The sequence below is a fragment of the Paraburkholderia sediminicola genome (assembly GCF_046027825.1).
In the GTDB taxonomy this organism is placed as follows: Bacteria; Pseudomonadota; Gammaproteobacteria; order Burkholderiales; family Burkholderiaceae; genus Paraburkholderia; species Paraburkholderia sediminicola_D.
The window spans coordinates 1-57,671 of sequence record NZ_JAQQDU010000001.1; the positions used below are offsets into that span (position 1 = coordinate 1).

Annotated in this window: 48 protein-coding genes; 13 read left to right on the forward strand and 35 right to left on the reverse strand. The window is 60.7% G+C overall.

All coding sequences use genetic code 11. From position 1 onward, the window contains the following. Window positions 1–106 precede the first annotated feature (106 nt). Together PQQ96_RS00005 and PQQ96_RS00010 are read right to left on the reverse strand one after the other, a co-directional pair. Window positions 107–985, reverse strand: coding sequence for a lipid A biosynthesis lauroyl acyltransferase (locus PQQ96_RS00005; protein WP_408287127.1), 879 nt, complete (start codon window positions 983–985; stop codon window positions 107–109). Window positions 986–1,424: 439 nt separating this feature from the next. Next, entirely contained in the window at window positions 1,425–3,926 is a 2,502-nt protein-coding gene (locus PQQ96_RS00010) for a penicillin-binding protein 1A (protein WP_408287130.1), read from the reverse strand. A gap of 451 nt (window positions 3,927–4,377) precedes the next feature. On the opposite strand from PQQ96_RS00010, the gene PQQ96_RS00015 reads away from it, so the two are divergent. The 3 genes from PQQ96_RS00015 to PQQ96_RS00025 all read left to right on the forward strand — a co-directional run bounded on the left by PQQ96_RS00015 (window position 4,378) and on the right by PQQ96_RS00025 (window position 7,382). Next, complete coding sequence (locus tag PQQ96_RS00015) at window positions 4,378–4,992, forward strand: hypothetical protein (protein WP_408287132.1); 615 nt, start codon at window positions 4,378–4,380, stop codon at window positions 4,990–4,992. A gap of 421 nt (window positions 4,993–5,413) precedes the next feature. Further along, window positions 5,414–6,094: a PspA/IM30 family protein gene (locus PQQ96_RS00020; protein WP_074283368.1), complete on the forward strand. Its 681-nt coding sequence runs from the start codon at window positions 5,414–5,416 to the stop codon at window positions 6,092–6,094. Window positions 6,095–6,194: 100 nt separating this feature from the next. Beyond that, on the forward strand, window positions 6,195–7,382 hold the full coding sequence (locus PQQ96_RS00025) for a tetratricopeptide repeat protein (RefSeq protein WP_408287135.1): 1,188 nt from the start codon (window positions 6,195–6,197) through the stop codon (window positions 7,380–7,382). Between the two features lie 462 nt (window positions 7,383–7,844). Here PQQ96_RS00025 and gmtX read toward each other — a convergent pair whose 3' ends face one another. From gmtX to PQQ96_RS00055, 6 genes are all read right to left on the reverse strand, one after another. Further along, window positions 7,845–8,516 carry a gamma-mobile-trio protein GmtX gene (gene gmtX, locus PQQ96_RS00030; protein WP_408287137.1) on the reverse strand — a complete coding sequence of 224 codons (672 nt, stop codon included), beginning with the start codon at window positions 8,514–8,516 and terminating at the stop codon, window positions 7,845–7,847. A gap of 36 nt (window positions 8,517–8,552) precedes the next feature. After that, complete coding sequence (gmtZ, locus tag PQQ96_RS00035; protein WP_408287140.1) at window positions 8,553–11,090, reverse strand: gamma-mobile-trio integrase GmtZ; 2,538 nt, start codon at window positions 11,088–11,090, stop codon at window positions 8,553–8,555. After that, complete coding sequence (gene gmtY, locus PQQ96_RS00040) at window positions 11,083–12,585, reverse strand: gamma-mobile-trio recombinase GmtY (protein WP_408287142.1); 1,503 nt, start codon at window positions 12,583–12,585, stop codon at window positions 11,083–11,085. The genes gmtZ and gmtY overlap by 8 nt, the downstream gene beginning before the upstream one ends. Next, complete coding sequence (locus PQQ96_RS00045; protein WP_408287145.1) at window positions 12,582–14,852, reverse strand: ATP-dependent DNA helicase; 2,271 nt, start codon at window positions 14,850–14,852, stop codon at window positions 12,582–12,584. The genes gmtY and PQQ96_RS00045 overlap by 4 nt, the downstream gene beginning before the upstream one ends. Then, entirely contained in the window at window positions 14,849–15,286 is a 438-nt protein-coding gene (locus tag PQQ96_RS00050; protein WP_408287148.1) for a VPA1267 family protein, read from the reverse strand. The genes PQQ96_RS00045 and PQQ96_RS00050 overlap by 4 nt, the downstream gene beginning before the upstream one ends. 181 nt (window positions 15,287–15,467) lie before the next feature. Further along, window positions 15,468–16,157 carry a TetR family transcriptional regulator gene (locus PQQ96_RS00055; RefSeq protein ID WP_408287150.1) on the reverse strand — a complete coding sequence of 230 codons (690 nt, stop codon included), beginning with the start codon at window positions 16,155–16,157 and terminating at the stop codon, window positions 15,468–15,470. A gap of 146 nt (window positions 16,158–16,303) precedes the next feature. Between PQQ96_RS00055 and PQQ96_RS00060 the strand changes: the two genes are divergently transcribed. From PQQ96_RS00060 to PQQ96_RS00070, 3 genes are all read left to right on the forward strand, one after another. Further along, window positions 16,304–17,794, forward strand: coding sequence for a flavin-containing monooxygenase (locus PQQ96_RS00060; protein WP_408287152.1), 1,491 nt, complete (start codon window positions 16,304–16,306; stop codon window positions 17,792–17,794). A 121-nt stretch (window positions 17,795–17,915) separates the two neighbouring features. Beyond that, entirely contained in the window at window positions 17,916–18,896 is a 981-nt protein-coding gene (locus PQQ96_RS00065) for an alpha/beta fold hydrolase (RefSeq protein ID WP_408287154.1), read from the forward strand. 488 nt (window positions 18,897–19,384) lie between these two features. Continuing rightward, complete coding sequence (locus PQQ96_RS00070; RefSeq protein ID WP_408287156.1) at window positions 19,385–20,788, forward strand: methyl-accepting chemotaxis protein; 1,404 nt, start codon at window positions 19,385–19,387, stop codon at window positions 20,786–20,788. 698 nt (window positions 20,789–21,486) lie between these two features. On the opposite strand, the gene PQQ96_RS00075 is transcribed toward PQQ96_RS00070, so the two are convergent. The 4 genes from PQQ96_RS00075 to PQQ96_RS00090 form a co-directional block, all read right to left on the reverse strand. Further along, on the reverse strand, window positions 21,487–22,305 hold the full coding sequence (locus tag PQQ96_RS00075) for an ABC transporter permease subunit (protein ID WP_074283360.1): 819 nt from the start codon (window positions 22,303–22,305) through the stop codon (window positions 21,487–21,489). Further along, window positions 22,305–23,234, reverse strand: a complete 930-nt coding sequence (locus tag PQQ96_RS00080; protein WP_159002624.1) for an ABC transporter permease subunit — start codon at window positions 23,232–23,234, stop codon at window positions 22,305–22,307. The genes PQQ96_RS00075 and PQQ96_RS00080 overlap by 1 nt, the downstream gene beginning before the upstream one ends. Beyond that, window positions 23,231–24,397, reverse strand: coding sequence for an ABC transporter ATP-binding protein (locus PQQ96_RS00085; protein ID WP_408287159.1), 1,167 nt, complete (start codon window positions 24,395–24,397; stop codon window positions 23,231–23,233). Before PQQ96_RS00085 ends, PQQ96_RS00080 begins: the two co-directional genes overlap by 4 nt. A 92-nt stretch (window positions 24,398–24,489) precedes the next feature. After that, entirely contained in the window at window positions 24,490–25,590 is a 1,101-nt protein-coding gene (locus tag PQQ96_RS00090) for a polyamine ABC transporter substrate-binding protein (RefSeq protein ID WP_408287161.1), read from the reverse strand. A 471-nt stretch (window positions 25,591–26,061) separates the two neighbouring features. Between PQQ96_RS00090 and PQQ96_RS00095 the strand changes: the two genes are divergently transcribed. Further along, entirely contained in the window at window positions 26,062–26,265 is a 204-nt protein-coding gene (locus tag PQQ96_RS00095; RefSeq protein ID WP_028199276.1) for a DUF1289 domain-containing protein, read from the forward strand. A gap of 140 nt (window positions 26,266–26,405) precedes the next feature. Here the strand turns inward: PQQ96_RS00095 and PQQ96_RS00100 are convergent, their stop codons facing one another. The 4 genes from PQQ96_RS00100 to PQQ96_RS00115 all read right to left on the reverse strand — a co-directional run bounded on the left by PQQ96_RS00100 (window position 26,406) and on the right by PQQ96_RS00115 (window position 31,335). After that, entirely contained in the window at window positions 26,406–26,957 is a 552-nt protein-coding gene (locus PQQ96_RS00100) for an OmpW/AlkL family protein (protein WP_408287608.1), read from the reverse strand. Window positions 26,958–27,138: 181 nt separating this feature from the next. Then, entirely contained in the window at window positions 27,139–28,329 is a 1,191-nt protein-coding gene (locus tag PQQ96_RS00105) for an NAD(P)H-dependent flavin oxidoreductase (protein ID WP_408287163.1), read from the reverse strand. 302 nt (window positions 28,330–28,631) lie between these two features. Beyond that, window positions 28,632–30,224, reverse strand: coding sequence for an ABC-F family ATPase (locus PQQ96_RS00110; protein WP_408287165.1), 1,593 nt, complete (start codon window positions 30,222–30,224; stop codon window positions 28,632–28,634). Window positions 30,225–30,369: 145 nt separating this feature from the next. Continuing rightward, the gene (locus PQQ96_RS00115; RefSeq protein ID WP_408287167.1) at window positions 30,370–31,335 is read right to left on the reverse strand and encodes an NAD(P)-dependent oxidoreductase; all 966 of its coding nucleotides are present in this window, start codon (window positions 31,333–31,335) and stop codon (window positions 30,370–30,372) included. Window positions 31,336–31,507: 172 nt separating this feature from the next. Between PQQ96_RS00115 and PQQ96_RS00120 the strand changes: the two genes are divergently transcribed. After that, a complete protein-coding gene (locus tag PQQ96_RS00120) occupies window positions 31,508–31,714 on the forward strand; it encodes a dodecin (protein WP_074283352.1) in 207 nt (68 codons plus the stop codon). 190 nt (window positions 31,715–31,904) lie between these two features. On the opposite strand, the gene PQQ96_RS00125 is transcribed toward PQQ96_RS00120, so the two are convergent. The 4 genes from PQQ96_RS00125 to PQQ96_RS00140 all read right to left on the reverse strand — a co-directional run bounded on the left by PQQ96_RS00125 (window position 31,905) and on the right by PQQ96_RS00140 (window position 36,834). Next, a complete protein-coding gene (locus tag PQQ96_RS00125; RefSeq protein WP_408287169.1) occupies window positions 31,905–32,999 on the reverse strand; it encodes a BMP family ABC transporter substrate-binding protein in 1,095 nt (364 codons plus the stop codon). Window positions 33,000–33,066: 67 nt separating this feature from the next. Next, window positions 33,067–33,996: an ABC transporter permease gene (locus tag PQQ96_RS00130; RefSeq protein WP_200658640.1), complete on the reverse strand. Its 930-nt coding sequence runs from the start codon at window positions 33,994–33,996 to the stop codon at window positions 33,067–33,069. Window positions 33,997–34,034: 38 nt separating this feature from the next. Next, window positions 34,035–35,132, reverse strand: coding sequence for an ABC transporter permease (locus PQQ96_RS00135; RefSeq protein WP_408287172.1), 1,098 nt, complete (start codon window positions 35,130–35,132; stop codon window positions 34,035–34,037). A gap of 100 nt (window positions 35,133–35,232) precedes the next feature. Next, window positions 35,233–36,834, reverse strand: a complete 1,602-nt coding sequence (locus PQQ96_RS00140) for an ABC transporter ATP-binding protein (protein ID WP_408287174.1) — start codon at window positions 36,832–36,834, stop codon at window positions 35,233–35,235. A gap of 251 nt (window positions 36,835–37,085) precedes the next feature. Here PQQ96_RS00140 and PQQ96_RS00145 point away from each other — a divergent pair, with 251 nt between their 5' ends. Beyond that, window positions 37,086–38,018, forward strand: a complete 933-nt coding sequence (locus PQQ96_RS00145) for a LysR substrate-binding domain-containing protein (RefSeq protein ID WP_012433318.1) — start codon at window positions 37,086–37,088, stop codon at window positions 38,016–38,018. Window positions 38,019–38,106: 88 nt separating this feature from the next. Here PQQ96_RS00145 and PQQ96_RS00150 read toward each other — a convergent pair whose 3' ends face one another. After that, window positions 38,107–39,504 (reverse strand): 8-oxoguanine deaminase, encoded by a 1,398-nt coding sequence (locus PQQ96_RS00150; protein WP_408287177.1) that lies wholly within the window; start codon window positions 39,502–39,504, stop codon window positions 38,107–38,109. 515 nt (window positions 39,505–40,019) lie between these two features. On the opposite strand from PQQ96_RS00150, the gene uraH reads away from it, so the two are divergent. Continuing rightward, complete coding sequence (gene uraH, locus PQQ96_RS00155; RefSeq protein ID WP_074283346.1) at window positions 40,020–40,373, forward strand: hydroxyisourate hydrolase; 354 nt, start codon at window positions 40,020–40,022, stop codon at window positions 40,371–40,373. A 318-nt stretch (window positions 40,374–40,691) separates the two neighbouring features. After that, entirely contained in the window at window positions 40,692–41,885 is a 1,194-nt protein-coding gene (locus tag PQQ96_RS00160) for a urate hydroxylase PuuD (protein WP_408287179.1), read from the forward strand. A 548-nt stretch (window positions 41,886–42,433) separates the two neighbouring features. On the opposite strand, the gene PQQ96_RS00165 is transcribed toward PQQ96_RS00160, so the two are convergent. From PQQ96_RS00165 to PQQ96_RS00230, 14 genes are all read right to left on the reverse strand, one after another. Further along, window positions 42,434–42,946 (reverse strand): ureidoglycolate lyase, encoded by a 513-nt coding sequence (locus tag PQQ96_RS00165; RefSeq protein ID WP_408287182.1) that lies wholly within the window; start codon window positions 42,944–42,946, stop codon window positions 42,434–42,436. Continuing rightward, window positions 42,943–43,956, reverse strand: a complete 1,014-nt coding sequence (gene alc / locus PQQ96_RS00170; protein WP_408287184.1) for an allantoicase — start codon at window positions 43,954–43,956, stop codon at window positions 42,943–42,945. The genes PQQ96_RS00165 and alc overlap by 4 nt, the downstream gene beginning before the upstream one ends. Before the next feature lie 71 nt (window positions 43,957–44,027). Then, a complete protein-coding gene (uraD, locus tag PQQ96_RS00175; protein WP_408287187.1) occupies window positions 44,028–44,549 on the reverse strand; it encodes a 2-oxo-4-hydroxy-4-carboxy-5-ureidoimidazoline decarboxylase in 522 nt (173 codons plus the stop codon). Further along, the gene (gene puuE / locus PQQ96_RS00180) at window positions 44,546–45,496 is read right to left on the reverse strand and encodes an allantoinase PuuE (RefSeq protein ID WP_408287190.1); all 951 of its coding nucleotides are present in this window, start codon (window positions 45,494–45,496) and stop codon (window positions 44,546–44,548) included. The genes uraD and puuE overlap by 4 nt, the downstream gene beginning before the upstream one ends. Before the next feature lie 250 nt (window positions 45,497–45,746). After that, window positions 45,747–46,613 (reverse strand): aspartate/glutamate racemase family protein, encoded by an 867-nt coding sequence (locus tag PQQ96_RS00185; protein WP_408287192.1) that lies wholly within the window; start codon window positions 46,611–46,613, stop codon window positions 45,747–45,749. Between the two features lie 24 nt (window positions 46,614–46,637). Further along, window positions 46,638–48,119: an NCS1 family nucleobase:cation symporter-1 gene (locus PQQ96_RS00190; protein WP_408287195.1), complete on the reverse strand. Its 1,482-nt coding sequence runs from the start codon at window positions 48,117–48,119 to the stop codon at window positions 46,638–46,640. Window positions 48,120–48,454: 335 nt separating this feature from the next. Further along, a complete protein-coding gene (locus PQQ96_RS00195; RefSeq protein WP_408287198.1) occupies window positions 48,455–49,198 on the reverse strand; it encodes a GntR family transcriptional regulator in 744 nt (247 codons plus the stop codon). A 316-nt stretch (window positions 49,199–49,514) separates the two neighbouring features. Further along, the gene (gene ldcA / locus PQQ96_RS00200; protein WP_408287200.1) at window positions 49,515–50,441 is read right to left on the reverse strand and encodes a muramoyltetrapeptide carboxypeptidase; all 927 of its coding nucleotides are present in this window, start codon (window positions 50,439–50,441) and stop codon (window positions 49,515–49,517) included. Window positions 50,442–50,468: 27 nt separating this feature from the next. Further along, window positions 50,469–51,131 carry a tRNA adenosine(34) deaminase TadA gene (gene tadA, locus PQQ96_RS00205; RefSeq protein WP_408287611.1) on the reverse strand — a complete coding sequence of 221 codons (663 nt, stop codon included), beginning with the start codon at window positions 51,129–51,131 and terminating at the stop codon, window positions 50,469–50,471. Window positions 51,132–51,292: 161 nt separating this feature from the next. After that, window positions 51,293–51,694 carry a DnaJ family domain-containing protein gene (locus PQQ96_RS00210; RefSeq protein WP_408287613.1) on the reverse strand — a complete coding sequence of 134 codons (402 nt, stop codon included), beginning with the start codon at window positions 51,692–51,694 and terminating at the stop codon, window positions 51,293–51,295. 538 nt (window positions 51,695–52,232) lie between these two features. Then, a complete protein-coding gene (locus PQQ96_RS00215; protein WP_408287203.1) occupies window positions 52,233–52,835 on the reverse strand; it encodes a 2'-5' RNA ligase family protein in 603 nt (200 codons plus the stop codon). Window positions 52,836–53,159: 324 nt separating this feature from the next. Then, a complete protein-coding gene (locus tag PQQ96_RS00220; protein WP_408287615.1) occupies window positions 53,160–53,489 on the reverse strand; it encodes a 5-methylcytosine restriction system specificity protein McrC in 330 nt (109 codons plus the stop codon). 8 nt (window positions 53,490–53,497) lie between these two features. Then, complete coding sequence (locus PQQ96_RS00225; protein ID WP_408287205.1) at window positions 53,498–54,778, reverse strand: type II toxin-antitoxin system HipA family toxin; 1,281 nt, start codon at window positions 54,776–54,778, stop codon at window positions 53,498–53,500. Further along, window positions 54,775–55,251 carry a helix-turn-helix domain-containing protein gene (locus PQQ96_RS00230; protein WP_408287208.1) on the reverse strand — a complete coding sequence of 159 codons (477 nt, stop codon included), beginning with the start codon at window positions 55,249–55,251 and terminating at the stop codon, window positions 54,775–54,777. The genes PQQ96_RS00225 and PQQ96_RS00230 overlap by 4 nt, the downstream gene beginning before the upstream one ends. A gap of 307 nt (window positions 55,252–55,558) precedes the next feature. Here PQQ96_RS00230 and PQQ96_RS00235 point away from each other — a divergent pair, with 307 nt between their 5' ends. Continuing rightward, window positions 55,559–56,299 carry an ATP-binding cassette domain-containing protein gene (locus PQQ96_RS00235; RefSeq protein ID WP_408287210.1) on the forward strand — a complete coding sequence of 247 codons (741 nt, stop codon included), beginning with the start codon at window positions 55,559–55,561 and terminating at the stop codon, window positions 56,297–56,299. A gap of 105 nt (window positions 56,300–56,404) precedes the next feature. Next, window positions 56,405–57,400: an ABC transporter permease gene (locus tag PQQ96_RS00240; protein ID WP_408287213.1), complete on the forward strand. Its 996-nt coding sequence runs from the start codon at window positions 56,405–56,407 to the stop codon at window positions 57,398–57,400. The last annotated feature ends 271 nt before the right edge of the window (window positions 57,401–57,671 follow it).

Here is a 57,671-nt window from a genome sequence, read left to right on the forward strand (position 1 = left end):
ACTAATAATCCAATATCAATTCAAGGAAAGGCCAAAGCCGTAGGCAGACAGACGTCAAGCGCCACGCAGGCAAAAAAACCACCCCGGCGCCCCGCGCAACCCAACCTCAATAAACCCCCGCCTCCCCAACCGGCCGATTCTTAAACCTCTTATGCACCCAATAATATTGATCAGGAATCCGTCGCACCTGCGTCTCAAGAAACTCGGTAATCCGCAGCGCATCCACAGCAACATCATCCGAAGGAAAATCACTTAACGCATCAAAAATAGTCAGCTTATACCCACGATAATCCGGCAAGACCTCAGTCACAAACGGCACCACCCGTGCATTCCCAGCGCGCGCCATCCGCGAAACAGAAGTCAGCGTGCAAGCCGGCACGCCAAAAAACGGCACAAACACCGAATCCCGCAACCCGAAATCCATATCGGCAGCCAGCATAACCGGCTTCCCCTCGCGCAACACACGCAAAGCCCGCCGCACGCTATCGCTGCGCGGAATCATCTCCGTGCCGAAGCGCGCGCGCTGCCGCTTCGCCATCGCGTCGAGCAAAAGATTCGACATCGGCGTGTACAACGACGCAACCGGATGCCGCGTCGAATACATCATGCAGCCCGCCTCGATACCGACAAAATGGAAGCCGACAAAAATCGTCGGCTTGCCTTCCATGTCGGAAAGATCGATCGCGCTCTCCACTTCGACAAGACGCTCCAACGATCTCGCATTGCCGAACCACTGCGGCCCGCGCTCAACATAACTGCGAATCACATGGCAGAAATGCGCGCGCGCGAGACGTTCGCGTGCCTCGTCGCTCATATCGGGAAAACACAGTTTCAGATTGGTGTGCACGACGCGCCGACGCGTGCTGGGAATCCGGTACAGCAGCGCACCGATGCCGGTGCCGATGCGCGCGACAACGCCGTATGGCAGGAAAGCAAACACGCGCAGCAAACCTGTCATCAGACAGATGAGTATTCTACTTTTCACGAGGCAAAGGCCCGGTGGATGCTGGATGACAAACACGCCGGCCGCGGCAACCTGACGGTTGCCCACGGGCGAAGTGGCATGCGCACGCGTCAAAAAACGGGTCTCACGCGGCGTGACTTTCGAAGACGAACGCCTTGCTCGCGGCAAGACACAGCGGTGCTGGAGGCCGAAACCTCTTTGGAATCAAGCGCCCGTATAGGGCCCCATATAAAAGCACCGCAGGCGTGATTAAAACACACTGCGGACGGTGGGCACAAAATCTGCTCGTGGGGTCTGTCCGAATAGCGCGAGGAAATCCGCGTCAGGTAGCGATTTCCCCGCCCTTTCAAAAACGCTTGTGTACGCCCCAAGCAGGCCACACACACTCGTTACACCGCTCGCCCCACCCAGGAAGTCCACCGACCGTCCCGAAGGAAGTCCCCTCGGGAGAACGGGGACATTAAGGCTTGTTCGTCTCGAACAGATCCATGATCTGCTTCTTCTCATTCGACGAGACGCTCGGCGGCGGCACTGCCGGCGGCGTCATACCCGCCGGCCCCACGCCGCCGACTGCGTCGCTCGCACCGGCCGTCGGATTCGCCGAATCCAGTCCGATGCTGGCCACGAAACCATTGCCCGGCGTCATGTCCGTATAGAACAGTTCGCCGTCGACCGAGGTCACGCCGTCCGGCTGCGCCGGCTCGCTTTCCGGCACGCCGCGCAGCGCACGCTGCATGTACTCGACCCAGATCGGCAACGCGAGCTGCGCGCCGAACTCGCGGCTGCCGAGGCTCTTTGGCTGGTCATAACCCATCCACGCCACCGCGACCAGCGATTGCTGATAGCCGGCGAACCAGCCGTCTTTCGCGTCGTTGGTCGTTCCCGTCTTGCCCTGCAGGTCCGAGCGATGCAGGACGTTGGTGCCCGCGCCCGTGCCGGCCGTGGCCACCGAATGCAACAGGCTGTTCATGATGTAGGCATTACGCGGTTCGAGCGTACGCGGCGCATCGCGGCCAGCGGTCAGCGGCTGCGCTTTCGAGAGCGGCTCGCCGCGTGCGTCCGTCACCTCGTTGATCAGGTACGGATTGATCCGGTAACCGCCGTTCGCGAACACCGAGTAGGCACCCGCTGATTGCAGCGGCGTGACGAGGCCCGCGCCGAGCGCCATCGGCAGATACGGCGGGGTCTTGTCGGCGTCGAAACCAAAACGCTGCGTGACAAAATCCTGCGCGTACTTGGTGCCGATGAACGACAGGATGCGGATCGACACCAGGTTCTTCGATTTCTGCAGCGCGAGGCGCATCGGCATCGGACCGTCCGGCTGGTCGTCGTCCTTCGGCTCCCACGCATCGCCGCCCGGCGTGCTCGGCGGGAAGTACAGCGGCGCGTCGTTGATGATCGTAGCCGGTCCGAGGCCCCTATCGAGCGCCGCCGAATAGATGAACGGCTTGAAACTCGAACCCGGCTGACGCCACGCCTGCGTGACGTGGTTGAACTTGTTCTTGTTGAAGTCGAAGCCGCCCACCAGTGCGCGAATCGCACCGTCCTGCGGCGTCAGCGAGACCAGCGCGCCTTCCACTTGCGGAAGCTGCGTGATCGACCAGTTGCCCTTGTCGTCGGCGACGAGGCGCACGATCGAGCCCGGCTTGATCTTCGTGGCCGCCGTCGCGCGCGCGGAGAGCCCGCCGGCCACAAAGCGCAGGCCGTCGCCGCTAATCGTGACTTCGGTGCCGTCGACCAGTTGCGCCTTCACCTGCTTCGGATTCGCGTCCGTCACCACGGCAGCGATGATTTCGCCATTGTCGGGGTGATCGGTGAGTGCGTCATCAATAGCCTGATCGCGGTCGTCGCCCGGTGCGGGCAGGTCCACGAAGCCTTCCGGTCCGCGGTAGCCGTGGCGCCGCTCATAATCCATCACGCCCTTGCGCACCGCCTGATAGGCCGCGTCCTGATCGGCGGAATCGATCGTGGTGGTGACGTTCAGGCCGCGCGTATAGGTTTCGTCCTTGTACTGCGCATACATCATCTGGCGAACCATTTCGGCGATGTATTCGGCATGCACGCTGTATTCGTTGCCCGGATTCTTGGTGTGAATCTCTTCCTTGACGGCCTGATCGTACTGGTCCTGGCTGATATATTTCAGCTCGAGCATGCGCTTCAGAATGTATTCCTGACGGATCTTCGCGCGCTTCGGATTGACCACCGGGTTATACGCGGACGGCGCCTTCGGCAAGCCGGCCAGCATCGCGGCCTCAGCCAGCGTGATGTCTTTCAGATCCTTGCCGAAATACACGCGCGCGGCCGCGGCAAAACCATATGAGCGCTCGCCCAGATAAATCTGGTTCATGTAGACCTCAAGGATCTGATCCTTGGTCATCGCGCGCTCGATCTTGTACGCCAGCATCATTTCGTAAATCTTGCGCGTGTAGGTCTTCTCGCTCGAGAGGAAGAAGTTGCGCGCCACCTGCATCGTGATCGTGCTCGCACCCTGCGAGGCGCCGCCGTGCATCAGGTCGGAAACACCCGCGCGCAAAATGCCGACGAAGTCGACGCCGCCGTGCTCGTAGAAGCGATAGTCTTCGATCGCGAGCACCGCCTTCTTCATCTGGTCGGGAATGTCCTGGAAGCGCACGATGCTACGCCGCTCTTCACCGAACTCGCCGATCAGCACGTGATCCGCTGTGTACACCCGCAACGGCACTTTCGGCCGATAGTCGGTCAGCGCATCGAGCGACGGCAGTTGCGGCCCCATCACCACGAGCGCGTAACCGACGATCAGCGCGCCCACCACGGCGATCGTCGCCAGCAGGCCGACAAACCAGATGACGATGCTCGCACCGATCGAACGGCGGCCGGCCTCAGCGTCGCGCGAAGCAGCGTTGCGTCCTGGCGTGCGGTGGTAGGTGTCCCGGTCGTCACCAGCCGGAGAATTTGAAGAATGCGGTCGTTTGATGATTGGCATGACTGGAATAGTGGGCGCGTAACTGAACGCCTTGCTGCATGAGGCGCAAAACACCGCGCGGCCCTTGCCCCCGGGCGGCCGCACGGCACGCCCTGGACAGGCGTCCGGCGCAACGTAACAGCGCATTTTAAAGAAATCAAGCGCCGTCCAAGACAGTTTTTTTGTAAGAATTCCCTTCGCATCACGTTACGACGGTAGATTGTGGCAGTCGCGCAAGCGTCCGGCGCTGCCCACCAGGGTTATCAACAGAAATTGTTGAAAGGCCTGTGGACAAGGCCGCCGGAAAGGCTACAACTCATTGATGTCACGGGATTTTCATGTTGCGCCCGTTCCGCAGCGATGCAACTCGTCATATGATGGACTCGGCGCGGAAGTCGTTACCGACGCGCACGACGGCGTACGCCAAATACACGCCTTGAATCGCCAATGCAAACAAGTATGCGAGCCGACCATGAACAAGCCCAGCGAACGCATCGTCGTATTCGTCACGACCGCGCAAAAACGCGCGATCGCCGCCACCGCTGAAAACCTGGGCATTAGCGTCAGCGAGCTGATGCGGCGGGCGGTATTGAGCTTCGGCGCGACCAGCGAGCAGGTAAAAGCGGCCAGCATCGTCGACCGGTTGCATGCACCGCGCGCGCCGGACGCGCTCGACGCCGCGCTGCAGCGGGTCGCGCGCGGCACGCGCCACGCCCGGGCGGCGCTTCCGGCGGCCTTGCAAACCCGCGATGACAACGAATCCGCTGCACCGGCGCCAGGCGCGGCCGCATCGCAAGCGGAGGAATTGTTAGGCACACCCGCGGGCTCAAGCCCGGCACCGCTGCTGCCGGCCGGGGTATTGGCCGCCCTCACCGCGACCCCCGAGGAAATAGAAGCCGCCGCGGCAACCGAAGCCGTGGCGCGCGTCGCCGCGGCCAAGGCGGCGTCCATTGCAGACTCGGCGCAGGAACCGGGCGCGGTGGAAGCGCAGTTGCGCAAAGTGCTCAAGCGCCCGCGCCTCGACGCGGCGCGTGACGCAGACGATCCGCAGAGCGATCCGAGCACGGAAGGCGGCCGCTTCGCCTGAATCGAAAGTGGCAGGAACTCGCCGCCCAGCCCAACGTGAATCGACGCACTGCGGCTGAAACACAGGCACGCTGCCGCTGCCACGCCACGTCTATTCATATTCACGACACCCGCCACGCGGATGCCCGCCGCGCGCAAAGTTGGCGATCCTGTCATCGCGCCCTTTAAGTCGGTTTTAAGAGAACGCGTGGTGTAATATCCGCGAACGGCTGAATGACCGGCCGCGCGTTTTAACCGCTAAGGCTGTTTGAACCCGGTTTCAAAAACGTAAATTTATGGCACTCCTATTGCAATTGGCGGGTGTGCCCCGAACTCCGGTCCGAACGTTGCGCAGCTTCGCGCGCAGCGGCGTAAAGTAGCATTTGAAAGCAGTTAAAGCGCGTGGGATTATTCAGCGCCGATTTCATTCTTTGGAGGTTTTCATGTCGCTTTTTGACAGCATTTCGCGCACGCTTAAAGGTCTCCTGAACGACGCAGCCGATTCCGTGCAAGACCCGTCGCGCGATTCGCGCCAGATCGTGCGCGAACTCGATGAGAGCATCGCTAAAGCCGAGAACTCGCTGATCGAGATTCAGGCGCAAGTCGCCACTCAGCAAAGCAAGCGCGATGTTGCCGCCGACAAGGCGAAAAAGTACGAAGACGGCGCAAAGCGCGCGCTGCAATCGGGCGACGAAGCGCTTGCGCGCGAAGCCCTCGGCGCGCAAGCCACGGCAGAAGCCGAGCGCGATGCGCTAGCGCGAGAATTGACCACGCTGGAGCCGTCGGTTGACCAGTTGAAGAGCCAGATCGACGACATGCGTGGCCGTCGTAATGACCTGAACGCGCGTTCGAACATTCTGCAAGCCAAGCAGCAGATCGCTCAGGCCAAAGATGTTGCAGCGACTGCGTTGGGCGGTATCGGCGGCAAGAATCTGTCCGAAGATTTCCAGAAGCTGGAAGACAAGGTTGCGTTGTCGAATGCCCGTTCGGACGCGCGCCTGAATACGGCCGACGTCAAGAGCGGCAAGGCGCTCGACGACAAGCTCGCGGATCTGAGCCGTGGCCCGTCCGTCGAAGATCGTCTTGAAGCGTTGAAGAAGCAGATCAACACGCCGGCTCAGTAATTGCATTAGCAGTAAATACCGGCTGCCGTCGCAAGCGCAGCCGGTATACCGGTCACCGGTATCGACTGAAGGAGACGGGTGCATCGCACCCGGTCCATAAATGAAAAAATTTCTCGCAAGCGCGTTCGCCTCACTGATGTTCGTGTCGGCCGCGGCGTTCGCTATACCGACGGTCCAGCAGATCGAATCCGCCATGTCGCAAGGCAACTGGCAGCAGGCCGATGCCGGTTTGAGCGAAGTGCTGCAAGCGCATCCGAACAATGCACGCGCGCACTACCTGTACAGCCAGGTGCTCGATCGCGAAGGCCGTTATGCCGACGCCCTCGCCCAGGTGCAACAGGCCAAGACGCTCGACCCGCAAATCCGCTTCACCGACCCGACCCGTTTCGCGCAAACCGAAGCGCGTATCCGCAAGGACGCGGAACGTGCCGGCGCCGCCGGTGGCAACACCACGAGCCGCGCGGCCAACCCGTTCGTCCAGCAGAATTCACCGGCCGTGCAGCAGTCGTCGATGGTGTCACAAGCGCCGCAACGGCATGGTCCCGGCATCGGCATGTGGGTCGGCATCATTCTCCTGATCGGCGTGATCGCGCTGGTGTTGCGCTGGACTTTGCGCCGCGCCCGCTCGCAAGACGATTCGCGCGCCGACGACGATCGTCGCGTGCAGTTGAAGCGTGCGACTGAGATGCTCAACGCCGTGCGTTCACTGAAGCTCGACGTGAAGCTGTCCACCGTACCTGGTCATGAGGTGCTCGAGAAAGAAGTCGAATCGACCGAAGACCAGTTGCGCGGCCTCGTCGAAACGCTGTCGAACGGCAAGAATCCGGTGCCGCCGTATCAGCTCGACGAACTGGAGCAGCGCATCGGCAGCATGCGTGCCCGCGCCGATGGCCGGCCCGATCCGTATGCCGCGCCGGCCGCTGCCACGCAGCAGTCGCCGTATGCGCAGGAAGCCGAGCGTTTCGGCAACCCGCCGCAGCCGTATCCGCAGCAGGGACCGTATCAGCAGCAGCCGCAGGTCATCGTGCAACAAGGTGGTGGCGGTTTCGGCGGCGGCATGGGCGGCCTGCTGACCGGCGTGCTGCTCGGCGAGGCGCTGAATTCCGGGCGTGACCGCGTCGTGGAGCGCGACGTGATTGTCGACGACGAAACGCGTCGCCGCGGCGGTGATGGCGGCAATGGCGGCGGCCTCGACTTCGGCCAGGGCTCGAATGACTGGAACGACAACAGCGGCGGTGGCGTCGACATGGGCAGTAACGACGATTCCGGCGGCTGGAGCGATACCTGAGAAACACAGCGCTGTTTGAGATGCAGTCGCTCAAGCGGTAATCAATCAAGCCGCACCAAAAACAGGCTCCAACACGGTATTGAGGGAAAAAAATATACTAATTACGATGTGAGTGAGTAGCGACGGGCTCCTGACCACATCGTTGAATTAGTAAGTGTACTAATATTTGGCTGCTTCAATCCCCTTCGCGAGGTCGCGGAGGGGATTTTTTATGGCGCTTGGGACCGATAAGCACTGGCCGCTCCACTTCAAACCCCGCACTCGCCGTGAGGCAGCCGGGGTAGGTTGAAAAGCCAACCCACCCCGGCAGCCAGAGCGTTGGTCGCTTTGGTCCGTCAAGAGCCTTTCGCGGCATAAACGGGTTCCTTCCCACGCACGCGTGGGCCCCTTCCATTTATTCCACGGTGCTCTTGACTGCCCTCCGCTTTGGGCAGGGAGCGTCACCATTGCGCTTTGGTCTCATCAGGTGCTTGCGGCATCCAATACTTTTTTGATGGCGGTGACGAAGCCCGCCCTGAAGATTGCGTGACCACCTTTCGAAACTCGCCCTGTCTTCCCGTCTACAGCCCACCCCATCTTAGTAAGCAATTCATCCGAGATAGCATGCCGTAAGGCATCGACTTCCAACGGCAGTAAGGTGCTCAAGGGTGCGAGCACCTGCACTCCGGACTGCGGTCCCGTCACAGCCATCTTCGCCATGGGCCGTCGGTCAATCACGACCTCCGCCTTCTTTTTAAGCAGATTGTTTTCAGCTTTCAACTTACGGTTCTCAGCCAGAAAGCTGCCGACCAACGCACGAACGGAGGAATCTGGAATCATATCCAGCACATCATCCGCTACACCAGGCTCGGCCCTCGCCGGTGGCTTGCGGGCAGCGCCGTCGACATAATTGGCCCATGCCTTCAGCAATGTCCGATAGTGCTCGCCAGTTGAGTTGCGAATCGACTGTGGCGAAGGGCCCCCTCGTCCAGATGAGAGGCGACCAATAGTTGCAACTGAGAAGTCTTCGTTACCCGCCGCATGCTGTTCGCTACAGATGGCATGAACGATGTCCAACGATTTTTGCGTGCGCGTCGTCGCGCCCAACTGTAGCGCTACCAGCACTTGGTCGGGCGAAATCTTATGCTGCTTCATGTGGTAATTCCTCGGCGCATTCGTGGCTGTTCCTCATCAAACCAAGAGAGGCTGTTCGTTACCCGGAGCCGGGGCTAGTTGAATTACTCGCGCGGCGGCCATATCATGCGCCAGCTGTTCAATGTCCAGGTCAAGCCCAAGTTCCGCGAGACGGCGCGTTCCTTCGATGAACGGCAGTGCCTCTTTGATGCTGCCGGCCTGAGTGGCTAGCAGCTTTGTCATGTGCTGAACAACGACAGGCAACTCATCTTCCCCAAGCCGGAAGAAGACCGGCTCCTTGCCGTTTCTTGCCAGCATCATGTCGAAGGCTTTACCTGCCTGCAGTGCGGCCTTGGTTACATCATGTTCGGGGTAGACAGCAGAACCAGCGACGGCGGTCAGAATCTGTTGCAACTTGTCGCACTCGTTTATTGCGATTTGCACGTCATGCAGGCTGCCAACTGCAACCAACCGTATGCTGTCATCGTCGTGTTGCTCGTTCGATATAACCTTGCAGCGAACGATGAGCCGGTGCGTTGCGTTACAGTCCGCTGCATTTTTGATGTTCTTCTCGTGTTCAGCCTGATGGATTTTTCGAAGCGTGTTGAGCTTGTCATGCTCAAGGAAGGGCCGGTCGTTTGCCTGGCATTCGTACAGCTCATCCTCAAGCGAGGTAATCTGCCCCTCCAGCTTCACTATGCGCTCGCCTAAATCCCCCATGTTCAATTGGATGTGATTCCAGTGATTGTGCAAACCATCGAGAAACGCAGGTCCGGTAAAAAACCACCGGCAACGCGGACAGTTTTTTTGAGGGTAGCCGGGCACTTCGCCGTACGTAACCTTACCGGTTTCGTCATTGACGTAGACCCCACCAGAATCGCACCCCCACCCACCTTTCGGGCAGAAGCCCTTATCGTCCTTTATGAGGCTGACACCGTTCTGAGTTGCCTGCATCACGGCCTGAATCGCAGCCGGGTCGAAGAAGGCCCCATTGGCCTCCAATTGCTCGTAGGTTTTGTCCTTTAGCCAGCGCGCGTAGTTTTCCTGTTCAGTCACGATGAGGCGTTTGGTGGCTGCATCCATGGTCTCCGTGCAATAGGTAATGCCGGCTTTCGTATAGTAAAGCGTCATGACCAGTCTCGCGTGACCAGCGATACACTTCGACAGAATCGTCATTGGCACGCCACCCTCCAGCGCATAGGCTGTAATCAGGGAGACGCGTAAGGAGTGAAGCGGATAGTACGTAGTAACGTTGGTATTTGGCTTGACGAAGGCTAGCGGGTTCCGCGCAGCGTCTCGAACGTTGTTGGCAAGACACTGGTTCTCGAGCTGCTGAAGCAACTTGTGCCAGAGCAAGTCGAGCATGCCGGAAGTAATCGGCTTGGACCGGTCGTCGCCACTGGCAACCGCATCGCGGAACAGAAAGCAAGCCGAGCCCATCGCCAGGAGGCTAGCCTCGGATTTCGAAACTCGAAGATGCTTTACGTCAAGGTCGGTCCACGCGGTCGGAGCCGAGATTGGATTATATTTTGCCTGCCAGTTCCGTAGCTTTTCCAGCCAGAACAGTACCTCTTTGTGCTCCCACGGGATGGTGTACCCCTTGCTCCCTTCTTCTTTGCCTCCGTCGGCAGTCTTGTTCGTGTTGACGAACAGTCCCGTCATCGACACGTGCTTGATATCGTCCGTCATTTGACGGAATATGCCACGGCGGTATTGATTCTTCTCCGTGCCCTTCGCGAGCGGACCGGTGTTTCGAATCCATTCGCCGTGCATGTACCGATAGGTATCGGCCTCACCGCTATCAAGCATTCGAACCTGATACGTCCGTAAAGGCAACTGCAGCTTCACATACATTGCCACAGCGCGTACAGGGCTCCAGATTTCATACACGCACTCCGCGTAGCCGAATTTATCCCTCTCATACGAAGATGTTTCGCGTTCGCGCCATACACAGTCCGGGTCGGCCTCGTCAATAAGTTCATACGGCGCGACGAACCAGCTTCCTCCTCTGTTTGCACTGTCCTCCGCGACTTGCACCCATTTCCAATCCGCAAAGGTCCTTGCGTCCGTCGGACAAAGAATGTTGCGCACTTGGGAGATGAGGTGATACGGAAGAACTCGCTTATCGGATTCCTGAAGACCGTCCCCGTGACCTTCCACTGCCTCGGGAAGGTCCGGAATGGGATTCCCAAACTCGGAGGGAACCACGGGGTGGCCGTCGTCATCCTCAACAGAGAAAAAGTTTGCAAGGATATAGCCAGCTAGTAACGAAATTCTTTTGTAGTGGTCTCTTACGGCTTTTTTTCTTTTGAAGCGTTTCAAGCAAGATTCGTAAAGACAGGGGGCACGATATCCACAGCGAAAGAATTTTGCGGGGTCAGTTTCCAGTTGCTGTGCGTAGATATAATCCACCAAAAACAACTTGAGGGAGTCCATTGCGAGGTGCTTTCCGTCCCGTACAGTGGCAAGCCACTCGGATGCGAGCGCGCGCCATTGTTCCATTCTCGGGTCAAGGGTCGTTGCATAACGCAACTCTGCGTCCAATTTGGTACCCCGAATCGGCTTCGTCCTAGCATTTCCGATACGCTCATTCATGGCTATTCCGCCTCCTTGTCAGATATCGTTTCTGTTCTTTTCGTTCGGCAAGAGTGAATGCATCCAGGCCACTCACCATAGGAAGTGACTGACCTGCTGCCAAGGCATCGGTCGCCACTTCGAGAGCTTTCGTGACCTGTGATATCGATGGCTCGGTATAGACGGCCTGCGAATCGATGGACTTGTGGTGCAACCCCTTCTGGGTGACGATGTTGTCAACCTCACCACGACGCGTGCGCTGCCCATAGGCATGACGATGCCCGTGCTCGGTCGTTCCATTCATCTTCGCCGGTACAAGTCCGATGCGGCGAACGGCACGTTTGTGAGCGTCGCGGTAAGCATCAATGGTGTACGGCTCCCCGCGCTGAGCGCCGCGAAATGAGACGAACAGGAACGGGTGTCTGTCAGCGCCGATTCGGGCGCGCATGCGCTGATACATATAGAGCTTCCATGCCTGAAGGAACAGGCGACCCGCAATTCCGGCGGGAAACCAGTGAACGTGCATGTAATTCTGGGTAGTGTCGTCGAGCTTGGGATTCTTCCAGCCCGCTTTGCGATTTCCGGTTTCCCTGTTGCGCGGGGGATAGCCAGGATACCGTGCCTTGAGATACGCCTCCCGGTTCGGCAAGAGCCTTCTGTCTGGCCCACGGAAGTCCTTCGGGGCAGCACCGTCAATCGGATGGTAGACACGAACCATTGCCTCGTCTGCGTTAAGGGGATTGACCATCACATCACTCACCCAGAGATGAAATGGCTCAGAAACGCGCAGTCCACCCCAATGCATCAGTATGGCAATGCAGATGCCGCGCCAGTCATAGCGTTCGACGATGTCCGGGCTGTCCTGCTTGCCAGGCACAGCGAAACCTACGAACAGCAACTCCATGAACCGGTCATCCGGAAAGACCTTAGTCTCTCCGAGGTCGCCGGTTGGGGTGCGCCGCTGCCGAGTATTGCGGGCCTGCTTGGCAGCCTCAGCCGCGTCTTCGTAGCTGTCGAGGTGTCCCAGGAAAGAGCGTTCGCTCTTGTGGACGAACGCTGCCCAGTTCAATCGTTGCTCGTAACCCGTAGCCTGTCGCCATGGGTTCAGAGGCTCCGCCCCACACTTTGCGTGCATCCAATCGGAGAAGTCACTCAGGTTGTTCAGTAACTGCTTGGCGGTCTTGGTCCGTCTGGGTAACCAGTAGAGTCCGCTAGGGTCCCTGCCGTCCTCGCCGATGGTGCCCGTATAGACTCGTTGTACAAACGTCTCGAATAAGTCTTGTGGCCGTTCGAAATGCACATGATTTGTTGCCATGTAGTCGAGCAGCATTCCGACCACCTGGCACAGCTTGGTCATCCAATCATGGCTTCTAGCTTGAGAGTTAGCAATCAGGTAGTCGACCAGCGGTTCCAACGCCATACATTGGCCATTCTGTTCGACCAGAATGGCCGGAATCCTGACTCTGATGCCGGTGTCGTCGGTCACCACACTCGCGGTAACACGAACGTGACTCATGCCACATCCTCCGGAGTCAACAGGCGTGACAGCAACGAACCTAGCGCGACCCGGCGGTGGCGAGCCCGGGGTAAGCCCACGACGGCCGTTCGCGCCGCGAACTCATCGCCGACGAGAAGTACCTGACGCTGGGCTCGCGTCACGGCTGTGTAGACCAACGTTCGGTCAAGCAATCGATTGCCGGTGATAGGCACGATAACGCGTTCCCACTGTGAGCCCTGGGCTTTATGCACGGTAATGGCGTAACCTAGCTCGAGGTTGTCGAGCATCGTTTCGAAGAGCGGGCGACGTTCCCCATCGTCCCACTCGACCCATGCGAGCGCGTACCCAATCTCCTCGCCGTCGTCATTCGTGAGAAGGCGCGGTTCGTCTTCAATTCGCACGAGTTTTCCGAGCGACCCGTTCTGCAGGCCCCAGTCCCACATGTTCTTCGTGCAAAGAAGAAGGTCGCCTAACCGGAACCCGGTGTATGCCTGTGCTGCATGTTCGTCGCTCCAGACCAAAAGCGGACGAGCGTTGCCCGTCGTAACGTTCTGGCAGAGGCCGTTCAGCGTTTTAGTACCGTCAATGCCGTTGCGACGCGATGAGAGTATCTGGGTGTTCAGAGGACTTTTCATGTAAAGCCTTAGAACGGCTTTCTGCAACGTGTCATCGACGGCACTAGCCGCTCGACCGGACTGTGCACCACATCGGATGAACGCAATTGGTGCCGATTCCATATCAGGCAGGTCGGGCCAAACGCCTTCGCGGATGGCATGCGCAGCGGCAGCTATTTGCCCACCATAGCGCTTGGCTACCTTAAGCTCAACCTGAGGAACGTCCACTGTTTCAGCCAATGCGTGGAGCACGAGTCCAGGCCCCACAGGCATCAACTGATGAGGGTCGCCAACGAGAAGTAACCGGACGTGTGCTGGAAGTAGCTCGCACAATCGACTCATGGTAATGATGTCGGCCATCGACGCTTCATCAATGACGACCACGCAAGGTCCGGTAAGGTCGGGTTCCTTAACATTGCGCAGGAAGCTGGCAATCGTTGACGCTGGGCGCCCCGTGGCCTCTTGCATTCGCTTTGCCGCACGGCCGGCGAGAGCCATCTGATAAACGCGCGTACCAGCCAAGTCATATGCTTGGTACAGCGCTTTCAGTACGGTAGTTTTACCGACCCCGGCACCGCCGGTGATGAGCGCAAATGGGTTTGTGCAAGCCGTCAGGATGGCGAGACGCTGCTCGTTGTTAAGGGTGATGCCCTCGACATTTTCGTAGGTCAAAGTCAGCGCATCGAGTTCGACGGGGGATAGCAACGGCGAGTGCCGGGCGTTGAGTAGCCGTTCCGCTACTGCGCGGGCGACCACGGTTTCCATTACGAACGGTCCAAAGGGGTGGAGAGCGCGCTCGGCGCCTATCACGTAGCTGCCGTTCGTCAAACCTTGGGACAACGCTACCGGAACCAAGTCCCTCCAGCGGAAGCTCCCCGTCGAGACGCCTAGTATCGATGTGAGACGTTCAATAAGCATCGACTGCGTTGCCACCGTATGACCGTCGCTGAAGACACGGTAGCAGGCCTCCTCGATGGCACCCTGAAGGCGGCGTTCGTCATTTTCCTCGACGCCGAAATGCTGACGGGCCAGTGCGTCCGCCTGCCTCCAGGTAGCGCAGAAGCTCAGCAGCCGGTAGGGGTCTGCTTCAATCTTATGGGCTGCTTCGGAACCGAAGAACGCAAGCACTTTGCGTCCAATCGAGCTATCGAAGCCCTTAGCCTGTAGCCATTGGAGCGTACGGGTGTCGGCGTACAAGGCCCACGCGGTCACCACTTGATGTGCGCTTTCTGCGGTCAGAACTTGTGCCAGGGAAGAGATGTCGCCCCGGTCGAGGACGTCGTAAAGCCCATCGCCAAACATTTCCCACAGCTTGCGCGCCTTAACGTGTCCGACGCCCCGGAAGTCGGGGCTCTCCGCAATGAGTGTGATGATGTGCTCGCCCGAAGGCAGCAACAGCTCTGCATCGCTCGCAGTGATTTGCCACTCAGTCAGATGATAGCCATTGACCGCGATGGCGTTTGGTTTGGGTTCACCAGTGATGCGCCACCATTGGCCGACGCGCACCTGAACATTCCCGAGAATCACATTTGACGCGCGAACGACGTAGTAGGAGCGGGCATCGAGCACGTTGCCTTGCTCGTCAATGGGTGTGCCGGCGAATATGCAGCCGCCATATCCTTTGGGATTTTGGCTGCGAATGGTAGAGACACGAAGGGTCTGCGCGCTCAACGTGGAATCCGTCCCGTCAGCGACAGGGCATCTTGAAGTGCCGCGTACCGTACCAATTGGCGCTTGAGCTCGGCGTTCTCTGCACGCAGACTGGCGTTGTCCTGTTCGAGTCGCTTCAGCCGCTCGCTTTCGAGTACCGCCCGTTGCATGCCTGTCTCGCGCACTAGGGGCATCTCAAGTTCTCCGCCCCCCCTTTCTAACGGCGCGGGGAGGATGCCGCGTTCGCGTAGACCGTCTTCGGTAGCTCTGAGAGCCGCTTTGATACGTGGATTTTGGTCGAGAGCTGACTTGGCGAATCCACATTCTTTGGCAATCTCTTTCCGTGACAGGACGCCACGACTAACCATTTGCCTGAAATCCGAGTCGGCCTTGCTTGCGAGCCATGTCTGGAAGGACCGAAAATTCTCGTCTGCGATTTGCCTGCCGCTTGCCATACTGGTTCCTCGTTCGCGATGTCCGATTTCGTAAAAGTATAAATATTTTCCCAAAGAACACCAAGTCGAATGACAAAAAAACGCTCACTTGGTCAGCAAGTGAGCGTTTTTTGCAGCAATTAGTAGATGCGCATTACCCCATATATCAACACGGAGCCTGTTTTTTTATGCCCGCGCCCCTTTACGCCCGCTCTGCAGCGGGCGCCCTCGCCGGCTCATGTTGCGCCAGCAACACCGAACCCGCGAACAGCCGGACGATGAAACGTTCCGCATACGCAACCAGTGCTTCCCGGCGCGCGGCATCCCCGTCGATGTACTCCGCTGACAGATGAAAGAGCTGCAGCACGATCTGCGTGCAGACTTCGTCGACGGTTGCGCGAGTAAGGGTCGGCATCAGTTCCAGTTGCACGACATCGTCCGACATTTCCGCCGACACCTCGTGGAGGTTCGCCCGCACCGCTTCGCGCAGCGCCGGCGAGGTGCCGTGATACTCGGCCAGCGCGCTCAAGAACGCCTCGCGGTTCTCCAACGCAAACGCAAAAAACGCTACGCACGCGCGACGCGGCACGCTCTGCGGCTCGTCGTGCGCGGCCAGCCAGCGCGCACGACGCAGCATCGGCCGCAAGCGGCGGCTGACCGATTCGACCGCCTCGCACGCCAGGTCGTCGAGCGTGTCGAAATGGCGGTAGAACGTGTTGGGATTCAGGCCCGCCTCGCGCGCCAGTTCACGCAGACCTAGGCTTGCAAAGCTGCGCCCGCCCGCGGTCAGACGCAACGCGGCTTCGATCAGTTTGCGCTTGCCGGGCGGAAGGTCCTGCCCGGCAAAAGCGCCATGGTCGGCGACAGGCGCCGCTTCGGGTGCGGGGTTCATGAGCTTTCAGTCAGAGCGCGGCTCGCGCGTTTAATAGTCGTACTCTAAACGATCTTGACGCGAAGTGTACAGTTGTCTACCCTGCGCGTTATGCTGGTGTAGACATATGTAGACGCCCGAATTTTGCCTTTCGCTGGAGACCCGCCGTGACACCTGCCTCATCCGCCCAACCCGCCGCGCCACGCATTGCCATTGTCGGAAGCGGGTTTGCGGGCATCGGCATGGCGATCCGCCTTCAGCAGATGGGCATCACGTCGTTCACGGTTTACGAGGCGGCCAGCGATATTGGCGGCACGTGGCGCGACAACACCTATCCCGGCGCGGCTTGTGATGTGCCCTCGCATCTGTATTCGTTTTCGTTCGAGCAGAATCCGGCGTGGTCACGTGCGTTCGGCAGCCAGGCGGAGATCTTCGCTTATCTCAAGGATTGCGCGCGCAAGTACGGCGTCGATCGGTACGTGCGTTGCAATGCGCGCGTCGCCTCGGCGCGTTTCGACGAAGCGCGGCAGACCTGGCAAGTCGAGATCGATTCGAACGGCACGCGCGAAAGCATCGAGGCCGACGTGGTGATCGCCGCGAGCGGTCCGCTATCGCGGCCGGCCATGCCGCAGATTGCCGGCCTCGACCGCTTCGAAGGCAAGCTGTTTCATTCGACGCGCTGGGACCATGACTATCCGCTCGAAGGCAAGCACGTCGCCGTGATCGGCACCGGCGCCAGCGCGATCCAGTTCGTGCCGCAGATCCAGCCGCGCGTCGCGCAACTCGACCTGTTCCAGCGCACCGCGCCTTGGATCATGCCCAAGCCAAACAAGCCGGTCGGTCCGCGCATGCATTGGCTGCTCCGCCATCTGCCGTTCACGCAGCGCTTCGTGCGCAATGCGATCTACTGGCAACTCGAATCGCGTGCGATTGCGTTCGTCGTCAATCCGAAGCTGATGAAGTTCCCGATGAAGTTCGGCTTGAGCTACCTCGAACGGCGCATCAAAAACCCAGCGCTGCGCGCCAAGCTGACGCCGAACTATCGGTTCGGTTGCAAGCGTGTGCTGCTGTCGAGCGATTACTATCCGGCGCTCAGTCAGCCGAATGTCGACGTGGTAACGACCGGCATCCGCGAAATCGTCGCCGACGGCATCGTCACAGACGACGGCGCGCATCACCAGGTCGATGCAATCATCTGCGGCACGGGTTTCCAGGTGAACGACGTGGGCGCGCCGTTCGATGTGACCGGTCTCGACGGCGCCGACCTAAGCGCAATGTGGCTGCGCGATGGACCGGAGGCCTACCTCGGCGTCAGCGTCGCCGACTTCCCAAACTTCTTCATGATTGTCGGTCCGAACACCGGGCTCGGTCACAACTCGATGATCTACATGATCGAGTCGCAAGTGCAGTACATCGCCGATTGCCTGCGCGTCTTGCAACGGCGCAAGGCACGCACGATGAATCTGCGGCCCGAGGTTCAGCGCGATTTCAATGAACGTCTGCAGAAAGAGATGCAGCACTCCGTGTGGACCAGCGGCTGCCATAGCTGGTATCAGACAAAGAGCGGCAAAGTCACCGCGCTGTGGCCGGGCTTCACATTCAGCTTTCGCAAACGCACGCGGCGTGTGCGGCCGCACGATTATCGCTTCGTACCTTAAAACAGCATGCTGCGGCTGAGGGGCTGCTCGCGACGCGGATGGGGGGCGGCTATAGGCTCAGACGCTGAGTCTGTGGCAGACGCAGAAGCAATCCAATTCGAACTAAAGGGAGACAACAACTATGGCAAGCATCGAATCCGCGACACCCGCATCAACAGCGCCGCTGCCGCCCCGCTCGATTGCCGCTCGCCTCGGCATCACCAGTGTGCCGCGCGCCGAATTGCAGCGGCGCTACACACAAAGCGGTTCGAAGTTCGTCAAGATCATGGGCGCCGACGTGCATTACGTCGATGAAGGCAGCGGCGACACGATCGTGATGATTCACGGTTTCGCGTCTTCGTTGCATACGTGGAATCGCGTTGCCGACGAACTCAAGCGCGAGCATCGCGTGATCCGCCTCGATCTGCCGCCGTTCGGCGTGACCGGACCGCTGCGTTCGAGCGCCGGCGAAATCGAAACGATGAACCTGCCAACGTACCGGCGTTTCATCGACACGTTCATGCAGGCACTCGGCATCTCTCGCGCGACGCTGATCGGCAATTCGCTCGGCGGCCTGATTTCGTGGGATTACGCCGTGCGCCATCGCGAGGCTGTCGAGCGGCTGGTATTGATCGACTCCGCCGGTTTTCCGATGAAGCTGCCGATTTACATCGGCCTCTTCAACAGCGCGCTGGTGCGGATCAGTTCACCGTGGTGGTTACCCGAAGTCATTATCAAGAGCGCGGTGCGCAACGTGTATGGCGACCCGCGCAAGCTCGATGCGGTGACGCTGCGGCGTTACGTCGAATTCTTCCACGGCGAAGGCACACGCACGGCCATCGGCAAGATGGTGCCGACGCTCGACTTCAAGGACGTCGACACCGACGTGCTGAAAACGCTGAAGGTGCCGTCGCTGGTGCTGTGGGGCGCGAAGGATCGCTGGATTCCGCCTGCGCACGCCGCCGAATTTGCGAGCCGCATTCCAGGTGCGAAATCGGTGATGTACGCGGGACTCGGTCACATCCCGATGGAGGAAGCGCCCGAGCGCGTGATGACCGATCTGCGCGCGTTTCTCGGCACGAGCACCGCGGCGGCAGGCGCTCCGGAACGTTCTCCGGCATAAGGAAGCGCCATCCCGGCATTGTTCATGACTGACCGTCACGCCGGCCCGGAGAACGTTTCACGTTAGCCTGGCCGCGCGGCCGACGCACGGCCGTCGCGTGACGCCCCCTTCAACCACCCCCGAGCAAGCGCAACAGGCCCCAGAGAAACTTGCAGAGCATCACGATCAGCTCCCACAACTGATAGAACTGCTGCCAGCCCGAAACGCGTGCGAAGGAGTCGATCATGGTTGGCTGGTGAGAGGGATGGCTGCGGGAAATGGCTGGCACAGCCACTTGCTGGGCCGAGCCAGTCTCGGGGCGGGTCGTCGCACGCGTGCCGTGCACCGGGCTGTGTCAACGCCCTACCGGATCCCACATCATAACGACTGCGGGATACCCCGTATCAAGTCGATTGAAAGTGTGCCGTAAACGCACTGAGAAGACGCGGCATCCGCACTGGGTGACCACGCCAATTGACTGCGCCAACCGCGCCATCAAGGAGACGAGCATGACGCGTTTCAGCTTTCGCCGCAGCGGTCGTTCGCAAACGATCGTCGGCGATATTGCCGCGCAAGCCGGCAAATTGGGAATTGAAATCTGCGACGTATCGGGCCACGTCGAAGAAGTTGCCGCACGCGTGCAGCACCAGGCGCAGGTATGTCGCGCGCTGCGCGAGTCTGCCGCGCAGACACTCGCGGGCAATCATCGCATTGCCACTGCCGCGCGCGAGATGCGCAGCGTGTCGGCCGGAGCCGCGACCAGCGTGCAGGAATCCCAGCAAACGTTGGAAGCGTCGCTGGCCGACATCCACGGGCTGGTGGAAGGCGTGACGGTGATCGAGAGTCAGATCGGCGCGTTGCGCAGCGCGTTGACGCATGTTAGCCGCGTCTCCGAGGAAATTTCGTTGATCGCCCGCCAGACGCATTTGCTGGCGCTGAACGCCGCGATCGAAGCCGCGCGTGCCGGCGACTCCGGTAGAAGTTTCGCGGTGGTGGCCGCCGAGGTGAAGAACCTGTCGGCGAAGACCGCCCAAGCGACGGGCCAGATCGAGACGACGCTCGCGCAACTTACTCAACAGACCGAGCAGTTGATCAACGAGGGTTCAGTGAACACGGCGCGTGCTCACCGGGTACGCGAAGGCACCCGCAAGATCGGCGACGTCGCGCATGCGACGGGCGATGCGATTACGCAGCTCAACGACGAGGCTGGGCAGATCGCCGCGTTGACTGGCGAGATCGAAACGCAATGCAATGGGCTCGAGGCGCAGGTGTTGGAGATGGCGAGCGGCGTCGAAGATTCGAGCGAGAACTTCGCTCAGGCGAAGGACCGGTTGGGGAATTTGCTCGGCGTGTCCGAGATGCTGATCGAGTTGACGACCGCCACGGGGGTCGAGACGGCGGATACGCGGTTTATTGATGCTGTGCAGCAGGCCGCGGCTACAGTGAGCAAGGTATTCGAAGCGGCGGTTGCTCGGGGCGAAGTGTCGATTGAGGATCTGTTCGATCAACGTTACGTGCCCGTTGCGGGGAGCAACCCGGCTCAGTTCGTTACCCGGTTTACTGCTTTCACTGATCGGGTTTTGCCTGCTATTCAGGAACCCTTACTCGGGCTTGATCCACGTGTGGCGTTTTGTGCGGCGGTCGATGTGCGCGGGTATCTGCCTACTCACAATCTGAAGTTTTCTTTGCCGCAGCGCGAGGATGTGGTCTGGAATATGGCGAATTGCCGGAATCGGCGGATGTTCGATGACCGTACCGGGATTGCAGCTGCTTCGCATGTTAAGAAATTTTTGCTGCAGACGTATCGGCGCGATATGGGTGGCGGGCAGTTTGTTTTGATGAAAGATGCGTCGGCGCCTGTGTTCGTTGCCGGACGGCATTGGGGTGGGGTTCGGATTGGGTATAAGGTTTGAGGTTTTTTTGCCTGCGTGGCGCTTTGTTTCTGTGCGCCCACGGCGTTGGCTTTTCCTTGATTTCTTATCGGACTATTAGCGTCGCCCCTGTGCGGGGCAGGCACCTACTTTTCTTTGCCTGCCGCAAAGAAAAGTAGGCAAAAGAAAGCAGCTCGAACCCCCTGCTAAGCGGGTCTCTCGCACAGTCACGGTAGTGGTGCATCTGGAATCCGTGCCCTCGCACCTTCAGCGTCAGTGACAAAGCGCTCATCAGCTCCCACTCCGCACTGCGTGCGTCGCGGACGGGTATGCATGGGAAACCACCGGCTTCGTTTCCGCGCGGTGGGGGCCATCGGCTTCGACAACCGTTGATGCGACTGCGGGCTTGGGTTCCGTGGAAAACCGCGAGAGCCGCGACACAACGGGTGGTTTTAGAAATGCCTTTCGGCGCGCGCAGCGCCGCCGGAAGTATGACTCCTTTGTCACCGACGCCAAATGTGCGAGAACGCAGATTCCAGATGCACCACTGCCGCAACTGTGCGAGGGACCCGCTTAGCAGGGGGGTCGAGCCGCTTTCTCTTGCTTACTTCTCTTTGCGCCGGTGTAAAGAGAAGTAAGTGCCCGCCCCGCACAGGGGCGACGCTAATAGACCACTAAGAAAACAAGGAAAGGCCAACGCCATAGGCATACAGCCAACAAAGCGCTCCGCAAGAAAAACCCTAAACCGCCATCACAGCCCTCTTCCTCTCGGCCCGCTGCATAAAATAATTAGCAGCAACAACCCCCACCGTGACAACAGCAATAAACAACGTAGCCAGCGCATTCATCTCCGGATTCAACCCAAGCCGAACACGGGAGAAAACAACCAGCGGCAACGTAGTCGACCCAGGCCCCGACAAAAACGCCGACAAAACCAGATCGTCGATAGACAAAGTAAACGACAACAACCACCCAGAAACCAGAGCCTGCGAAATCAACGGCAACGTAATAAAGAAAAACACCTTGACCGGCGTAGCCCCAAGATCAAGCGCGGCCTCCTCAAGAGAGGGATTCAACTCCTTCACACGTGACTGCACGATGATGGCCACATAAGAAATACACAACATCACGTGCCCGATCCAGATCGTGAAAATGCCACGCCCAGCGGGCCACCCCAACCACTTGGCCATTTCGATGAACAGCAGCAGCAGCGAGATCCCCTGAATCACCTCGGGAATCACCAGCGGCGCGTTGATCATCCCGGTATAAAGCGTAAACCCACGAAACCGCCCCATCCGGGCCAACACAAACCCGGCCCACGTGCCGATAATCACCGACGCGAACGCCGTCAGCAACGCCACGCGCAAAGACAACCACGCAGCCGCGATCAACTCGTCGTCCTGCAGCAACGCCGCATACCAGCGCGTAGAAAACCGCGTCCACACCGTGACCAGTTGCGATTCGTTGAACGAATACACAATCAGACTCACGATCGGAATGTAGAGAAACAGAAACCCGATCCCCAAGGCGATGAACTGCAAAATCCGGTTCGGCTTCATCAGCGTCTTTCCTCCATCGCCTTCGCCTGCGCGTACTGGAAAAACGCCATCGGCACCAATAACAACAACACCATCGCGCACGTCACGGCAGACGCCATCGGCCAGTCGGCATTGTCGAAAAACTCATTCCACATCACACGGCCAATCATCAGCGTGTTCGCGCCGCCCAACAATTCCGGAATCACGTACTCGCCTACCGCCGGAATGAACACCAGCAAACAACCGGCAATGATGCCGTTCTTCGACAGCGGCAAAGTGATCTGCCAGAACGCCCGCCACGGCTTCGCGCCGAGATCGTAGGCAGCTTCCAGCAACGTCATGTCCATCTTCACCAGATGCGCGTACAGCGGCATCACGAGGAACGGCAGGTACGAATAGACCATGCCGATATAAACCGCGGTGTTCGTGTGGTACAGCTCGATCGGCGTATGAATCAGCCCGGTCGACATCAGGAAGTTGTTCAGCAAGCCGTTATTCTTCAGGATACCGATCCATGCATACACCCGAATCAGAAACGACGTCCAGAACGGCAGCATCACGGCCATCATCAGCAAATTGCGGCTCGCCGGATTCGATCGCGCAATGTAGTACGCCATCGGATAACCGATCAGCAAACACAGCAACGTGGAAATCGCCGCGACCACTACCGAATTCACATAAGTCGCGAAATACAGGCTGTCGGTCAGCAGAAACGCATAGTGCGACAGGTCCAGCGCGACGTGAATCACACCGTCCGTATACGTAGTGAGTTCCGTATAGGGCGGAATGCCAAGCTGCAAATCGGCAAAGCTGATCTTCACGACCAGCAAGAACGGCACGAGGAAGAACAGCAGCAGCCAGATGAACGGCCCAGCCACCACCGCGGTGCGGCCGGTCAGGTTGAAACGGCGCACCGGCCACGACGCCAGAGAACTGATCGAGCGCTTCATGACGTCAGCACCACACCGGCGGACGCGCTCCAGCGCACATACACTTCGTCGCCCCAGGTTGGCGGGTCGATCTCCGTCAACGCAAGGCTCGTCACGTTGGCGATGACCGTTTTGCCGGCCTCGAGCTTCACGTGGTACAGCGAATAGCCGCCCATGTAAGCGACATTCGTGACGACGCCTTTGCCCCAGTTGTACGCACCTTCGGGCGGCTTGCGCGTGAGCGCGATACGCTCGGGCCGTACCGAGATCGTCACCGGCATGCCGAGCGGTCCGGTGATGCCGTGGCTCACGTAAAGACGGACCGGCAGATCGGGGGTTTCGATGAACACGTGATCGGGTTCGTCTTCGACGACATTGCCATCGAACAGATTGGTCGAGCCGATGAACTCGGCCGAAAAACGGCAATTCGGATATTCGTACACTTCGTGCGGTGTGCCGAGCTGGATGATCTCGCCTTCACTCATCACGGCAAGACGGTCCGCCATCGTCATCGCCTCTTCCTGGTCGTGCGTCACCATCATGCAGGTCACGCCGACCTTGTCGAGAATGTTGACCAGTTCGATCTGCGTGCGCTGACGGATCTGTTTGTCGAGCGCGGACATCGGCTCGTCGAGCAACAATAGCTTCGGCCGCTTGACGAGCGAGCGCGCAAGCGCCACACGCTGCTGCTGACCGCCGGAGAGCTGATGCGGCTTGCGCTTCGCAAAGCGGCCCATCTGCACGAGATCGAGCGCGTTCTGCACGCGGTCTTTCAGTTCCGATTTCGGCACGCCTTCCTGCTTCAGGCCGAAGGCGACGTTGGCCTCGACCGTCATATGCGGAAACAGCGCGTACGACTGGAACATCATGTTGACCGGCCGGCGATAAGGCGGCAATTGCGCAAGGTCCTCGCCGTCGATCAGGATCTTGCCCGACGTGATCGATTCGAGGCCTGCCAGCATGCGCAACAAGGTCGATTTGCCACAGCCGGAACTACCCAGCAGCGCGAACAGCTCGCCCTTTTTTACCGACAGATTGACGCCTTTGACCGCCACGGTCTCGCCGAACTTCTTCACGATGTCGACGATCTGGACGAAATTCTCTGCGGCGTCGCCCGCTTCGGCGTTCAGGCCCGGGAACGGCGCGGCGGCCCCTGCCAGCGCGCCCGACTGGTCACTACTCATCACAATGCATTACTCCGGCGTTTGACGAACAAAGCCCCCGGTGGACACCGAGGGCTTCATGATGATACTTACCCGTTCACTCAGGCCGCGGGTCAGCGACCGGACTTGAATTCAGTCCACAGCCGCGTTTGCAGCCGCTGGATTTCCGGCGGCAGCGGCTTCAACAGGAACAGCGTCTTGATGACTTCGGGCGACGGGTACACGGCCGGGTCGTTCGCCACGTCCTTGTCCACATACTTGCGCGCTTCGAGGTTGGCGCTCGGATAGTAGACGGCGTTGGTGATCGCGGCGTGAACCTGCGGCGTTTCGATGTAGTTGATCCACTCGAGCGCGGCTTCCTTGTTCTTCGCGTCTTTCGGAATCGCCATCACGTCGAACCACACCGGCGCGCCGCCCTTCGGAATGTAATACTCGATCTTGAACGGCTTCTTCGCCTCGACCGCGCGATGCTTGGCGATCACGACGTCGCCCGACCAGCCGTACGCGAAGCACACGTCACCGCCGACCAGGTCATTGATATAGCCCGACGAGTTGAACTGCGTGATGTACGGGCGGATCTTCTTCATCATCTCGAGCGCGGCGCGATAGTCGGCCGGGTTCGTGCTCATCGGATCCTTGCCGATGTAGTGAAGCGCGGCGGCAAACACCTGGTCCGGCGCGTCGAGCACGGACACGCCGCACGCTTTCAGCTTCGAGATGTTTTCCGGCTTGAAAAGGATGTCCCAGTTGTCGAGCGGCGCGTTCTTGCCGAGGATCTGCTGGACCTTGGTGACGTTGTAGCCGAGGCCGGTCGTGCCGTATGCCCAGGGCACCGTGTACTTGTTGCCCGGATCGGCGCCGGCCACGAGGGCCATCAGCGAGGGATCGAGATACTTCAGGTTCGGCAGCTTCGATTTGTCGAGCGGCGCAAAGATGCCCGCTGCAATCTGCTTGCCGGCGTAGTTGCTGGTCGGCACGACGATGTCGTAGCCGGAATTACCGGTCAGGAGCTTGGCTTGCAGCGTGTCGTCGCTGTCGTAGTTGTCGTATTTGACCTGGACGCCAGTCTGCTTGGTGAAGTTCGGAATCGTGTCCTTAGCGATGTAATCGGACCAGTTATACACGTTCAACTGCGTATCTTTCGCAGCGGCCGTCAACCACGGCGTCGCGCACAAGATCAGCGCTGCCACTTGCCCCACTACCCGTCTTTTCATCCCGTTCTCCGATCCTGGCCGGCCCGAGCCGACCGTCTTCGCCCACGCCGCGGCATACCGCACGCGGCTCCCCTGAAAAACCGAAAACTACCATTAATTATTGCGCGCACCAAAAAAAATGCCAGGCTGTCGCGCAAACGGTACAGCGTAAGCCGTGCCGCTACAAAATGGGCGCAATTTTAGCGGGTTATCGGCGCGTGTCTACCCGAAAAAAACACCAGTGGCGGCCTCGGTGTTAACTCGCTGTCAAGTTGCGGCGGTCTCGCCAGGGGCACGTCGATTGCGAACGAGCGTCGTCTTAATGAAGTGGTTTTGTAAGCATCTTCGGAGCACCTCACTGTTTCGGGACGAAGGCGGCAGTGGATACGGCCAACCGTGCATGTATCCGTGCCACGGCGAGCGCGGCGCCGGGGTGTGATCGCCGCATCGGTTAACATAGCGGAACTCCGTTTCTCCGCCCCAAGGTTTCCGATGGCTTCGAATCTCCATGATCTTCCCGACAGCCCGTGCATCGGCGTCTGTTCCACGCTTTTCGACGAGGTCTGTAAAGGCTGCGGCCGCACCGCCACCGAGGTGTCCAACTGGGTATTCCTGAGCGACGAGGAAAAGCGCGCCGTATGGGTACGCATCGAGCAGGATGGCACTGCGATGCGCTTCAAGAACGACAAGCTGTAGCCTCCTCGCGCCGCCGCCGGCCGCATCGGACCGACTGCCCGAGAGCCCGTCTCCCGATTGGGATTCGGATCGTGATTGCAAAAAAAACGCCGGAGATTCCGGCGTTTTGCATGACGAGCGCGGCTTTTCCAGCGCGGCGATCAGAACCGCATACCGACGCCCAACCCGACCACGACCGGATCAATATTCAGCCGGCCGAGCGACTGACCGCCAAGCGATGCGTCAGCGTGCATCCAGATCTTCTTGATGTCCGCATTGACGAACAGCGACTTGGTCACCTGCACATCCACCCCTGCCTGCAACGCCGGCCCAAAGCTGTGGTTGGTGATCGAAATCGGCTGACCGCCTGCGTTCAGGCCGTTGTTATAGAACAACGTGTAGTTCAGACCCGCACCGACATAGGGACGAATACGCCCCGCGTGGTTGAAGTGATATTGCAGCAGCAGTGTGGGCGGCAACACGTTTACGCCGCCAAGATTGCCGAGGCTCGATGTCAGCTGATGGCGCGACGTGCCGAGAATCAGCTCGACGCCGAGGTAATCGCGGATCATGTAGGTCAGATCCAGCTCCGGCACGATGGCGTTATTGACGCCCACGTTGAGCGCCGACAGCGACTGGTTGGTCCCGACATTCGGCATGATGCTGATTGCGCGCAGACGCACCAGTACGTCGCCAGCGTGAATGCCGTTCATGGGATCATCGCCGGCAACCTGAGCCTGGGCCTGCGGCGCCAGCGCGCCCGCGCATAGCAGGCACGATGCGACGGCAGCGGCCTTGATTCTGTTCCTGAGCAAGTGCTTCATGTGCTTCCCCGAGTGTTTGTTTGCGTGCGGGGATTGTCGAAGGTCCCGTGCGGCTTCACTTTGACCCGAATCAACCAAGCGAAAACGCCCATCGTCCTGCGACAGCGGGTCGCGTCGCGCCGGTCAGCAGCAGTTCGATCAGGTCGTGGACGCTCCGAATGGCCGTACCGAACGGCAACGCTTCTCGGCCACGAAAGAACAGACCGTTGGCCACGTCGCCACGCAATGCCGCGGCGAGCCGCGTGTCGATGCAGAAGTGGCCGAACTTCTCGACGCCGTCGCGCCAGCCGCAGACGCTGAGGCATTGGAGAGCGGTGGGGCAGACGTGTTTGAGCGTCCCGACCTTCTCGCGGATTTTCGTTTCGTGGCGCAGGTAGCGCATCAGCCACGGCGTTTTCACGGCGCGCGCAGGCAGCCCCGTGACGCTGACGAATTCGACGATGTCGTCGGGCGTCGCTTCTGCCAGCACGCGTTTGAAGTTCGGATGCGCGTCGCCTTCCTCGGTGACGGCGAACGGTGTGCCGAGCTGCACACCGCTGGCACCCGCGCTCAGTAACTCGCGCACGCCTTCGTGACTGTTGATGCCGCCCGCGACGATCAAGGGCACGTCCTGGCGACTCAACCCAAACGACGTGAGCACCGTCTCGAGTTCCTCAAGGACACGCAGGAAATCGAAACGCGGATCGTGCAGGTCGGCGAGATTGGTCACGCCGAGATGGCCGCCTGCATGGGCCGGATGTTCGATCACGACGGCGTCGGGCAAACGGCCCTTCTTCATCCACTTCTTCAGCACCAGTGCGACGCCCCGGCTATCCGACAGGATCGGAATCAGCGCGATGTCGTGGTCCTGGGTCATGTCCGGCAAATCAAGCGGCAGACCGGCGCCCACGACGATCGCATCAGCGCGGTTCTCGCAGGCGACGCGCACGTAGTCTGCTTGCGCGTTGACGGCCTTCATCACGTTGACCGCAATCATGCCGCGGCCTTTGCTGAGTGCTTTGGCGGCGTGGATTTCACGGGCCAGCGCGGTGAGGTTCGCCTGTTCGAGCGTGGCCCGATCCGGCGATTGCCCGCAGCGTTCGATCAGATCCTGATGATGATGGCGCAGGTCGATGCTGGCGATGGTGCCGAGCGCACCCTCACGGGCGACGCTGCCGGCCAGCCGGTGGGCCGAGATGCCGACGCCCATGCCGCCTTGTACGATCGGAAGCAGCGAGCGGCCGCGGATAACAAGCGGTGGGAATGAGTGAGAGGTGAGCATTGACGACCCGATGAGTGGACTATCGAAGCGGTGATAATCGGTCGTCGGGCGCGGCTCGCGTTGCTTTGGGTCAATGAGCCTGTTTGGCGGTCTGGTTTTGAGTATGGTTGGTTGACGCTGGTCACTTCATGGTGAGATTTATGGTTCCTCCCTTGCGACGCTTGCGGGTCCGTAGGCCGGTTCGTCCGTAAGGCTGTGGCGTTCGGACAAACTGGAATCGGAGCGCAAGACCCGCATCATGAAAAAAGCCCGCTTCGAAGAAGCGGGCTTTGCCTGACGCGACGCCGTGAAGCGAGGAGCGCTTACTGCACGCCCTGACTCGTCAGGAACTCTTCGTAGTTGCCGCCGAAGTCGTTCAGCGAGCCATCGGTCTTCACTTCGATGATCCGGTTCGCGAGGCCGCTCACGAACTCACGGTCGTGCGACACGAAAATCAGCGTGCCATCGTACTTGTCGAGCGCGATCTGCAGCGATTCGATCGATTCCATGTCCATGTGGTTGGTGGGCTCGTCCATCAGCATCACGTTGTGGCGGCCCAGCATCAGCTTGCCCCAGATCATGCGGCCCTTTTCGCCACCGGACAGCACCTTGACCGACTTACGGATGTCGTCGGCATTGAAGAGGAGACGGCCGAGCGTGCCGCGCACCATCTGCTCGTCGTCGCCTTCCTGGCGGTAGCCGTCGATCCAGTCCATCAGCGTGACGTCGTCCGGGAACTCTTCATACGTATCCTGCGGCATGTAACCGATGTTCGCGTTTTCAGCCCACTTCACCGTGCCGTGATCCAGCGTAAGCTTGCCGAGCAGCGAGCGCAGCAGCGTGGTCTTACCCGCGCCGTTCTCGCCGATGATCGCGATACGCTCGCCCGGTTGCACGCTGATGCTGAAATCGTTGAAGATCGAGCGCTCGTACTTCTTCGAGATCTTCTCCGCCACCACGGCGATGTTATGCAGCTTCTTCTCGTACTCGAAACGGATGAACGGGTTCTGCCGCGACGACGGCTTGAATTCCTCGATCTTGATCTTGTCGATCATCTTCAGACGGCTGGTAGCCTGACGCGCCTTCGACTTGTTCGCCGAGAAGCGGCGCACGAAGTCCTGCAGGTCGGCGACACGTTCCTTGGCCTTGGCGTTGGCGTTCTGCTGACGCTCGCGCGCCTGCGTGCTGGCCAGCATGTAGTCGTCGTAGTTGCCCGGATAGACCTTCAGCGTGCCGAAGTCCATGTCGGCCATGTGCGTGCAGACCTGGTTCAGAAAGTGACGATCGTGCGAGATGATGATCATCGTCGAGTTGTACTGGTTGAGAATGTCTTCCAGCCAACGGATCGAGTTGATGTCCAGGTTGTTGGTCGGTTCGTCCAGCAGCAGGACGTCCGGCTTCGAGAACAGCGCCTGCGCGAGCAGCACGCGCAGTTTCCAGCCAGGAGCCACGTTGCTCATCGGGCCGTTGTGGTCTTCGATCGCGATGCCGATGCCGAGCAGCAGTTCGCCCGCGCGCGCTTCGGCGGTGTAGCCGTCGTACTCGGCGAACTTCGCTTCGAGCTCGGCGGCGTGCATGTAATCGTCGTCAGTCGCGTCGGGGTTCGCGTAGATCGCGTCGCGCTCGGTCATCGCGGCCCACATTTCGGCGTGACCCATCATCACGACGTCGAGCACGCGAACGTCTTCGTACGCGAACTGATCCTGGCGCAGCTTGCCGAGGCGGATGTTCGGTTCGAGCATCACGTTGCCGGAACTCGGTTCCAGATCGCTACCCAGGATCTTCATGAAGGTGGACTTGCCGCAGCCGTTCGCACCAATCAGGCCATAGCGGTTCCCTCCCCCGAATTTGACCGAGATGTTCTCGAAGAGGGGCTTTGGCCCGAATTGCATGGTGATATTGGCGGTAGACAGCACGGCGCGTCCTTAAATGTGATATCGGCGAACAACCCAACATTTTAGCAGGTTATCGCGAAACCAACCCACGCGCGCGCCGTCCTCCCGCGTTTTGGCGCCGCTTTCACATGGCGTTCACGTATGGTTCGCGCCTCCCGCGTGCCTTCTAGCCGCCACGCGGCGTCTGCAAAACGTCGATAAAGGCCGACAGATCGGCCTCACCCAGCCCCATCGCCGCGCCGAGACGCAGCAGTTGCTGAACCGTCGACGAAACCGGCATTGGCGTGCCCGTCTCGTACGCCGTCGCGGCAACGGTGTCGATGTCCTTCTGGAACGTGCGGAACGCGCCGATCGGCGCGAGGCCGCCTTGCGTCATGCGCGGCACGAAAATCTGCAGCAGGACCGAATCGGCCCAGCCGCCGGCGAGGCCTGCCGTCAGTTTGGCGGCGTCGATGCCGCTGCGTTGCGCGAGGCTCACCGCCTCAGCGATCGCCGCAACGGTCGCGGTGACAATGGTCTGATTACAGAGCTTGGTGGTCTGCCCCGCACCAACGTCGCCCATGTGCGTGACGCGGGCTGAATATGCGCCGAGGAGCGGCGTGATCGCTTCGACGTCCGCTGCGGCGCCGCCCGCCATGATCGCCAGCGTGCCCGCCATCGCACCGGCTACGCCGCCGGATACGGGCGCGTCGATCCAGCCGACGCTGGTGGCGCCGTCGCCCGCAGGCTCCCGCTCCCGCCCGCCCTTGACCCCACCGGCGAGCGCGCTTGCCGCCGTCGCGCCAGCAACCGTCGCCGCCCGCCGCGCGAACGCCCTCGTCGCTGCAGGCGGGATACTGGAGTGATCGACAATCCAGCGCACGCGTCTCGGAGCCGTGGCATCCGCGCTCAGCAGTCCCTCGGAGCCGAACACGGTTTCCTCAACCGCCGCCGCATCCGCGACGCACAGCAGCACCGCGTCGCACCGCGAGGCCAGTTCGCGCGGCGTATCGACCACCTTGGCCCCGTCCGCCATCAACGCTTCCGCCTTGGCCCGCGTGCGATTCCAGACATGCACGGTATGCCCCGCGCGCAGCAGATGCCGGATCATCGGCGCGCCCATCAGACCGGGACCGCAAAAACCAATTTCCACTTTCAAGCCTCGTCAGGTTTCAGATTGAGTTGCGCGGCCATCATAACGGCCCCGCCTCCCCGTGGCATATCGGCCACGCGATGGGTGACATGACGCGTTCATACGGGCAACGTCAGCGGCAATCCATTGCCTATACTTTTTTCACACCAACGGAGGTCAAAGGAGGAAGTTCATGTCAGAACACGTCTACAAACAAATCGAACTGACCGGCTCATCGACCAAATCGATCGACGACGCAATCAGCACCGCGATTACAAAAGCATCGAAAACGCTGCGCAACTTGCACTGGTTCGAGGTCACGGAAACGCGGGGCCAGATCGAAAATGACAAGGTCGCCTACTGGCAGGTAACCATCAAGGTCGGCCTGCGCATCGACTAGTGCTTCGCCTGAAACTCGTTCGACACAAACCCCGAAGCAAAAAAAAGCTGCGTCCGTACTGGACGCAGCGCCTTAAAGCAGCGGCTGCTGAGACCGCCGCCGGGTCGATCGTTACCCGTCATTCGCGACCCGGTCTATGGCGACCCCGTCTATCGCGACCCGGTCGATCGCGATGACCGTAAAAGCCGAATTACTTCGGCAGTGAGCCGTCCACGCCTTCCACATACCAGTTCAGGCGTTGCAGTTCCGGATCGGTCAGCGTCTTGCCAGCCGGCACCTTCACCGCACCGGACTGATCCTTGATCGGGCCCGTGAACACGTCCCACTTGCCACCCGCCAGTTCCTCACGCTTCGCCTCGACCTGCTTCTGCGCGTCAGCCGAAATCACCGACGTGTTCAGGTCTTCAAGATTGACCGCCTTCTGCGGAATGCCCCACCACACCGGATCGTTCTTCCACTTGCCGTCCAGCACCTGCTGAATAGCCGCGTTGTAATACACGCCCCAGTGCGCGACCACCGAGCCGAGGTGCGCATCAGGACCGAACTTCTTCATGTCCGAATCCCAACCGAACGCATGCACGTGCTTTTCCGAAGCCGTCGCGAGCGTCGCGCTCGAATCGGTGTTTTGCAGCAGCACGTCAGCGCCCTGGCCGATCAGCGTTTCAGCGGCCTGCTTTTCCTTGCCCGGATCGAACCAGCTGTTGATCCAGATGACCTTGGTGTGAATCTTCGGATTCACCGAACGCGCGCCGAGCGTGTACGCGTTGATGTTGCGGACCACTTCAGGAATCGGCACCGACGCAACAAAGCCAAGCGTGTTGGTCTTCGTCACATAGCCCGCCGCGACGCCTGCCAGGTACGCGCCCTGATACATCCGCACGTCATAGGTACCGAAGTTCGGCGCCTTCTTGTAGCCGGTTGCGTGCAGGAACACCGTGTCCGGGAAGTCCTTCGCGACCTTCAGTTCGAAGTCCTGATAGCCGAAGCTCGAACCGATGATGATCTTGTTGCCCTTGTTCGCCAGATCGCGGAAGATGCGCTCGGAGTCGGCCGATTCCGGCACGTTTTCGATGCGGGTGATCTTGATCTTGTTACCGAACTTCGCCTCGACTTCCTTCGAACCCTGGTCGTGTGCATAGGTCCAGCCGGCATCGCCAGGATTGCCGAGGTAGACGAACGCGACGCCCGGTGCGTCGGCCGCTTGCGCGGTTTGCGCGAGCGGCGCGGCGAGTGCCAGCGAGGCCGCACCCCAAGCGAAAGCGGTCAGCAGATTTCTTCTCTTCATGTTCTCTCCTGTCGTGTTTATCGAGTGATTTGAAACGTGTGGTCGGTCATATGAAACGGCATCTGTGTCAGCCCGCCGAGAAAAACGGCTTGCCGAGCGACGCGGGGGCATTCAGACGAATCGTGTTCGGGTTGCGCGAAATCAGCACCAGCACGACGACGGTCGCGACGTACGGCAGCATCGCCAGAAACTGCGTCGGCACCGGCACGCCGATAGCCTGAGCGTAAAACTGCAGGCCGGTCACGGCGCCAAACAACAGCGCGCCGATCAGCAGACGGCCCGGGCGCCACGTCGCGAACACAACGAGCGCGAGCGCGATCCAGCCGCGGCCCGACGTGAGCTGCTCCTGCCACAAGTGCAGGTTGACGATCGAGTAATAACCGCCGGCGAGGCCAGCCATGCCGCCGCCGAAGGCCACCGCGCCGTAACGCACGCCGACCACCGGAAAGCCGACCGAGTGCGCCACTTGCGGCGATTCGCCGACCGAGCGCAGCACGAGGCCCGCACGCGTGCGGTACAGGAACCACCAGATCACCGCGAACATCAGGAACGCGAGGTAGTCGAGCGGCGTGAGGCTGAAGAGCGCGGGTCCGAGCACCGGAATCTTCGAGAGGCCCGGAATGGTCCACGTGTCGATCGTGGCGCGCACGGCGGCCGACGTGTACGGCTTGCCGACATAGGCCGACAGGCCAATGCCGAAGATCGTCAGCGACAGGCCGGTGGCGACCTGGTTGGCGAGCATGGTCAGCGTGAGGAACGCGAACAGCAGCGACATCGCGAGACCCGCGCCGATCGCGGCGACCACGCCGAGCCACGGGCTGCCGGTAATCGCGGTGACCGCGTAGCCGGTCACCGCGCCCATCAGCATCATGCCTTCGACGCCGAGGTTGAGCACACCCGACTTCTCGGTGACGAGTTCGCCCGCGCCCGCGAACATCAGCGGGATCGCGGCGGTGACGGCGCTCGAGGTAAGCGCGCTGGCTTGTTGAATATCCATGGAGACCTGGCTTGAAAATCAGTAGCGAATGAGTGGACTTACGCGGCGAGCGTTCGACGGCGCACGCGATAGTTCACGAACAGGTCAGCACCCAGCAGGCAGAACAGCAATAGCCCCTGGAACACGCCGGAAAGCGCCTGTGGCAATTGCATCGAGGTCTGCACCGCTTCGCCGCCGAGATACAGCAGCGCCATCAAAAGGCTCGCGAGCACGATACCGACCGGATGCAATCGTCCGACGAACACGACGATGATCGCGGTGAAGCCGTAGCCCGGCGACCAGGTCGCCTGCAACTGGCCTATCGGACCGGCGATCTCGCCCATGCCGGCGAGGCCCGCCAGACCGCCGCTGATCAGGAGCGACGTCCAGATGGTTTTCTTGTCGGAGAAACCGGCGTAGCGCGCGGCGAGCGGTGCCAGACCGCCGACGTTCATCCGGTAGCCCGCAAAGCTCTTGCGCATGAACAGCCACACGCACGGAATCGCGATCAGCGTGACAAATACCGAGGCGTTCAGACGCGTGCCGTGCAGCCATTTCCAGTGCCAGTCGCCGGCGAAGGTCGGGTATAGCGCGTCGCCGCCGAACATCTCCGAGAGCGGGAAATTCATGCCCTGCGGATCGCGCCACGGGCCGCTCACCAGATAGATCAGCAACTGCGTGGCCACATAGGTGAGCATCAGGCTGACGAGAATCTCATTGGTGTTGAAGCGGCTTTTCAGCAGGGCGGGGATCGCGGCCCACGCCATGCCGCCGAGCACGCCGGCGACCATCATGGTCGGCAGAATCCACCAGCCGGTAGCCTGATCGAAATAGATCGCGACGCCGCTGGCGGCGATGCCGCCGAGCAGCATCTGCCCTTCAGCGCCGATGTTCCAGACGTTGGCGCGATAACCGATCGCGAGGCCAAGGCCGATCAGGCACAACGGCGAAGCCTTCAGCAGCAGTTCGGACCAGCCGTTCACGCTGGAGAGCGGTTCGATGAAAAACGCGTGCATGGCTTCGAGCGGATCACGGCCGACGAGGCTGAAGATCAGGAAGCCAATCACGAGCGTGAGCAACGCGGCAATCAGCGGCACGGCGAGCTGCATCGTGCGCGATGGCGTCGTGCGTGCTTCGAGTCGATACGGAAGAATCATGGGAGCGTGCGCCTATGTGAGTGCTTAGGTCTGGTTCTTGTGTTTCTGGTGTTTCTGGTGCTTTAGCGTCGATCAGCGAACCGATCGCGCATCTAGCGGGTCAGGCATGCGCCGGCTGTTCCGCCGAAGGCGCCGCGCCCTCGCGGTCGCCGAACAGCCCCGCCATCCAGCGTCCGATTTCCTCGGCGTTGGTCGCCCCCGTGGCGCGCACCGGCGAAAGCCGGCCGCCTGCAAGCACCGCGATGCGATCACAGATGTCGAACAGCTCTTCCAGCTCCTCCGAGATCACCAGAATCGCCACACCGCGCGCCGACAGGTCGAGCAACTGCTGACGAATGAAAGCCGACGCGCCCACGTCGACGCCCCAGGTCGGCTGCGCGACCACCAACACCTTGGGTGCCTGCAGAATCTCGCGGCCCATGATGTATTTCTGCAGATTGCCGCCGGAAAGACTTTGCGCCAGCGCTTCCGAGCCGCCACAACGCACATCGAACGCATCGATGCAACGTTTGGCGAAGGCGCGCATCGCGCCCGCCTTGATCCAGCCGGAGTTCACCATCTGCTGACGATGCGCCGTAAGCAGCGCGTTTTCCGACAGCGTCATCGCCGGCACCGCGCCGCGGCCCAGGCGCTCTTCGGGCACAAAACCGAAACCCAGCGCGCGCCGCCCGCCCGCCCCCATCCGCCCTGCCGCCTTGCCGCAGATCGTGACCGCATCGGCACGCGTGCCGCGTTTTTCACCCGAGAGTGCCGACAGCAATTCGGCCTGCCCGTTGCCCGACACCCCGGCGATGCCGAAGATCTCGCCGGCATGCACGCCGAACGACACGTTATTGAGCGAAGTGCCGAACGGATCGTCGCTTTCCACGGACAACTGCTTCACGTCGAGCAGCACAGCGCCCGGCGTATGTTCACGGCGCGTGTAATCGGGCAGCGAATGGCCGACCATCAACTGCGCGAGCGACGCATGCGTCTCTTCTTTCGGCGTCACGTGACCGGTCACGCGGCCGCCGCGCATCACCGTCGCGGTATCGCACAGCTCCTGGATTTCGTCGAGCTTGTGGCTGATGTAGAGGATGCTGCACCCTTCCGCCGCGAGACGCCGCAGCGTTTCGAAGAGCTTGCGGACCGCTTGCGGCGTGAGCACCGAAGTCGGTTCGTCCATGATGAGCAGACGCGGGTTCTGCAGCAGGCAGCGCACGATTTCGACGCGTTGCCGCTCGCCCACAGTCAGACTATGCACGTGACGTTGCGGGTCGATGTCGAGGCCGTAGTCGGCGGAGACTTCGCGGATACGCCTGGACAGCGTCTTCAGATCGAAAGGTTCGTCGAGCGCGAGCGCAATGTTTTCGCCGACCGTGAGCGTCTCGAACAGCGAAAAATGCTGGAACACCATGCCGATGCCGAGCTTGCGCGCGGCCGCCGGGTTGGCGATCTCGACCGGCTGGCCTTCCCAGCGGATCTCGCCGGCGTCGGGTCGCACCGCGCCGTAGATGATCTTCATCAGCGTGCTTTTGCCGGCGCCGTTTTCGCCGAGCACGGCATGGATTTCACCCGGCGCGACGATCAACGTGACGTCGTCGTTGGCACGCACGGCCGGATATTGTTTGGTGATGCCCTGAAGCATCAACCGGGGCGCCGCCTGTTCCGGCCTGTTTGCCGGCTGCGCGGCGGCGCCGTCGCTATAAGAAGAGTCGCTCATGTGATTCCGTAGTACGTCAGAGACTGCCGGTCGCAGCGCGTCCGCCCGCCCTGTCAGCATGCGATCCGTCACCACAACCGGATGACAATACCTAATTCGACTCGCTCAGTCGAGCCGTCAAAATTCCCCGCAAACCCCCGCCGCAGCGTGCTCTGCGGGTATCCCACTCTTGACGTGGCCTTGAGTTCATATTAAAAGCCATATATACCCACGCCCGTTCGATCAGCCAGATCATATATTTCGGAGAAGTCATGAGTCAGCAACGCGAGGCGATCGATACGTATCTATTACGCGTCTTGCACACCCTTTTGATGGAGCGCAGCGTGACGCGCGCGGCCGTCAAACTGAATCAATCGCAACCCGCCATCAGCGCGGCGCTGCGCCGTTTGCGCGACATCACCGGCGACCCGCTGCTGGTGCGCGGCAAATCCGGCATGGTGCCGACCGAGTACGGCCTGCGCCTGCTCGAACCGGTGCAAAACGCGCTGCGCGAAATTGAACGCATCAAGTTCCAGCAGCACAACTTCGATCCGGCGACCTCGATCCGCTGCTATCGGATCGGCTGCCCGGACTACCTGAACGTGCTGTTTGTGCCGACGGTAGTGGAACGCTTCCGTCAGGCCGCGCCGAACGCGACGCTTGAATTTCACTCGCTCGGGCCGGCATTCGACTACGAACTCGCGCTCGAAGACGGCAAGCTCGACATCGTGGTCGGCAACTGGCCGGAACCGCCGGAGCAATTGCACCTGTCGAACCTGTTCGTCGATCAGATCGTCTGCCTGATGAGCAATGCGCATCCGTTCGCCAAACGCGGCGGGTTGACGCTCGACCAGTATCTGAATGCGCCGCATCTTGCGCCTACTCCTTACTCGGTGGGCCAACGGGGCGCGATTGACGTGCATCTCGCGCGCGAACGGTTAAAGCGTCACGTGGTCGTCACGTTGCCGTACTTCAATCTGGCGCCTTACGTGCTGATAAAGTCCGATCTGATCTTCACGACAACGCGCCTGTTTGCTGACTACTACGCCAAGTTCCTGCCGCTGACCGTGGTGCCCGCCCCGCTCGATTTCCCGCCGATGCAGTACTACCAGCTATGGCACGAGCGCGTGCATTACTCTGACGAAGTGCGCTGGCTGCGCAGTCTGGTTGCCGAGGCGACCAAGACGTTGATCGACAAGCCTTAACCCGTTGCTCTGCGGTCTATCGGCATCCAGTCTTTGTGGATGCCGACAGACCTGCCTCTTCTATTCCACGCTTACTCCATCATTGCGCTTACGCTGCCGCTTCGTAAAGCGTCTTCGCCAGCCGGTTGTGCTGCTCGATGACCGGTCCGAGTTCCAGCGTCGTCAACTGACCATTCTTCACCACCACTGTGCCGCCGATCACGCTATGGCTCACCTGCGACGGCGCGCAGAACACCAGTGCCGCGACCGGATCATGCAACGCACCCGCAAACAGCGGCTGACGCAGATCGAAGGACACGAAATCCGCTGCCATGCCCGGCGCCAACGCGCCGATGTCGTCGCGATTGAGCACCTTCGCGCCGCCTAGCGTCGCAATCTCGAGCGCTTCACGCGCGGTCATCGCGTCCGGGCCGAAACCGACACGCTGCAGCAGCAGCGCCTGGCGCACTTCGGCGACCATTTGCGCACCGTCGTTCGACGCCGAACCGTCAACGCCCAGGCCCACCGGCACCCCCGCGAGGCGCATCCGCTTGACGGGCGCGATGCCCGACGCGAGCCGCATGTTCGAACACGGGCAATGTGCGACGCCGGTCCCCGTGCGGGCGAACAGTTCGATGCCCGCGTCGTCGAGCTGCACACAGTGCGCATGCCACACGTCGTGACCGACCCAGCCCAGATCCTCCGCATACTCCGCCGGCGTCATGCCGAACTTCTCGCGGCTATACGCGATGTCGTTGACGTTCTCCGCCAGGTGCGTGTGCATCGACACACCGTAATGCCGCGCCATCACCGCAGATTCGCGCATCAGATCGCGGCTCACCGAGAACGGCGAGCACGGCGCCACCACCACGCGCAGCATCGCGTAGCGCCCTTCGTCGTTGTACGTTTCAATCAGCCGCTGCGTGTCTTTCAGAATGTCCGCTTCACGCTCGACCACCGAATCCGGCGGCAGACCGCCGTCCTTCTGCCCCACGCTCATACTGCCGCGCGCTGCGTGAAAACGCATGCCGATCCGCTGCGCCGCGACGATGCTGTCGTCGAGGCGGCTGCCGTTCGGGTAGATATACAAGTGGTCACTCGAGGTCGTGCAACCGGACAGCAGGAGCTCAGCCATCGCCGTCAACGTCGAGACTTCGATCATCTCCGGTGTGAGGTTCGCCCACACCTTATAGAGGTTGGTCAGCCAGCCGAACAACTCGGCGTTCTGCGCGGCCGGAATCGCGCGCGTCAGGCTCTGATACATATGGTGGTGCGTGTTCACCAGTCCCGGGATCACCAGGTGGCCGCGCATGTCCAGCACTTCATCGGCCGTTTGCGGCAATTCCGCCGTCGGCCCGACCGCGACGATACGGTTGTCCTCGATATACATGCCGCCGTCGCGCAGTTCGCGCCGGGCGCCGTCCATCGTGACCAGCACGTCCGCGTGCTTCACCAGCATCGTTTTTTTCGGCTTGTTTGGCTTCATAGCCGCCTGCTCCATCGTCATTCGTTTCTCCGCTTTATTGCTTCCGTGCAAAGCCGTTCGAACGCGATGTGACGGCACGCCAACCGTGCCGCCGCGTCCCGTCGAACGCCGTTGGCCCGGTTACCCAGCGTGCTTCCGCCGTCTTCGGGGTGTGCCGCGCTTCACTCAGGTTTGCTGCGGCGCACAGGTGTAACCTTCGACGGCCAAAATAATACTGGCAACTCGTGCCGGTGCGATACTCAACCTCACGCTATCGATATAGTGGGCCCTTTTTTGGCGCCGGTACGATTAAATGCACGGCAATAGTCGAATGAATCGGCTCAATGCGGCTTTCAATGGGCTGTCTGTCATGCGCCAGGTATTATCTTTCCTATCTCGCGCGCGCTGACGGGAACATCCTTTTTACAATGGTGCCACGGCGCTCGCTTCAATTCGCCGACGGGTATGTAGCCACTGACGTGGAGCCTCGATCCGCCGCAACGTATTCTGGATCGGGCCGCCGCCGAAACCTCGCATTCACATAAGGAAAATTGCGAATGGGAAAGCTCACTACCCATGTGCTCGACACCGCGAACGGCCGTCCTGGCGCGGGCATCAAGGTCGAACTCTTTGCGCTCTCCGGCGACACTCGCCGCGCGCTCAAAACTACCACCACCAATGACGACGGCCGCTGCGACCAGCCGCTGCTCGAAGGCGACGCATTGGTCCCGGGCGAATACGAACTCGTGTTCGGCGCCGGCGACTACTTCGCCTCGATCGGCACGAAGGTACCGGAGCCGCGTTTTGTCGATCGCGTCGTATTGCGCTTCGGCGTGGCCGATGCCGGCGCGCACTATCACGTGCCGCTCCTAGTGTCGCCGTGGTCGTACAGCACCTATCGGGGCAGTTAAGTGGGCAACTGAGCTCACGGCGTGTTTTTCGATAGGCGCTGGAAGAGGACGAGGTTGAAGTCGCGTTGCATTTCCGAGCGCGCCCGATTGCACTGTGCGGATCCTTGGAGACACCCGCGAAGCGCAATCGAACGCGAGCGACTCGACCTGACGTTCCAATAAAAAACGGCGCGTGCGAACTGAGCGCACCGCGTCTTTCACCCCGCAGTCTGTGCAGCGACGCCATGCTTGCCGACGACCCCTCAGCCGGGTCACCCAAGGCGCAATCAGGGCACAAGCATCGCTGCGCGTACAACGAATCAGAAGTGGAGGAGTTTCATGGAAGGCTTTATCACAGACTGGCTGAACCTGGCATTGCGCTGGTTTCACGTCATCGTCGCCATCGCCTGGATCGGCGAATCGTTCTATTTCGTCGCGCTCGACAACAGCCTGAAACCGCCTACGGACCCGAACCAGCGCAAGCGTGGCGTGTTCGGCGAGTTGTGGCACGTGCACGGCGGCGGCTTCTACAACATGCAGAAGTACACCGTCGCGCCGCCGGAAATGCCGGACGACCTGCACTGGTCCAAGTGGCCGTCGTACACCACGTGGCTGTCGGGCGCGAGCCTCTTCACGGTGCTGTATCTGATGTCGCCGTCCACGTACCTGATCGACAAGAACGTACTCGACATGGGCCCGGTGGTCGCGGTTGCTTCGGCACTCGGCTTCCTCGCCGCGGGCTGGATCGTCTATGACTCGCTGTGCCGTGTGCTCGGCAATAAAGACAAGGTGCTCGGCATCTGCGTCGGCGTTTATGTGGTGATCGCGGCGTACCTGGCGTGCCATATCTTTGCGGGCCGCGCGGCTTATCTGATTATGGGCGCGATGCTGGCCACGATCATGTCGGCGAACGTGTTCTTCGTGATCATCCCGGGTCAGCGCAAGATGGTTGCCGCGATGCTCAAGGGCGAAACGCCGAACCCGATCTACGGCAAGCGCGGCAAGCAACGTTCGGTGCACAACACGTATTTCACGCTGCCGGTCGTGTTCGCCATGCTGTCGAACCACTACGCGATGACGTACACGAATCAGTACAACTGGGTCGTGCTCCTGATGATCATGCTGGCCGGCGCGCTGATTCGCCAGTTCTTCGTGATGCGTCACCGTGGCCAGGTGCTGTGGTACCTGCCGCTAGTCGGTATCGTGCTGATGTTTGCCGCCCTCTTCTCGACAATGCCGAAGCCGATCGTGCCGCAAGCGCAAGCCGCCAACGCACCGAAGGTTACAGTGGCCGAAATTGCGCCGGTGCTGCAACAGCGCTGCGCTGCGTGCCACTCCGCGCATCCGACGCTGATGGGCAGCGCACCGGCCGGTGTGTTGCTGGATACTCCGGACGAGATCTCGCAGAACGCACAGCGGATCTATCAGCAGGCAGTGACGTTGAAGGCGATGCCGCTGGGCAACGTCACGCACATGACCGACGACGAGCGGATGAAGATCGCCGCGTGGTTCGAAGGCGGTGCAGTGAAGTAATGAGTTGGCCGGGCGTCGCGCCCGGTTTTGCAAAGCATGAAGCGGGCTTTTCGCGTGAGCGGGAAGCCCGCTTTTTTGTTTGTGCCGGGCATCGGTGAATAGGCTTGCGACGGGACACGATGCCAGGTTGTAGCCCGTAGGCTACATAAATGCACGATTAGCTGTAATCTGTAGCCCGCGAGCTACAAAGCTTCGTCCGACAATTGTCTCCCAAGGGGTGTCAATATCAATCAGCACCGTGAAAACGGACGACCGGAGGCTGCAAAATGATCACTCTCCCGGAGACCCTCGGACATGCTGAGGGCCGTAAGGCGCAAAACCCGCTTATCGCAAGGTGAACTGGCGCGACACGACGGCAGCCGACTTCGCCAGTGAGCCCGTGCCGATGAGAGAAGAAGACTGGCTCTGACCGCTTCCCTGGTAAGCGCAACTGTTCGACGAGGCATACCCCGCAGCGTGATGGCCCACAAATGAAAAAGCCCACAGCATGCACTGTGGGCTTTTTTACAACCAACCTCTGCTCAACCTACTACGCTAAAGTGACGACCTCAAACAGTCACCGCGCTCAACGCATCGTCAGTGAGCCAGAGCGACTCGGCCAGATCCTGCTCGTTCAGGTTGAGTCCATCACCGCCACGATCGACGACGATAAAGTCGCTCACGCCGCCCAATGCGATCAGCGGATGGTGCCAGACACCTTTCGCATAGTTCACGCCTTGCCAGCCGCTCGTGACGAAAGCACGAATCTGCTTCGGATCAAGCTCGCCCGCCGGCGCCACGACCACCAGATACGGCTTGTCGTTCAGCGGCACGAAGGCCTGGCTGCCCAGCGGATGCCGTTCGAGCATCTTCACTTCGAACGGCAACGTGCGCGGCTGGCCGCGAAACAGGTTCACCAGCGTCCGGCCGTTCTCGTCGGTCACGTCCACTTTCGCGAGATCGTGAAAGCGGATCGTGGTCCCGAGGTTGATCGGGATCTGCTTCGCACCTTCGAGTTCGACCACGTCGCCGAATGCGGCGAACGCTTCCTTCGTCAACGGTTCGATGACCAGCGTTTTCATGATGCGAGCGTGCCCCACAGACGCAGACGCGAGACGCCGCCGTCCGGAATGATGTTGAAGCGCACGTGCGTCACCGGACCCAATGCAGCGATTTCGCTTTCGAAATAGTGCTGGTTGTCCATCTTCAGCTTCTGTTCGCCCAGCAAAACCGGCCAGAACATGGCTTGCGTGATCAGCGAGCTGTCCGTGCCACCGGTAACGTATGCAGCCTGGATCGAGCAGCGGTCCGGATAGTTGCCCTTGAAGTGAGCCGTATCGACTTCGATCTTCTTGATCACGCCCGGTTGCGCCAGTGCGACGATCGCCCAGTCGTTGCCCGGTTCACGGCGGCGGCGCGTTTCCCAGCCGTCGCCCATGTTCACGCCACGGCCCGGCATCAGAATCGTCGACGCTGCGCCGAAGTGCTGGTTGTTCGCCGCGACCAGATACGCGCCGTTTTCCATTGCAGCCAGATCGAACTGCTCGGTGCGGCTTGCGCCTGCCCAGTCGACTTGCGGCTGACCATACACACGCAGACGCGCAATACCGCCGTCCGGGTAAATGTTCACGCGCAGATGCGTGTAAGCATTCGCGTCGCTGACGTCGTGATAGTGGTGGCTGTTGCCTTGCAGCGTGGTCGACGGAACGATTTCGGTCCATTGCGTCGACTGGTTCGGCACACCGTCCACGACGCGCGCAGCTTCAACCGAAGCCGCCGGCGGGAAGTTGCCCGTGAAGTGGCTGGTGTCGAGGTCGAGCCCCTTGATCACGCCCGGACGTGCGAGCTTCACGACGCACCAGTCGTAGCCGTTGGCGCGCTTGCGGCGCGTTTCCCAGCCGTCCATCCACTTGCCGTTGTCGTCGTACTTGCCCGGAATGAAGACGGCCGGCTCCGGATTCAGCATGCGTTCCTTCGGTGCGAAGAAATCGTCGCTGGCCTCGAGTGCCTGCGCGCCCAGACGCGGGTCCGCCAGGTTCACATAGCGACGCGTGAATTCCGGTGCGTTGGGGTCGAGAATCGGGAGTGCCATCTTTGTCTTCCTTAATGTTTGTTAGTGCTGAAAAAGCGTTTCCGTTCGAGGTCCGCGACGCGTAATCAAGCTTACGCGTCGATCAGGTCGTCGAGCCGGAAACGTGCGATGCGGTAGATCTGATCGAGGCTGGCGCGCAATTCGTCGGCGCGGCTGTTGTTCACGCGCGTCTCGAAGTTCGCGATGATGCCGTGGCGGTCGTAACCGCGCACCGCGAGAATGAACGGAAAGCCGAACTTCTCGCGATAGGCGCTGTTCAACGCCACCAGCCTGTCGAATTCTTCCTGCGTGCACTGGGCGAGGCCGGCGCCGCTCTGCTCACGCGTCGATTCGGCCGTCAGCTCGCCGCGCACCGCAGCCTTGCCAGCGAGCTCCGGGTGGGCGTTGATCAGCGCCAATTGCTTCTCTTCGCCCGCGGTTTCGACGATATTCGACATCTTGCTATGCAGTTCGTCGATGCTGGCAAACGGCCGTTGCTGCGCCGCGATTTCCGCGACCCACGGCGAGTGCTCGAAAATGCCCGACAGCGCCGCGACGAACGCGTCAGTCGAGATGCTGTTGAGTTGGTCCAGAGTGTATTGCATCGCCTTCATGCCGCTGCCCCGCGGTTGTTTTGTTGGTAAGGGTGATGTTCGCGCCAGTGACGCGCGATATCGACGCGACGCGTCACCCACACGCGATCGTGCTGTTCGATATGGTCGAGAAAACGTTGCAGCGCGCGGAAGCGCCCCGGGCGGCCGAGCAGACGGCAGTGCATGCCGATCGACAGCATCTTCGGTGCTTCGTCGCCTTCTTCGTAGAGCACGTCGAATGCGTCGCGCAGATACGTGAAGAAATGGTCCGCGGTGTTGAAGCCTTGCGGGCTCGCAAAGCGCATATCGTTAGTGTCGAGCGTGTACGGCAGGATCAGTTGTGGGCTCTTTGCACCGCCCGTGACTTCGACATCCATCCAGAACGGCAGATCGTCGCCGTAGTAATCCGAGTCGTACAGAAAGCCGCCGTATTCGGCGACCAGACGATGCGTATTGGGGCTATCGCGGCCGGTGTACCAGCCGAGCGGCCGCTCGCCGGTGATGCGCTCGATCGCTTCCATGCCGAGGCGCATGTGCTCCGCCTCTTTTTCCGGCGTCACGTCCTGGTAGTGAATCCAGCGATAGCCGTGACAGGCGATCTCATGACCGAGCTCGACGAAGGCGCGCCCCAGGTCAGGATGCCGCTCGATCGCCATGCCGACGCCGAACACCGTGAGCGGCAGGCCGCGTTTTTCGAACTCGCGCAAAATGCGCCACACACCTGCCCGCGAGCCGTATTCGTAGATCGACTCCATGCTCATGTGACGCGCCGGATAAGACGCCGCGCCTACGATTTCCGACAGAAACTGCTCCGAGCCCGGATCACCGTGCAGCACGCAGTTTTCACCGCCTTCTTCGTAGTTCAGGACGAATTGCACCGCGACGCGCGCTCGACCCGGCCAGTTCGCCTGCACCGGGTGGCGGCCGTAGCCGATCAGATCGCGTGGATAGTTCGAGTCGAGTGGCATGGTTTGACGAAAGCGTGGTGACGGTACGTAAAATTCGCGTGGAACTCACGTGACATGCACGTGAGGTTTGCGTGGCGGTTGCGTGCATTTGCCTGCATTGGTCTGATGCTCACGCCGGCGCGGGCGAAAACAGCCCTAACAAAGCGGCACCAGAAGCAGCGGCAAAATAGCGTTCAGACACCAGCGCCGAGTGGGACCAGTGTAGCGAAAACGCCCGGGTGCGCCCATACACCCGGGCAGATAGTGCGTGTCAGACGGGAAGTATGTGCGGAGCCCGCTCCACCGGGCGTTCCGTGGTGTTTACCCGCAGTAAACCGGTCGAATTTACGCTTTCCGCAGCCCTTGCGGCCGAATCGCGCGGTGGCTGCGGATTTGGGTCCGCATCAATCGGACTGAAAGCTTCCAACGCGCCGTCGTAACGTTTGGCCAGCGGCCGCGCATAGTCGCCCCGTTTGGCTGTCGACAATCGCAGCGCGACCAGCGCCTCGGTCCATTTGACCGCCGCCGTCACGCCCTCGATTACCGGCGCGCCCAACGCGTCTTCGATCTCCGCGCACAACTCGGCCATGCCGGCGCAACCGAGCACGATCGCGTCCGATCCGTCCTCTTCCAGCGCGCGCCGGCATTCGTCGAGGATGATGCGGCGCGCCGCCGAGCCGGGCTTATCCAGATCGAGCACGGCGACATCGGTGGCGCGCACGTTGCGGCAAAAACGCTTCATGCCGTAGCGCTCGGCGAGATGCCATGCCATGCCGCAGGTCCGCGCCAGCGTGGTCACTACCGAAAACCCGGGGGCCAGCACGCTTGCCGCATGCATTGCCGCTTCGGCAATGCCGATAACCGGGCCACGCGCCAACTCGCGTGCTGCGTACAAACCAGGATCGCCGAAGCAGGCGATCACGTACCCGTCGCAGCCCTCACGCTCACCGGCGATGATCTCGGCCAGCAAGCCGGGCGTCGCAAGTGCTTCGTCGTAATAGCCTTCGATCGACGGCGGCCCCATGGTGGGATTCACCGCAATCACTTCAGTGCCGGGCGCGGCGACCTCGCGTGCACAGCGGCCCATCGCGTCCGTCATACGTTGCGTCGTATTCGGATTGATCAATTTGATACGCATATCGACTCCTGTTGCAGCACTGGCTCAGCGAGCGAGCACACGGTAGAACACGGCACCCAACCCAGCCCCGATGAACCATGAGAAATTGGCCAGCCCGTCGAGCGTCGGCACCATCACGCAGATCACGGCGATGAGCGCAGCCGGCAGCAATGCAGCCACGGCGCGGTAGTTGACACCGTTGGTGTACCAGTACGAACCGGCTGGGGATACCGAGTAGAGATCATCGAGCACGACCTTTTGACGCTTCACGAGAAAGTAGTCAACGATCAGGACACCATACAAAGGTCCGATGAAACTGCCGAGCACATCGAGCGTGTAGTGAATCACCGCTGGATTGTTGAACAGATTCCACGGCGTGATGAAGATCGACGCCACCGCCGCGAGCATGCCGCCCGCGCGCCAGCTGATCAGACGCGGCGCGACATTCGAGAAATCGAATGCCGGCGACACGAAATTAGCGACGATGTTGATGCCGATCGTTGCAATCGTGAAGGTCAGTGCACCGAGAATCACCGCGGTCGGATAGTCGATACGGCCCACCGTTTCGACCGGGTCCGTAATCAGTTGGCCAAACACCGGCAGCGTGGCGGCGGTCGTGACCACCGTCACCAGCGAGAAGGCAAGAAAGTTGACCGGCAGACCCCAGAAGTTGCCGCGCTGCACACTGCGAAAGCTCTTGCCGTAACGCGAAAAATCGCCGAAATTCAGCATTGGGCCGGAGAAGTACGACACCACCAGCGAGGTCGCCGTGATCATCACGGGGACCACTTGCATACCGTGATATTTAACGCCACCCAGGTTGATGCCGATATTTCGCCATCCTGCGCGATATACCATGTAGCCTGCGAGAATGAACATCACCACGTAGACTGCCGGACCGGCGAAGTCGATGAACTTCTTGATGGTCTCCATGCCGTGCCAGAACACCAGCGCCTGCAGCACCCACAGCAGCATGAAACCCGCCCAGCCAAGGGTCGAGAGACCCATGAAGCCATGGTGATGAACGTCCGCGTACGGCAACAGTTGCGGGACGAACTTCAGCACCACGATCACCAGCGCGCTCGAAGCCAGATAGGTTTGGATTCCATACCATGCCACCGCGATCAAGCCGCGAATGACGGCTGGGATATTCGCGCCGAGCACGCCGAACGTCGCGCGGCAGGCGACCGGATAAGGCACGCCGTTCGCCTGACTCGGCTTCGCAATCAGGTTGCAGAGCGCGTTGACAATGGTAATGCCGACCAGCAGCGCGATCAGCACCTGCCAGCTCGTCAGACCAAGCGCAAACAGACTTCCCGCGAACACATAGCCACCAACGCTGTGCACGTCCGACATCCAGAACGCGAAGATGTTGTACGCGCCCCAGGTTTGATGGCGCAGCGGCGCCAGGTCTTCGTTGTAAAGCCTCTCGCTGTAGCCTGCGGGTATCGACGGTTCGCTTGACGCGACGCCGTCTCCATACGTGGAAATTGCGGGACTGCCGGGCGCTGCACTGAACTGAGCCATGATTCCTCCTTGGGATAGGGACCCTCGATTGCGAATCGAAGGACTTGGCATCGGCCATGTCAGTCGCCCTCTTCTCCTCGATCTGGAAACAGGAGGTTCGAGCCGGCTGATTGACCGCGCCGCGGGTGTCTCCGTACTTGATGTACTTGTCGTTATCGCACCGGCGGCAGCCGCGGACTCCGGGCGATGTGTTACTACTCCAAGGCGGTCATTCGCGACGGCCACGCGTGCGCAAGCCGGCAGCGCTCACGCCGAGCCGCCTTGCAACGCTTGATTCAGTTCAGTTCAATTCAGTGCGGCGCGCACCAGCAACAAGCGCGCACCGGCCGCCCGCCTTAGCCGGCCGCGGACTTGGGTCCAGGTGCTTCCTTCGGTGCGCCATTGAGCGCGCCGAACACTTCATGCAGATCGGCCGCGCCACGTGCGGGGCGCTCCAGCATCTTCAACTCGACGCTTTGCAAATGGCGCGACATGAGTGCCGCCGCCTCTTTTGCATCGCCGGCGTCGAGCGCGGCGAGAATCGCTTCGTGGTCTTCGAACGAGCAAGGGCTGCGTCCGAGCGACTCGTACAGTGCCGAAATCAACGTGGAGCGCGCCACCAGTCCATTCAGGCAATCGCACAGCACGGTGTTGCCGGTGAGCCCGGCCAACTCGGTATGGAACTCGCCCGACAGGCGAATCCACGCCGGAAAATCACGTGTTTCGAACGCTTTGCGTTCGCGGCCGATCATGCTGCCGATGCTCTTCAAACGGCGCATGCCATGACCGCCGCCGCAAATCTTTTCAACCACAGCCAGCTCGATGATCCGGCGCATTTCGAACACTTCATGCACTTCCTGCAGCGACGGACTGGCGACAAACGCACCACGATTCGGCTCGAGATCGACGAGGTGGTCTGTTGCCAGTTGGGCGAGCGCCTGCCGGATCGGGCCGCGCTTCACGCCAAATACTTCGCATAACTGTGCTTCTGTCAGCTTGGCGCCAGGAGCCAGCCGATGCTCGAGGATCGCCGCGCGGATGCGCTCGGCGATCGCTTCGGGTTTCGAACTATTCGCGGCAGCGGAATCTGTGTCGGACATGATGTGCGTCTCGGTATGTTTGTCATCATAGGACGGACATAAAGATTGTCAACAATTTTTGATTGGATTTTCGACAATCTCAATGACAGGAACGGGCTGCGGGCTAGTGAGTACGCCGTACAGGCCTTGTTCTACTTCACTACCAGTTTAATTAAAGTATGGGAGGGTCGTCTATTGGCAGCGCTTTTTGTCAACAAAGTGGAGGACCTTCACGGCAATGGCCTGCTTGCGGTTGCCTCGAATAACGGACCGTTAGTTGCGTTATCGATTTGAAAATAAAGCGGGCAAACGCCCGCTTCCCTACCCCAGCGTAGCCTCAAGCGAGGGTCGGATAACCCGATAACGTCAGCTTGAACCCGTGCGCATCGGAGACGAGGTGCGCGTCCGCGCCGACCGGCAGCGTCAGCATGTTGGGAATATGGCCAAATTGCAGGCCGGTGATGACCGGAATCCCGACCACCGACCGCACCTGCTCGATCACCGCGTGCATGTCGTAACCGTTGTCATACTCGTACGATTTGCCGCCGGAGAAATCGCCGAGCACAAGCGCCTGCTGCTGCGCGAGGATGCCCGACAGGTGCAATTGATAGAGCATCCGCTCGACCCGGAACGGCTGCTCGTTGACATCTTCGACGAACAGGATTCCGCCCTGCACCGGCGGCATGTACGGCGTGCCGATCAGCGATGTCAGCACCGCCAGATTGCCGCCCCACAACATGCCCGAGACGTCGGCCGTCTGCGCTTGCGGTGCATTGCCCGTCACCGTAATGGTCGGCTTGGTCAGCGCGGACCAGAAGTGCTGCATGGTGAATTCGCTCAGATCTTCCGCGCCGAAGTCGCTCATCAACATCGGGCCACCGAAAGTTTTCACGCCGGCGCGTGCCAGCAAAGCAAGCTGTATCGCGGTGAAATCGCTATGGCCCACCAGCGCGACCGGTTGATCGGTCAGCCGCCGTTGCAGTCCTTCGTAGTCGAGGCCGTGGAGGATACGCGCCGCGCCATAGCCACCACGCACGGCCAGCGCGATATCGGGCAACGCCCGCGAGGGGTCGGCCAGCCGGTTCAGATCGGCCGCACGCTCGCCGTCGGTGCCGGCGAAGCGCTGGTAACGGCGCTTTGTCGCCTCCACACCCTCCACGCGATGCCCCTGCGCATGCAGGCGATGCAATGCGCGATGCAGCACCTCGGAATCATGCGGATACCCGGACGGCGCGATCAGTTCAATGGTGCGATGAACGGTCATGGGCGAGACCTGTTGGATGTTTTGGTTTTAGAGCGGCTCGGCCGGCCCTGGTTCGCTGCGAGCATCAGCGCGCGGGTCGGCGTGTGCTTCAACGCGTGCTTCGCTGCGTGTTTCGACATGCGCGCCGGGGGGTGTTTCGGCGCCTGCCAGGCCGTGCGCTTCGCCCCGTGCCGCCGCGCGTGCTTCACGGCTTGCGCGCCGCCGTTCGGCAAAGAACGATTTAAGCGCGGCGCCGCATTCGGTTTCGAGCACGCCGCCCGTGACCGTGGTGTGGTGATTCAACTGCGGATTCGCGAATGCATCGACGACACTGCCACACGCTCCGGTTTTCGGATCGCGCGCGCCGAACACGACGCGGGCGATGCGTGCGTGCATGATCGCCCCGGCGCACATCAGGCAAGGTTCCAACGTCACATAGAGTTCGCAGCCGGGCAGACGGTAGTTTTCGACAGCTTGCGCGGCTGCGCGCAGTGCGATCATTTCCGCATGCGCCGACGGATCGTGAGCACCGATCGGATGGTTGTACCCTTTAGCGATGACTTCGTCGCCCCGGACGAGCACAGCACCAACCGGCACTTCGCCGGCTGCGCGAGCTTCTTCGGCCGCGGCCTGGGCGAGCGCCATGAAGCGGCGATCGCGCTCCGAGACAGGCGGCGCGGGCGATTCGTCGGGCGTGGGGGTGTCGATCAGCGTCGTGGCGGCAACCGTTGGCGTGGGATCACCCGCCGCGGGGGCTGGAGCGTCGGGACAAATGGATCCGGCAGGAGCAGCCGGCAATGTCGCCGTGTCAGCGGATTCGCCGGCCGCGACGGACTCCGGACCCGGCGTGGCGGAGCGGGCAAGCGGCTCGCTCACTGCGTACCCGCGTCGGCCATATTGAGGTTGCCGACGCGTTCCGACAGCCGCTCGGCAATGCGCCGGCAGTATTCGCGCGGCAGGACCAACGGGCCGCCGCGCAGGGACTCAAGTGCCATATCGAGCGCCAGCATGCGCGCCTGGAGACGGCAACGGGTGGCCCGGTCGCTCACGGCATTCAGCTCCGCTTGCAGGTCGCGCAAGGCGCGCAGCTGTTCGACAGCCGGCGGCACGAAACCCGCATTTTTCAGAATCCGGTTGGCGACGCGCACTTCCTCAGGGACCAGTGCATCGTCCTCCAGAGGCAGCGGCGCGCCCGCGCCCGGCAAATCATCGAACTCACCGCGCGCGGCTGCGGCGGCAATACGCTGTTCGACTAACGCATCAAGCAATCTCATCTGCAGTCCACTACGTTGCGGCTTAAGCATTCTATCAGGGAGCGCCAGACGATTCTGACTGCCTGACCGACGGATCCTCCTGGTTTTCAGATTTTGCGTATTTGAGGGGCGCATGACGTGGACTAGGCTGAGGGGTTCGCGGCCGCGCCGTTTTCTGCGGACGAAAGCTAACAAAAAACTTTCAACGAACGACACCGCTCGTTCCCTCACTCGTCGCTTATCGAGCCCAATCAGGTTATGCAATCCGGAAAGATCGACCCACGCTTTGACAACTCAGGTTCTGCCTTTGCCGTAACCAAAAGTCCCAGACTCGCTGCATTCCCTGCGTGTTCTGGGCTGCGCACTTTCAGAACCCGTCTTCGTGCAACGTTCGCAGCTGTGACGATGTTGGTTGCGCTATCCGGGTGCGGCGTATTTTGCGGTGGCGCAGGCGGAAGCGGCGGTGGCTTTGCCGGCAGTTGTTCGACTGGCATGCGGTTCTAGACGCCAGCGTTTCACCATATTGGCAGCACGTCGGCCCGATCCGCGCCCTGAGGCATCACTCCGTGCCAACTAAAGGCCATCGGGCCAGCGCGATATGCCGGGTACGCCCGAGCAAACTGTGCATCAACGCAAACTCGCGTACGTTCCAGCAGACAGACTCGATGGGACGTGGAGGTAACGGAGGCATGCCATAAGCGAGAGTAACGTGCGGGGTGTACGGTGTGCTTGGCACCAGCGCACGATCGCCAAAGCCCGCGTCCTGCAAGGCCAGCGCAAGTGTGTCGTGCAACGCATGAAGTCCGACGAGCCCCTCGTCTCCGCCTAATACCAGCGGCCCTGGCCTCGGCTTCACCGCGAAGCTCACCACCTTGTCGAATTCGACCGTAAAGGGTTTCAGCCTGATCGACTCGGCCGCGCGCATCGCCGCATCAACACGTGCTTGCGGTAAGCCACCGGCGAAATTCCCAAGATGCAGCAACGTGACATGCAAGCGGTTGGCTGCGAGCGGCTTGCTCTTCGAGCGCGTCTCCCCGCACAGTTGCTGCGCGAGCTTCGAGATGCTGGTCGCCGTATTCGTATCGGGAAAGACGGCAAAGAACAGGCCGTCTGTCGGCGTTGGCGGCGCCTCGAGCCCGGGCAACCAGAGTTGTTCAGGCATGTTGCGCCTGCATGGGTGAAGCTGGCATAGGGTTGAATCTCCGTTCGTTGCTGCAGACGTAGCCGCGTATCTGGATAATTTTGACAGGTCTGAGGGCGTAACGTTACCCAAAGTACTGTATATTTATACAGTATCGACTATAACAAAAAAAACCGCCACAACGCTCTCTTCGCATACCGTTAGCGTTTAACCGGAAGCTATGCCCTTGTTTACGCCAGCTCCTTCAAAAGCCTTTCACTTGACAGAAGACAGGCCGCGATGAACCTTGCGCCTTCGTCATCGCCAGGCGACATCGTCGCCAATAGAGCCTATCCACGCCACCTATCAAAACAAGCTTTCCAGGCGATTGGCGGAGAACTCATCGTGTACGGTGAAGAAACGATCGGCCCGATAGAGGTTCTGCCGCAGATGCGGTGCGATAAGGAGCTTGCCACGCAGAGAAAACAGGTTGTCCTGCCGGGCGATGTAGTCGCTGCGCAGACCACGCTTGACGATGTGTTCGACCGCGCGCAGGAACTCCGCGAGAAAGATTTCCAGCAGTGGCATGCGCGCCGCCATGACCTTGGCGCTGTCGGTCTGAACGTGCCGGAAGCCCTGAAGGCAGCAGAGCATCTCGATCAGAAGCTGACGCGCCTCTACCGCACCGCCGCCGATTGCCTTAGCTACGCATGCACGGCAAGACGAAAGGCAGCTTCCATTTGCTGCTGTTCTCTGTACGAAATCGACAGAGAGTCAGCGATCGTCCGCCACTGCGAAACAACCAGAATCTGGTTCGAAATGATTTCTTCGGCCTGCTCAACGGAAATTCTGAAGTAAGGCGCAACAGACTGCGCCAACTCCAGATCCATGGCGTTGTCCGATTCGCTGATATTGAGCTTCAGCCCGTGTGCGTGGGCCACAGGATTCATATCGAAGGCCGGAGAAAGCGCCCACCCCCGGCTTGGCTCCAGCAAGAAACCGTGGTTACGCAGATGATCATCGGTATTGGACACGAGCACATTGAAGACAATGCGTGACCACAACTCTCGCAGATCGGCATCGGTACTCGCGCCGTCTGTCATCAACACCTGCGCGATTTCCAGGTAGCTGGCGCCCGTCGAGGCATCGTCGCCATCCTGGTGGCCAGTCAGGTTCATCGCGGAGGCGAAGTGCCGCCGCCGTCCTTGCGCCGTACGATCGAAGCGTTTAACCAGGAACGTGTGGTGAGCGCTGCCGAATCGCCGGACCAGTGCATCGGGCACGTCAAGCCCGCAGGCTTTGGCCAGGGTGTACACCACCATCTCCCAGGCTCCGACGTCATGGTCGTCCCTCACACTGGGAAACTTGGCGATCCACAGATGTCCTGTCGGATCGACCACGCTGGCCTTGGGACGTGCGCCGCCCAATGAACCGCCGGGTGCGATCAGCATGCGTAGCCATTCATCAGCCTCGCTCGCCAGATTGTCTTTATCGCGCTCCAGGGCCAGGCTTGCGGCCTCCAGTGCACGCAATTGCACAAAGGGCGGTGCCGCAATATCGTGCTGATCGTCCAGAAACGGCCCTTCGTCGTCGCGCCGAAAGCGCAGCGCCCCTATCCGATATGCGTCATGCACGCCCATCAGGTAGTCCGATTCATAGAGCCGCGCCTTGGGATCCGCCCTACCGGCGCGCTGCGCCCGCTCCAGCCGCCGACGCATCAACAATCGCCCCCATCGGTCCGGGCTGGTGTCGCTGAATGCACCAAACGTCTCCTGTCCCTGCGGCGGATATTGCCGACCCGCGAACCAACCTAACCGCGGGTCGAGCTTGAGACCTGCCATATCGGGTCGATTCAACACTTCGCGTTCGAATTCGTATTCGAAGACTTCCTGGACGCCAGTGGGACGCGTGTAAAGCCGGCCCAACCTTACCGGCTCGGCGAGGCCGTCCCAATCGCCATAGACGGCAATCAGACCGTTGCTCATCTCGCCGGCCCCTTCTTGTCCGGCCTGGGAATCTTGATGAGAGAAGCCAGGCTGTCGGCACTGACGAACGTGTCATCTGCCGTCCAATCGCTCGTCACGCTGGGCTCTCCCTTCGCGGCAGGCGCAGACGGAAGGGCACGACGCTTTGGCGCCCCAGGCGCGACATGCGTTGTCGCGCGCGATCGTCTTGGCAATGCAGCGTCCTGCAGGTTGCGGCCGAGGGGGTCGTCCTTCAGCAGCAGATCCAGGTCTTTTTCCGCGCCCAATACCTGCATGACAGCCAGATAGGCGCCTATCGTGACCCCGGAACTCCCCTTTTCCAAACTCCGCAACGTGACGGGCGTCATCCCAGCCCGTTCCGCGACCTGCTTACCGGTCAGGCGCCGGCGCAGGCGGCCCAGGCGTAAGCGCTCTCCGAGCTGCTGCAAGCGCAGTTCGGTCCCAGGAAGTAAGGGAGCGGTTTTTTTTGCCATAAGAGCAATATTACTACCTTAACCACTGAAAAAAGAAAGAATATTATGCTTTTTCTTCTACTCGGTTGCCCACAACACGCTCCTGCTCCAGCGCTGGCAAGACTTATCGACGTCATCGCCGACTGCCGGATCTAGCGAACTGTCCAGATCATGACGCATGCTCCCCCATTGGGCCGCAGATGAGCCAAGTGACAGAACGAGGCTCCCAAAACGCGCCTTTGTGCTATAAAAAAAAGGCTAGTTAGCATGTCCACCGGTCGCCCGGCCGAAGAAATGGGCGACTCTACTGGAGCGAGCGCGACAGTCTATGAGTCTTCTGGAGCTCAGAGGCGTTTCCAAGCACTTCGGCGCCATTCACGCCCTGACCGACATGACCTTCAGTCTGGAGCCGGGCCAGGTGGTCGGCCTCATGGGCGACAACGGGGCCGGGAAATCGACGCTGGTGAAGGTCATCGCCGGTAACTTTCCCCCCTCGCACGGCGAAATCCTGATCGATGGCAAGCAGGTGCATTTCAGCAGGCCGGTTGACGCCCGCACTCAGGGAATCGAAGTGGTCTATCAGGACCTCGCGCTCTGCGACAACCTCACGGCGGCCGCCAATGTCTTCCTCGGCCGTGAGCCCCGGCTCGGTTTTTGGCCCATCCGCATTCTCGATCACGCGACCATGTATCGGCGCGCCGGCGAACTCTTCAAAGAACTGAAATCCGAAACGCGCCCCCGGGATCTCGTCCGACAAATGTCGGGCGGTCAGCGACAGGCAGTGGCAATCGCTCGCACGCGGCTCTCCGAGGCGCGGCTCGTCATCATGGACGAGCCGACAGCATCGATCAGCGTCCGGCAGGTGGCGGAGGTGCTCGACCTCATCCAACGCCTGTCCGAACATGGCATCGCGGTCATTCTCATCAGTCACCGCATGCCTGACGTTTTCGCCGTCGCCCACCGCGTGGTCGTCATGCGGCGTGGGCGCAAGGTTGCAGACAAGAAGACCGAAGCGTCTTCGCCGGAAGAAGTGACCGGCCTCATCACCGGGGCCATTGCCGTCGCCTGATCCTGCCTCACAAGGCTATGCATGGGGTCGCACTAAACGCTAAAGCGCCAAGTGCGACCGACAGGAGTCGCAAAATTGGACGATCTGCCGGAAAGGCCCACCTCAATGTCGGCATTGCTTGAAGATCCGCAATCCGCGAAGACTCATACCCGCTGGACCGGGCTTCTCGCGAGCCAGGTGTTCTGGGTGGTGCTCGCAACTGTGGTCGCCTGCATCCTGCTTTCGTTCGTGACCTCGACCTTTGCCACGCCGCAGAATCTTTTCAACGTCACGCGTAACTTCGCCTTCGTCGCCATCGTCGCGCTCGGCATGATGGCCGTGATCGTCACGGGCGGCATTGATATTTCAGTCGGCTCGACGATCGGCTTGAGCGGTATCGTCCTCTCGGTGGTCATGAACGCCGGTTACCCGATCTGGGCCGGCATCGGCATGGGGCTCCTGACCGCAGGGCTCGCCGGCCTCGTGAACGGTCTGCTGATCGCCTATCTCGACATGCAGCCTTTCGTCGTGACGCTCGGCATGCTGAGCGTGGGCCGCAGCCTCGCGCTGGTGTTCTCCGGCAGCCGGACCATTTTCGATTTCGGTCCCGACGGCAGCAAGCTCCTTGCGCTCGGCGGTGGCAAGACTTTCGGCCTCGCCAATCCGGTGTGGTTCCTCGTTGTCCTCGCCGTGCTGTTCTGGTTCGCCTTTTCGTGGACGCGCTGGGGCCGCTACGTCTTCGCGGTCGGCGGCAACCGGCATGCGGCGAATCTCACCGGCGTTCCGGTGCGCCGCATCATCTGCTCCGTCTATGTGCTGGCCGGCCTCATGGCGGGGGTCGCAGCGATCCTCGAAGTCGGCTGGCTTGGCGCGGTGACAACAGGCCTTGGCACCGGCGACGAATTGCGCGTGATCGCCGCGACCGTGATCGGCGGCACCAATCTCATGGGCGGCGTCGGCAGCGCCTTCGGGACTGTCGTCGGCGCCGCGCTCATCGAAGTCATTCGCAACAGCCTGATCCTGCTCGGCGTCGACTCGTTCTGGCAGGGAACGGTTGTCGGTGCCTTCATCATCGTCGCCGTGCTGTTCAACCGGCTCGGCGGCGAGCGGCAAGGAGATTGAAATGTCTGTGGGTGCGCCAGCCACGATGCGGCTGGTGCCAGGGGAGGCGGCCGGACGAGATGCGGAACCGCCAGACGCACAGGTTCACACGATGACAAGGTTCCGCGGGAAGGTTAAAGCTCGAACACGGGCTTTCCTTGGAACTATTATGAATTGTATGCAAGCAGACATGGGCACCGTAGACCTGGTGCCGAAAGCTTTGCATGGGACGGGAGTAAGTGTTAAAGCGCTAATTCCGGTCGACCGCTCTGCATGGGACCAGAGTAAGCGC

Bases quoted from the DNA above. Each gene is read 5' to 3' on its own strand.
- PQQ96_RS00050 (WP_408287148.1), bottom strand. From the start codon at position 15,286: ATGGCAAGCGGCAGGCAAATCGCAGACGAGAATTTTCGGTCCTTCCAG.
- alc (WP_408287184.1), bottom strand. From the start codon at position 43,956: ATGGCACTCCCGATTCTCGACCCCAACGCACCGGAATTCACGCGTCGC.
- PQQ96_RS00225 (WP_408287205.1), bottom strand. From the start codon at position 54,778: ATGAGCAACGGTCTGATTGCCGTCTATGGCGATTGGGACGGCCTCGCC.
- PQQ96_RS00070 (WP_408287156.1), top strand. From the start codon at position 19,385: ATGACGCGTTTCAGCTTTCGCCGCAGCGGTCGTTCGCAAACGATCGTC.
- PQQ96_RS00210 (WP_408287613.1), bottom strand. From the start codon at position 51,694: ATGAGATTGCTTGATGCGTTAGTCGAACAGCGTATTGCCGCCGCAGCC.
- PQQ96_RS00135 (WP_408287172.1), bottom strand. From the start codon at position 35,132: ATGATTCTTCCGTATCGACTCGAAGCACGCACGACGCCATCGCGCACG.
- PQQ96_RS00090 (WP_408287161.1), bottom strand. From the start codon at position 25,590: ATGAAAAGACGGGTAGTGGGGCAAGTGGCAGCGCTGATCTTGTGCGCG.
- gmtY (WP_408287142.1), bottom strand. From the start codon at position 12,585: ATGAGTCACGTTCGTGTTACCGCGAGTGTGGTGACCGACGACACCGGC.
- PQQ96_RS00195 (WP_408287198.1), bottom strand. From the start codon at position 49,198: ATGTCCGACACAGATTCCGCTGCCGCGAATAGTTCGAAACCCGAAGCG.
- PQQ96_RS00185 (WP_408287192.1), bottom strand. From the start codon at position 46,613: ATGCGTATCAAATTGATCAATCCGAATACGACGCAACGTATGACGGAC.
- PQQ96_RS00190 (WP_408287195.1), bottom strand. From the start codon at position 48,119: ATGGCTCAGTTCAGTGCAGCGCCCGGCAGTCCCGCAATTTCCACGTAT.
- PQQ96_RS00105 (WP_408287163.1), bottom strand. From the start codon at position 28,329: ATGCTCACCTCTCACTCATTCCCACCGCTTGTTATCCGCGGCCGCTCG.
- uraD (WP_408287187.1), bottom strand. From the start codon at position 44,549: ATGAAGGCGATGCAATACACTCTGGACCAACTCAACAGCATCTCGACT.
- PQQ96_RS00240 (WP_408287213.1), top strand. From the start codon at position 56,405: ATGTCGGCATTGCTTGAAGATCCGCAATCCGCGAAGACTCATACCCGC.
- puuE (WP_408287190.1), bottom strand. From the start codon at position 45,496: ATGCCACTCGACTCGAACTATCCACGCGATCTGATCGGCTACGGCCGC.
- PQQ96_RS00125 (WP_408287169.1), bottom strand. From the start codon at position 32,999: ATGAAGAGAAGAAATCTGCTGACCGCTTTCGCTTGGGGTGCGGCCTCG.
- PQQ96_RS00065 (WP_408287154.1), top strand. From the start codon at position 17,916: ATGGCAAGCATCGAATCCGCGACACCCGCATCAACAGCGCCGCTGCCG.
- PQQ96_RS00020 (WP_074283368.1), top strand. From the start codon at position 5,414: ATGTCGCTTTTTGACAGCATTTCGCGCACGCTTAAAGGTCTCCTGAAC.
- PQQ96_RS00010 (WP_408287130.1), bottom strand. From the start codon at position 3,926: ATGCCAATCATCAAACGACCGCATTCTTCAAATTCTCCGGCTGGTGAC.
- PQQ96_RS00025 (WP_408287135.1), top strand. From the start codon at position 6,195: ATGAAAAAATTTCTCGCAAGCGCGTTCGCCTCACTGATGTTCGTGTCG.
- PQQ96_RS00100 (WP_408287608.1), bottom strand. From the start codon at position 26,957: ATGAACGGCATTCACGCTGGCGACGTACTGGTGCGTCTGCGCGCAATC.
- PQQ96_RS00055 (WP_408287150.1), bottom strand. From the start codon at position 16,157: ATGAACCCCGCACCCGAAGCGGCGCCTGTCGCCGACCATGGCGCTTTT.
- PQQ96_RS00150 (WP_408287177.1), bottom strand. From the start codon at position 39,504: ATGACGATGGAGCAGGCGGCTATGAAGCCAAACAAGCCGAAAAAAACG.
- PQQ96_RS00015 (WP_408287132.1), top strand. From the start codon at position 4,378: ATGAACAAGCCCAGCGAACGCATCGTCGTATTCGTCACGACCGCGCAA.
- gmtZ (WP_408287140.1), bottom strand. From the start codon at position 11,090: ATGAATGAGCGTATCGGAAATGCTAGGACGAAGCCGATTCGGGGTACC.
- PQQ96_RS00140 (WP_408287174.1), bottom strand. From the start codon at position 36,834: ATGAGCGACTCTTCTTATAGCGACGGCGCCGCCGCGCAGCCGGCAAAC.
- gmtX (WP_408287137.1), bottom strand. From the start codon at position 8,516: ATGAAGCAGCATAAGATTTCGCCCGACCAAGTGCTGGTAGCGCTACAG.
- PQQ96_RS00130 (WP_200658640.1), bottom strand. From the start codon at position 33,996: ATGGATATTCAACAAGCCAGCGCGCTTACCTCGAGCGCCGTCACCGCC.
- PQQ96_RS00080 (WP_159002624.1), bottom strand. From the start codon at position 23,234: ATGAAGCGCTCGATCAGTTCTCTGGCGTCGTGGCCGGTGCGCCGTTTC.
- PQQ96_RS00075 (WP_074283360.1), bottom strand. From the start codon at position 22,305: ATGAAGCCGAACCGGATTTTGCAGTTCATCGCCTTGGGGATCGGGTTT.
- uraH (WP_074283346.1), top strand. From the start codon at position 40,020: ATGGGAAAGCTCACTACCCATGTGCTCGACACCGCGAACGGCCGTCCT.
- PQQ96_RS00085 (WP_408287159.1), bottom strand. From the start codon at position 24,397: ATGAGTAGTGACCAGTCGGGCGCGCTGGCAGGGGCCGCCGCGCCGTTC.
- PQQ96_RS00215 (WP_408287203.1), bottom strand. From the start codon at position 52,835: ATGCCTGAACAACTCTGGTTGCCCGGGCTCGAGGCGCCGCCAACGCCG.
- PQQ96_RS00235 (WP_408287210.1), top strand. From the start codon at position 55,559: ATGAGTCTTCTGGAGCTCAGAGGCGTTTCCAAGCACTTCGGCGCCATT.
- PQQ96_RS00120 (WP_074283352.1), top strand. From the start codon at position 31,508: ATGTCAGAACACGTCTACAAACAAATCGAACTGACCGGCTCATCGACC.
- ldcA (WP_408287200.1), bottom strand. From the start codon at position 50,441: ATGACCGTTCATCGCACCATTGAACTGATCGCGCCGTCCGGGTATCCG.
- PQQ96_RS00095 (WP_028199276.1), top strand. From the start codon at position 26,062: ATGGCTTCGAATCTCCATGATCTTCCCGACAGCCCGTGCATCGGCGTC.
- PQQ96_RS00145 (WP_012433318.1), top strand. From the start codon at position 37,086: ATGAGTCAGCAACGCGAGGCGATCGATACGTATCTATTACGCGTCTTG.
- PQQ96_RS00230 (WP_408287208.1), bottom strand. From the start codon at position 55,251: ATGGCAAAAAAAACCGCTCCCTTACTTCCTGGGACCGAACTGCGCTTG.
- PQQ96_RS00165 (WP_408287182.1), bottom strand. From the start codon at position 42,946: ATGAAAACGCTGGTCATCGAACCGTTGACGAAGGAAGCGTTCGCCGCA.
- PQQ96_RS00160 (WP_408287179.1), top strand. From the start codon at position 40,692: ATGGAAGGCTTTATCACAGACTGGCTGAACCTGGCATTGCGCTGGTTT.